We start from the raw sequence: 45,522 nt of genomic DNA on the forward strand, positions 1-45,522 counted from the left end.
ATTATCCGGTATTAGCTACCGTTTCCGGTAGTTATCCCAGTCTGAAGGGCAGGTTGCCTACGTGTTACTCACCCGTCCGCCGCTATCCTACTTTGAAAGCAAGCTTCCAAAGTAAAACCGCTCGACTTGCATGTATTAGGCATGCCGCCAGCGTTCGTCCTGAGCCAGGATCAAACTCTCCAAATTGGTATTTAGAAAGAGCGATAGCTCATTTTGAAACATCTGACGAGGATTATTCATTCTCTATTTTGGATTTTACTTTCGTAAAATCCCACTCACTCGTTGTTCAGTTTTCAAAGATCAAGTTCTCGTTGTCGGCGATTATCTCGTCACCAGCAACTCTTATAATATATCACATCCAGCCGTTCAATGCAAGCTCTTTTTTTCAAGTTTCTTTCGAGCGAAGCATCCGTATTTCTTGGCCGGAATAAGAATATACCATGTATTCAGATCTTGTGCAAGCTTTTTTTGAAAATTGTTTCTCGTTGTATTAATAAAACTCACCCAACCCCTTTTTTGCACAATAACAGGGATGAGTGAGTTCTATTTAGCTAAAGCTTCATTCGATTTAAGAAATGATTTCCTGAATAAACAGTTCACGCTCTAGCGCCAGGTTCACTATAGTGCCCCCTGCCTGAACCATAGGGCGTGTTGGATTACTCCGGTCAGTAAAGATGATTTCTCCTGAACGGCCATCACTCAGACGAATCTTAGTTCCATTATACAGCTCAGTCGTCTTCTGAATGAAGGTCTGCACGATTACAGGATCCAGCTTACCAAAGCTTTCTTTCAAAATTTGCTCTAAGACCAAATAAGGGGATTGCGCTTTTCTGTAGCTTTTTTCACGAGTCATCGCATGGTAAATATCGGCGACCGCTACAATTTTGGCATATACATGGATCTGGGTTCCTTCGAGGCGAAGCGGATATCCAGAACCGTCTATTTTTTCATGATGCTGCAGAGCAGCTAATCGCACACCTTCGTTTATGGCAGTTACATTACGCAGCATTTGATAACCGTTGGTGGTATGCTTACGTACTTCCTCTTTTTCTTCTGGGCTTAACGGCTGCGCTTTTTGCAGAATTGCTGGATCCACTTTGGCATTTCCGATATCATGCAGCAGTCCGGCAAAGGCCGCCTGCATCCAGTCCTTCTGCGGATAGTTACACCACTGGGCGATCTTATACGATGTTAGTGAGGATAACACTGCATTGTGATAATTGTAATCCTGCTCATTGAACATCCGGGGCACAAACTTCAGGACATGATAATCCTTTATATGTGCAATCATAGCTTCGAGCTGGCTGCGGAGTTCATAAATCGGCAGAGTCATAGCTGTAATGGACCGGTAACTGCTCTTAATCAGTCCCAGCATCTTGTCATACTCATCATGTAGGGGAGAATTACTGATCTGGCTTGCAGCTCCGCCTTTTACAGAAACCGTCTTAGCCGGTATCTTGGAAGCATCTGCTTTGTTCTCTCCTTCATTGCCCTCAACTTCTATTTGCTCAATCATAAAAGCCTGAAGTATCTCCATATCACGCGGAAGTATTACTTTTCCCTTGCTGAATAACGTACCTCCGAGAGGTGTAGTTACGTCTTTAGTTATTTTGAAACCCGGTTTTACATCCGCAACGGATATATTCACTATAGCTCAACCCCTTTACTTCATTAAGGCCAGTCCAGATAACGCTCATATACTTAATTATAGTATGGATAAATACATGCTACTAGTATAGATCGGAGCTAATCTTAAATTTACTTTGATTTTATTAAAAAAAGCACAGGTATCCCGAAGGAATCCCGTGCTCTTTATAGTTAATCTTATTCCTGAGCGTCGTTCTCATCATCAGCAGTCAATTCAGCTTGCGCTTCATTTTCTTCTAATGACACGTCTGCAACCTCTACTGTTTCTTCGCCCAACTCATTCTCGGACAATTCTTCTTCTTCCTTATCAGCACGGCAAAGAGTTGCTACCGCATCATCCTCACGGATATTAATCAGCTTAACACCCTGTGCGTAACGTCCCATAGTGGAGATTCCATCCATGCTTGTACGGATCAGGGTACCGCTGGTTGTGATAATCATCAAATCTTCATCGTTTTTGACGACCTTAAGACCTACTACCGGTCCATTCTTCTCTGTTAGATTAATCGTCTTAATTCCTTTACCTCCACGGGTTTGGGAACGATAGTCAGCAGCCGGTGTCCGTTTACCGTAACCTTTGCTGGTAACGATCAGAACCTCCAGTTCCTTATCCACACAGTCCATACCAATGACATGGTCATTGCTGTCGAGTGTAATCCCCTTAACACCAGTTGCGCTGCGGCCCATGGATCTTACATCATTCTCGGAGAAAGTAATCGACATTCCCCGTGCCGTACCGATAATCAAGTTCTGCTCTCCATCTGTTAGCTTAACCTCGATCAGAGAATCCTCTTCACGAAGATTAATCGCAATCAGTCCGCCCTTACGGATATTGTTGTAATCCCCAAGTGGGGTCTTCTTAACAATACCTTCACGGGTAGCGAAGAAAAGATACTTATCACTATCGGCTTCTTCTACCTGGATTACTGCACTGATCTTCTCGCCCTGCTCGATCTGCAACAGATTGATGATAGGCGTTCCGCGTGCAGTCCGTCCAAGTTCAGGAATTTCATAGGCCTTGATCCGGTAGACCTTGCCCTTATCTGTGAAGAACATCAGGTAATTATGGGAGTTACTCACAAAGAGATGCTCCACAAAATCCTCGTCCTTCGTATCCATCCCGATTACACCGCGTCCACCGCGCTTCTGGCTACGGTAAGTATTCACTGGCAGGCGTTTGATGTAACCCGTATGTGTAATGGTAACAACAACCTCTTCACGTGGAATAAGGTCCTCGTCCAGGATGCTCTCTTCACCTACAGTAATCTCTGTACGGCGATCATCCGCATATTTCTCGCGCAGCTCCTGAAGCTCAGTACTAATGATTTCAAGCACAAGAGATTCATTAGCAAGGATGGCGCGGTATTCTGCGATTTTAGCGAGCAGCTCGTTATATTCATTTTCAATCTTTTCCCGTTCCAGACCGGTCAGGCGCTGCATCCGCATGTCGAGGATCGCCTGTGCCTGCTCAACCGAAAGGCTGAACGTATTCATTAAGCCTTCACGGGCGATATCCGTTGTACGGGATGCACGAATGAGGGCGATAACTTCATCCAGATGATCCAGCGCGATACGCAGACCTTCCAGAATATGTGCACGGGCTTCCGCCTTCTTAAGATCAAACTCAGTCCGGCGTCGGATAACCTCCATTTGATGCTGCAGATAGTGATACAGCACATCGCGCAGGTTAAGCACCTTTGGCTCATTTTTCACAATGGCAAGCATGTTGATCCCGAATGTGGACTGCATCGAAGTATGCTTGTACAGGTTATTCAAGACAACATTGGGATTCACATCCCGGCGCATTTCAATCACGACACGCATACCATTGCGATCGGATTCATCGCGAAGATCCGTGATGCCGTCAATTCTCTTTTCACGCACAAGTTCGGCGATCTTCTCGACCAGACGGGCTTTGTTTACTTGGTACGGCAGTTCTTGGACAATAATCCGGGCTTTTCCGTTATTTTCCTCAATGACAGCTTTGGCGCGCATGGTAACGGAGCCGCGACCTGTATTATAAGCCTGACGAATGCCTTCTCGGCCTAAAATATAACCGGATGTAGGAAAGTCAGGACCTTGAATGTATTCCATAAGTTCCATAGGTGTAATATCAGGGTTCTTGATCATTGCTTGTACACCATCAATAACCTCACCCAAATTATGCGGTGGGATATTGGTTGCCATACCGACGGCAATACCCGATACACCGTTAACTAGAAGATTCGGATAGCGCGACGGCAGTACAACCGGCTCGTTCTCTTCTCCGTCATAGTTCGGTTGGAAATCTACAGTCTCTTTATTTAGATCACGGAGCATTTCCATTGCGATCTTGGACAGACGGGCTTCCGTATACCGCATCGCCGCTGCCATGTCTCCATCCACAGAACCAAAGTTGCCGTGGCCGTCTACCAGCATGTACCGCATAGAGAAATCCTGTGCCATACGTACCATAGTCTCATATACAGCAGAATCGCCATGAGGATGATACTTACCGATAACTTCGCCGACAATTCTCGCTGACTTCTTATGTGGTTTATCCGGAGACATGCCAAGTTCGGACATCGCAAATAAAATACGCCGGTGAACTGGTTTTAAACCGTCCCGCACATCCGGCAAAGCCCGGCTTACAATGATGCTCATTGCGTAATCCATAAAGGAATCACGCATTTCCACACCAATGTCCCGGTCTTTAATTTGCGGGTTATTTTGTTCAGCCATGAGTTGCTGGACCTCCTTCAGTTAAGAAGAAACGGCTTGGCCATCCTGCTGGATGGTATCCGTCTCTCATAAAAACCGCTACCCTTTATTATATTACTTTCTCAAAAACTGCACAATTAAACATAGTATCTTTATATCGCCCTATTATAAATTCTTTTTGCCCGAGTAAGGGTATTTGCCCTTTCCGCACATGCCTCTGTTACATAGACTGTAGGGAAAGAATAACGGGCTTTGTTGCCAATGTCAGGAAGAGATTATCCTTTATAACCTTAGAACAGCCTGATCCCATATCATCTTATTATACCATTGTTTAGATTCCTTGTCCTGAAATTTCAGCATCGCGAAAGGGATGAATATGATGCGAATTCAAAGAGTCTCCAGTAAATGGGCCAAAACAAAAGCGATCCTGCGAAATCATTCCTTGTCAGCCTACATTCCAGATACCCGTAAATACGAATTTTCGGTCCTGAATGAAATGCTTGATCTGTATAATGTTGTCTACATCAAGCCGGACCGGGGTACTTACGGCAATGGTGTCATGCGGGCAGAGCAACGAACCGTCAATCTTACTCCCAGTCCACAGAATAACGATACAGAATCGGAAGAGAACAAAGAGAACGAAACAAAGCTGGTTTATATTCTGCGTCAGGGAAAAACTGCGGAAATATTCAACACTACCGGGGCACTGGACGAGGCTATAAAAAAGCTGATTAAGGATCGACCTTATTTGATACAAAAGGGAATAGAATTACTGCAGCACCATAATCGCCCTTTTGATCTACGTGTTCTTGTACAGAAAAATCCACTAGGCGCATGGGAAACTACCGGGATGCTCGGAAGGGTGGCGGCTCCCCATAAAATCGTCACTAATTATCATAACGGAGGTCGTATTAAGTCAGTAAAACCGTTGCTTTCAGAACATATGAATACAGCCAATACTACACTCACCATGAATCAGTTAAGAACATTAGGGATACAAATGGCCTGGCAGCTGGAGAGTGTTTATTCGGGGATTAAGGAAATCGGCCTGGACGTGGCCATTGATGAACATCATGATCTATGGGTGCTCGAGATTAACACTCTACCCTCCATTGTTATATTTAAGATATTCCCCGACAAGTCAATATACCGTAAGATCCACCGTTATGCTGCCTCATACGGCCGCGTGAAAAATTCCAGCGTAACTACTAAAGCTGTGTTTAAGAAAAGATCAAGATAAAACCCATATGGGGATAAAAAACCTCCGCTACTTCCCTTAAAGGAAAATAAACGGAGGTTCTTTATATCACTAAAATTTATACATCCAGGTTCTTTACCATTGTCGCATGTTCTTGGATAAAGTCACGACGAGGTTCAACATTATCCCCCATCAGTGTATCAAAGATGCTGTCTGCAAGAATCGCATCTTCAATCGTTACCTGCAGCATGGAACGGCTCTCTGGATCCATAGTGGTCTCCCAGAGCTGCGTTGCATTCATCTCGCCTAGACCTTTATAGCGCTGGACGTTTACTTTCACATTCTCGCCAAAGGAAGCAATGATCTCATCACGTTCCTTCTCCGTATTAGCATAACGGACGATCTTGTTGCGCTCCACTTTGAACAGCGGCGGCTGGGCAATATAGATATATCCGGCGTCAACCAGCTTGCGCATGTAGCGGTAGAAGAAGGTCAGAAGCAGTGTACGGATATGGGCTCCATCCACGTCGGCATCCGTCATGATGACAACCTTGTGGTAACGTGCCTTAGCCAGATCAAAATCATCACTGATGCTGGTACCAAGCGCTGTGATGATTGCCCGAATTTCAGCATTGCCCAAAATCCGGTCCAGACGTGCTTTCTCAACGTTCAGGATTTTACCGCGCAGCGGCAAAATGGCCTGGAAATGCCGGTCACGGCCCTGCTTGGCTGAACCGCCCGCAGAGTCACCCTCTACGATGAACAGCTCACTGATCGAAGCGTCCTTAGAAGAACAGTCCGCCAGCTTACCCGGCAGTGCACTGACTTCAAGCGCACTCTTCCGGCGGGTCAATTCACGCGCTTTGCGTGCGGCTTCACGAGCCCGTGAAGCTTGCAGCGATTTATCCAGAATCTTACGGGACACCGCAGGATTCTCTTCCAGGAATTCCTGCAGCTTCTCACCGAACAAGGATTCCACGATACCGCGGACTTCACTGTTACCAAGCTTGGTTTTAGTTTGGCCTTCGAACTGCGGTTCAGGAATTTTAACGGAGATAATCGCCGTCAATCCTTCACGTACATCGTCACCCGTCAGGTTCGAACTGCTGTCTTTAATAACACCCGTCTTGCGGGCATAGTCATTAATGATCCGTGTCAAAGCACTTTTAAAGCCGGATTCGTGGGTTCCGCCCTCATGGGTATTAATATTATTCGCAAAAGAATAAATATTCTCTGTATAGGAGTCATTGTATTGGAGAGCTACCTCAACCTGAATCATATCCCGTGCACCTTCCACGTAGATCGGATCCTCGTTAAGCGCTTCTTTTTTCTCGTTCAGGTATTTCACGTACTCAACAATACCACCGTCATATTTAAACGTATTGCTTACACCGGTCCGCTCATCCTGAAGCACAAGCTCAATGCCCTTGTTAAGAAAAGCAAGCTCGCGGATACGGGTTAGCAGTGTGGTGTAGTCGAATACCGTTGTTTCAGTGAAAATCTCCGGATCCGGAAGAAAAGTTGTAATGGTGCCTGTCTCGTCCGTATCTCCGACAATACGAATATCATACTGCGGTACACCGCGCTTGTACTCCTGCTGATACACATGTCCATCACGTTTAACATTAACAAGAACCATTTCAGACAAGGCGTTCACGACAGAAATACCTACACCGTGCAGACCGCCGGATACTTTATATCCGCCGCCGCCGAATTTACCGCCAGCATGCAGGACAGTCATAACGACTTCAAGCGTAGATTTCTTAAGCTTCACATTCTCGCCGACAGGAATACCGCGTCCATTATCAACGACCGTAATACTATTATTTTCATGAATCGTTACTACTATGCGATTGCAATAGCCGGCCAGCGCTTCATCAATACTATTATCGACAACTTCCCACACCAAATGATGCAGACCTTTGGCACTGGTAGAGCCGATATACATGCCAGGACGTTTCCGGACCGCTTCCAGCCCTTCCAAGACCTGAATCTGGCTCTCATCATATGTCGGTTGATTCATTGACATGCCTTCACCTACTTCTTTCAAATTATCTCATTGTTTGCTGCGACATTATATTTCTAATAATATCTTGGCTCGTTTTTTGAGAGTGGAGGAGGAAATGGGGGAGTAATACACGATGTTTTTGGTAACCACAATTGATTTCGCTTCCTCATCGCCGATCCGCTCCAGCTTGCTGCTCAGCTCGGCTTGAGTAACGAATTGTTTGGACACTTTGGAGGATTTCTCAATCGAAATATCAAAGATAGCAATCAATTCCGAAGATCGTATAATCTTCTCTCCGCCCAAATGAATGTACATGCCTTTCCTCCGCTCTAGTTAAACATCCACGGTTCCATTGTGGACATGATATAAATGCGCACCTTTTAATTTATCAGCTTTCAGAGTTTCAATCCCTGTAGCTGTTATGAATGTCTGCACCTTGCTCTGAAATGTTTCGATCAGTTGAGTTTGGCGGTATGGATCAAGCTCTGATAATACATCATCGAGCAGCAGAACGGGATATTCTCCAATTTCCTCGTGGATCAACTCAATTTCAGCCAGCTTAAGGGACAAGGCTGTGGTGCGCTGTTGACCCTGTGACCCATAGACCTGGGCCTCTCTCCCATTGATAAAAAAGGACAGGTCATCCCGATGAGGACCCGTCAGCGTCATACCACGCCGTATTTCCTGTTCTCTTGTTTGTGATAACTTTAACATAAAACTGTTTAATAAGACAGTCTCATCTTCCTCATCCCTCTCACCAAAAGAGGGAACGTAGAGCAATTTCAGCTCTTCTCCACCGTTTGTAATTCCCCGGTGGATGCTCTCCGCCCACACCTGCAACTTCTTTATGAATTGTTTCCTTTTTTTGACGATTTTAACACCATGCTCTACGAGTTGGGCATCCCAGATGTCGAGCATGTCTTTAGCTGCGGTATCTTTACCCCATAGCTGCTTGAGCAGATTCCCCCGCTGGAGAAGAATTTTCTGGTACTGCTGCAGATGAAATAAATAACTGGGCTGAACCTGGCCTATCTCCATGTCAAGGAACCTCCGGCGGATGCCGGGGGTTCCTTTGACAATTTCCAGATCCTCAGGTGCGAACATGACCACATTCAGCGATCCGACAAATTCACTTAAGCGGCGCTGCTCCAGACCATTAATCCTTGCCTTTTTACCCTGTGCCGATAGGGTCAGTTCCAGCTTTAGATCGCCGTACTTCCGTTCCACTTCAGCCACAATTTGGGCACTTCCTTGAGGAGCCTCAAAAGAAATCAGCTCCCGGTCCTTCGATGTCCGGTGGCTTTTGGTCATTGCCAACACAAACAAAGCCTCCATGAGGTTGGTTTTGCCTTGAGCATTCTGACCCAAAATCAGATTTACGTCGCCGAGGTTCTCCAGACGCAGCAGCCCGTAATTACGATAATGCTGCAGGCCGACATTTTTAACAAACACGTAAAGGTTCCTCCTGACGGGATTTAAACCTGAATCTACTCTTTTACTCCGCCGCCGATGACTTCGAAAGAACCGGCATCTTGAACTTCGATTTGATCACCGGGATACAGCTTTCTACCGCGCCGTTCCTCTTTCTCGCCATTAACCAACACATAACCTTCCTGCAGCAACGCTTTCGCCATCCCGCCTGTGGATACACAGTCAGACAGCTTCAAAAATTGGTCAAGCTTAATATATTCACTGTGGATAACAATTGATTTCATGTTTTTTTATCCTTTCACCCACTTATCCACAGACCGTGGAGCGGGTTCTTAATTAGTTGTCCGGTAAGGCAAAATAACATACATGCTGCGGCTGTCATCCAGCGGTTTTAAGATGATTGGGCTCATCATTCCTGTAAATGCAATCACCAGCTGCTCGCTGTCGATGACCTTCAATACATCAAGCATATACTTGGAGTTGAATGAAATTTTGAGCGGTTCACCGTTGAAATTGATCACTTCGAGCTCTTCACGCACTTTTCCGAGCTCCGATGAACTTGATGAAATCTCGATGCCCCCGTTGTCGAGAGTCTGCAAGCGCACGATATTCGTTTTTTCCTCTCGGGACAACAAATAAGCTCGATCAATCGATTCACTTAATTTTTTTGTGTCGAGTGTTAGTTCTGTTTTGTAGGAAGTCGGAATAATTCTAGAAGTATCCGGATAGATTCCATCCAAAATTCTTGTGTAGAACAACACTTTGTCGATTTTGAACAACACCTGGTTATCGGCAACAACAATATCTACGAGCATATTTTGGTCAGGGATAATTTTACTTAATTCATTAAGTGTTTTGCCGGCAATAACAATATTTCCGAAACGGACATTCTCCGTACCTTCAAGTCCTGCAGCCCGGGTGGCCAGACGGTGGCGGTCGGTCGCAGTAAATTTAAACTCACCATCTGCCAGATTCCAGAGGATCCCGGTCAGAATTGGCGTCGTTTCTTGAGTGGAAATGGAGAATGCGGTTTGTTTGATCATATTTTTTAGCAGATCGCCTGGCAGGGAGATCACTTCGTTCTCTTCAATGCTTGGGAGAACAGGAAATTCCTCTGGATCAAGGCCCACGATCTGAATTTCAGTGGCTCCGGAAGAAATGTAGGTTTGAAAGCCTTCTTTAACTTCCATATGAATTTCTTTGGAGGGCAGCTTCTTAATGATTTCAACGAAGAACTTGGCCGGTAGAACGACACTGCCCGGCTGCTCCACCTTCACGATAGTATGGCTGTCATCTTCCGCAGGGATAAAGGATTGAATGGAAATATCCGTATCACTTGCGGTCAGTGTGATTCCCTGATGACTAACCTCCAGCTTAATACCCGTAAGAATTGGAATTGTAGTTCTGCTGGATATTGCCTTGGATACATGTTGAATGGATTCGTTAAGTTCATTTTTAAGAATGCTGATTTTCATAACTTCACTCCTAGCGGAAAAATTGGACGAACGGTGTTTGGGATCATCTTTGCAGCTGCTAATAGATGATGAATTATTATAAATCTTTATAGTATTAGTAGTAGGGGCACTGAATATGTGGATAACCCATCGAACCGCATAAAATTAAGCCTATCCACATGTGTATAGATTGTGCATAGGCCCTTTGCCTTCTGTTAAGAAGGATTTTTAATTTTTTCGGAAAGATTATTAACCACTTTGTACAATTCCTGATCGGTTTTTAGCGATTGGGTTATTTTGTCGTGCGCATGAATAACGGTTGTATGGTCACGCCCACCAAAAGCTTCGCCAATCTTAGGCAAAGAATAGTCGGTTAGCTCCCTGGATAGATACATCGCGATCTGACGCGGAAATGCAACAGCCTTGGTCCGTTTGCGGGCTTTGAAATCCTCAAGTCGCAGGTTGTAATACTCTCCGACTTTAGCCTGGATGTCACTGATCGTAATCATCTTCGGACGGCTGGAAGGAATAATATCCTTTAGTGCCTCGGCCGCGAGATGTGTTGTGACGTCCTGGTTGGTCAATGAAGAGTAGGCAACAACCCGGATGAGGGCTCCTTCAAGCTCCCGGATGTTGGTATCGATCTGATTGGCGATATACATCATCGCTTCATTCGGAATATCCAGGTTCTCTGCCTTGGCCTTCTTGCGCAGAATCGCAATACGCGTCTCCAGATCCGGCGGCTGAATATCTGTGATCAGTCCCCATTCGAAGCGGGAGCGCAGCCGTTCCTCCAGTGTAGGAATCTCCTTCGGCGGACGGTCACTTGATATGATAATCTGCTTCCGTTCCTCATGCAGCGCATTAAAGGTGTGGAAAAATTCCTCTTGGGTCGACTCTTTGCCGGCCAGAAATTGAATATCATCAATAAGAAGAATGTCCACGTTACGGTATTTGTTGCGGAAGCTCTCCCCGCGGTTATCACGGATAGAATTAATAAATTCGTTCGTGAATTTCTCGGAAGAAATATAAATAACCTTATTGCTGGGATTATGCTCCAGAACATAATGGCCGATGGCATGCATTAGATGGGTCTTGCCCAGTCCAACACCCCCGTAGAGGAAAAGGGGATTATAGGCTTTGGCCGGCGCTTCCGCAACAGCAAGAGATGCTGCATGCGCGAAACGGTTACCGGAACCGATAACGAATGTGTCAAACGTGTATTTGGGATTGAGCAAATGCGTCTGTGCTTCTTCACGCGATACGGCGGGTTGAGGGGCAGAGAGCTGCACTATGGGCTCCGAGGGCTTACTTTCTTCAATAACAAATTTGACGTCAACCTGTTGTCCGGTGACTTCGAAAACCGTAGCACCTACCAGTTTGGTGTAACGGCTTTCGAGCCATTCCACGGCAAACGTTGTAGGAGCTGATATTATGAGAACCTGTGTGCCGAAAGACAAAGCTTTCGTTGCCTTAAACCAGGTATCAAAGCTCGGTTTGCTTAATTTGGTTTGAATAATTGATAAAATTTGCTGCCATAATTCGGAAGTATGGCTGTCCACAGACTGTCACTCCTTTAAATCTTCCAAATGTGGCATCAGCCATGAAGTGGAAATGTCGAAGAAAATAAGTTGATGAAGAACTTTATCCCCAAAACGCAGGATATGGAGACAAAAAAATATGGATAAATTTGAATTGTTCACAACGTTATCCACAAGCTGTTGATAAAATAGAGAACAAACAAATCTATTCACATCCAAAAGTAATACCATCATAGCAAAACAACCCCTGTTTTTCAATGATCGCAGTTAATTTATCCACAAATTCAATCACTTGTGTATAAAAACTAAGAACAACACTACATATTGTTGATAATATGTTCATGATCCGACAGCAGACGCCAAGAAATCGTAAATTTTATACACAGGTTGTGCTCATTAGTGGAAAGTCGACGATTTTTTTAATAACAGGTGGATATTTGGTTCCAGCTGTGGATTATTTTTTTGCTGAAGCGGCATGTGGATTGTGGATCAAACATGGATCGATGATAAGAGGGGAAGAGCTGCCTTGTGGCTTGACTTTATCGGCAATTATGTGTTTAAATATATAAAGGTGTTTTCTGTGGTGGATTGTCTCCAAAAAAAGAGTTTTTGAACCTGTAGATACTGTCCCTACTAAAGGACGGCTTAGCCGTTTTTGCCTATAACGACAGTAATTAGTTCCTGTAAGGGAGGTGCAATACATGAGACCGACGTTCAAACCGAATGTTAGCAAGCGCAAGAAGGTGCATGGGTTCCGCGCAAGAATGAGCACAAAGAACGGCCGCAAAGTTCTGGCAGCCCGCCGCCTGAAAGGCAGAAAAGTTTTGAGTGCGTAACTAAAGCCACCAGAGACCACTGCGGTGGTCTTTTTTAAAATATAAGAAGAAATAAGTTCATCTTATCCATTTTCTTATATTACTCAGGAAACGGACGTCATCCTTCAAAAGGATGGCGTAGCCGTTTCTTCTTGTTGTCGAATATGAGGAAAAGATTCCCCGCAGAGTTTGGTTTACGCTCCCAGCGTTTGCGCCACTTTGTGGGGTATTTCATTATATTAGCCGTTTATGCCTGCTCAAGAATGACGATACTATATATGTAGGAAAATTCCGGACAGGTTCTTACGCCGTACTTTAAATAAGGAGATTCTCGTGCAAAAAAGACTGCGATTGCGAAACCGCGCTGACTTTAGCCGCGTATACCGCCATGGGAAATCATTTGCGAATCATCAGTTTGTGGTGTATTGGTTCGGCAGAAAAGAGGTGGAGCGGTTCCGGCTGGGCGTGTCTGTCAGCAAAAAGGTGGGAAATGCCGTAGTCCGCAACCGGATGAGACGTCTGGTGAAGGAAATTGTCCGTCATCATGAGAGTGAAATTGTCTGTGGGCTGGATATGGTGTTTATAGTAAGGAAAGGAGCTCTTCAAATGGAATACGCGGAGCTCGAAAAAAGTGTGCTGCATGTGCTGCGCAAAGCCAAGCTGTTAAAGGCTTCCCGTAAATAAGGAGGACCCTTTCGAGGCTTGTTTATTTGTATTCATAATTATGGTATGATTTACGATGCAATGGAATGTTTATGAGAGGGGTTTTGAAGTGTCTCTATTGAAGAGTAGACGGGGAAAATGGTTCCTTGTCATTGCTGTGCTGTTGTTATCGTTAGCTGTATTGTCGGGATGCTCGTCTAATACCGCAGTAACGCACACAACGGAGGATTTGAAGACCGGGAGCTTTTGGCAGAGTAATGTAGTTTATTATTTCGCCATAGCGCTTGATACGTTCGCCGAGTGGTTTAAAGGACAATATGGATTAGCCGTACTTGTGATGGTTATTATTGTCCGCACGCTGATTTTGCCGCTTACTATGAAGCAAGTGAAGAGCTCACGTGCGATGCAGGCCATCCAGCCGGAAATCCAAAAAATCCAGAAAAAATATAAAGATACGCCGGAAAAGGTTCAACAGGAAACGATGCGTTTGTTCCAGGAGAACAAGGTTAATCCTATGGCCGGCTGTCTGCCGCTGATCGTGCAAATGCCGATTTTTATCGCTCTGTATAATTCGATTTACTATAATCCAGATCTTAGGGAGCACACCTTCCTATGGTTACAGCTTGGCGAACCGGATAAATTGTTTATCCTTCCCGCGCTGGCAGCAATAACTACATTCCTGCAAACCCGGATGATGACAAAGATGAATCCGATGCAGCAGCAGGGCCCTATGCAATTCATGATGATGATCTATCCTGTTCTGATCTTCGTTATGTCTTACAATTTCCCATCCGCTCTTCCGCTGTACTGGTTCTATAGTAACTTGTACACCATTATTCAAAACTACTTTTTATACCGCAATAACGATAAAACCCAATTGGCTGTCGCAGGTGCCGGAAACAGCAAAGAGGTTAATCTTGTGAAGAGCAAGAAAACCACTTCTGGCGGCAACAGCGGCAAGGCATCGAAGGAGGCCAAAAAGTCAAAATGAGCACAGCCGTCGCGACAGGGAAAACCATTGAAGAAGCTGTAGAACGTGGACTCACCAAGCTAGGTGTAAGCAAAGACCGTGTAACGGTCAACGTACTGGAACAGCCGTCAAAAGGATTCCTGGGATTAATCGGTGTGAAGGCAGCAAAGGTTGAACTGACCTTGCTTCCAGAATTCACACCGGTAATAGCGGCGAGTTCTCCGTCACTGCCTCAAACGTCAGCGAGAGAGAGCAATAAAGAGGCTATCGGCGGTTTACCGCGGCATGATTCCGGACATCCGGCAGAGGAAGCTTATCAGGAGGCCATCACTTTTTTAGTGGATGTGGCCAAAAGTATGGGACTTATAGTAGAAGTAGAAATTGTCCATACCAAGGAAATAACGACTCTGCAAATATCGGGTCCGGATCTGGGCCTGCTCATTGGCAGAAGAGGACAGACGTTGGATGCACTGCAATATTTGGCTAATATCGTTGCCAACCGTTATTCAGACAGTTTCATCCGGCTAGTGCTTGATGCAGAGAATTTTCGGGAACGGCGGAAAAAGACACTTGAGGAGCTGGCCGATCGTTTAGCCGGACGTGTTGTTCGAACCCGCAAAGAGGTTGTGCTTGAACCTATGTCTCCGCAGGAGCGGAAGATTATTCACTCTAGGCTGCAGGATCACCGCTATGTGAATACCCTCAGCAAGGGTGAAGACCCTAACCGCCGAGTTGTCATAACTTTGAAGTAAGACTATAAATGCCGCAATGACTCCTTGTCCAATGTAAGGGGTCATTGTTTTTTTACGAGAAACGTGTACCGTCCTTTTAAGGCCGGCAAAACCGTTTCTTCTTAATAAAAGGAGTGAAGATGTCATGCTTAGCGATACCATCGCTGCCGTATCAACGGCGATAGGCGAAGGAGGGATTGCAATTATCCGGGTGAGCGGTCCGGAGGCTGTTACCGAGGTAGCTCCACTGTTCCGCAGCCGGGTCGCGCTGAATGAGGCGGAATCCCACACGGTGCATTATGGGCATATTGTTGATCCGGGTAGCAGCGAGAATATTGAAGAAGTGCTGGTTACTGTGATGCGGGCACCGCGTTCGTTCACTACGGAGAATGTCGTTGAAATTAGTACGCATGGCGGTGTCATTTCGGTACGAAGAGTAATGGATCTGCTGCTGCAGCAGAACATTCGTCTGGCGGAACCCGGAGAATTTACTAAAAGGGCCTTTTTGAACGGACGGATTGATTTGTCTCAAGCTGAGGCTGTTATTGACTTGATCCGATCTAAGTCTGACCGTGCTTTCTCGGTAGCACTTAAGCAAGTGAGTGGGTCGCTGTCTCAGCGTATCCAAGCGCTGCGGCATACATTAATTGAAACATTAGCTCATATTGAAGTGAATATTGATTACCCTGAACATGATGTTGAATCCCTCACCGCAGATTTTATCAAATCCAAAAGCACTGAAGTTATGGATGGCATAACTAAACTGCTTAAAACCGCCAGCGAAGGTAAGATTCTTCGTGAAGGTATTACCACTGCAATTGTCGGCCGGCCGAATGTAGGCAAATCTTCGCTGCTGAACGCCTTAGCCCGTGAGAATAAAGCGATCGTAACTGATATACCTGGTACAACACGTGATGTTATTGAAGAATATGTAACGATTAATAATATTCCGCTTAAGCTTTTGGATACGGCTGGCATCCGGGAAACGATGGATGTGGTAGAGAAAATCGGAGTGGAGCGGTCTAAGATAGCTGTGAATGAAGCTGATCTAATTCTGCTGGTACTGAATGCGAATGAACCGCTGCATGAAGATGAATTGGCACTAATGGAACAATTGGGTGGTAGACAAGCCCTAGTCATCATGAATAAAATGGACTTACCGTCCCGGATTGATCAGGAGGTACTTCTGCGTTACTTTGAACCCTCAAGCATTGTTCCAATGTCTGTTCTTGAAGAGGAAGGTCTGGATAAACTGGAAGAAGCCATTTCGGCACTCTTTTTCGGCGGGAAGCTGGAATCGGGTGACTTGACATATGTCAGTAATGTACGGCACATTGCTCTGCTCAAAAAAGCATACCGTTCATTGCAGGATGCTTATGAAGCTGCAGATCAGCTGATACCGATCGATATGATTCAGATCGATGTTCGTTTAGCCTGGGAGCAGCTTGGTGAAATTGTGGGCGATACGGCTGCCGATTCATTGCTGGATCAGATTTTTTCGCAATTTTGTTTGGGGAAATAAAGATCTATCTTTACATGGCAAGAGTTGAGGGTAACTACGAGGAATTTGGACTTTCGGCCGCTGTTGTCCCCAGATGTCTTTATTAATAACCGTTTTATTCGGTTGACATCCGGGGACAAAGGCGGACGCTACCGCTCCTACTGTTCCAATTTCCTCTTCGTTACTATTACTCTTTGAAGTATAAATACCGATCATTTTATATAGAAGAAGGAGGAAGAGATATGAGTTATGAAGGAGGCAACTACGACGTAATTGTCATCGGTGCGGGACATGCCGGTTGTGAAGCTGCCTTGGCAGCGGCACGGATGGGCTGCAGCACGCTGATGATTACGATCAACCTGGATATGGTTGCTTTTATGCCTTGCAATCCGTCTATTGGCGGACCTGCGAAAGGGCATGTCGTTCGTGAAATTGACGCCCTCGGCGGAGAAATGGGCCGTAATATAGATAAAACTTTTATTCAACTGCGTATGCTGAATACGGGCAAAGGACCTGCTGTTCATGCTCTGCGTGCACAAGCGGATAAGTATCTGTACCAGCATGCGATGAAAGAAACGATGGAGAAGACACCAAACCTTACTCTTCGTCAAGGCATGGTGGAAAGATTGATTGTGGAGGATGGACAATGTGCGGGTGTTATCACCAAAACCGGAACATCCTACCGCAGTAAGACCGTTATTTTGACCACAGGTACCTATTTGCGCGGTAAAGTGATTATGGGTGAACTGACCTATGAAAGTGGTCCCAATAATCAGCAGCCTTCCATCGGACTGGCCGATCATTTGCGTGAACTGGACTTTGAACTCGTACGTTTCAAAACAGGAACACCTCCGCGTGTTCACAAGGATTCGATTGACTTCAGTAAGACGGAGATTCAACCAGGGGACGATAAGGTTAAATTTTTCTCTTTTGAAACCAAGTCTTCTACAAATGAACAACTTCCATGCTGGTTGACCTATACCTCTGAAGTGACTCATCAGATTATTAATGATAATCTGCACCGTGCGCCGATGTTCACCGGTATTATTGAAGGAACAGGACCGCGGTATTGTCCTTCCATCGAAGACAAGGTTGTTCGTTTCAGTGATAAGTCACAGCACCAAATCTTCCTGGAGCCTGAAGGAAAAAACACATCGGAATACTATGTTCAAGGTCTGTCTACCAGCTTGCCAGAAGATGTGCAGATTGCCGTTCTTCGCTCCATTCCAGGACTGGAGAAGGTAGAAATGATGCGTAATGGATATGCTATTGAATACGATGCTATGGTTCCAACGCAGCTATGGCCTTCCCTTGAAACCAAACGCCTTCCGGGTCTGTTCACAGCTGGACAAATTAACGGAACGTCAGGTTACGAGGAAGCGGCAGGTCAAGGTGTTATTGCCGGTATTAATGCTGCCCGTAAAGTACAGGAGAAAGAGCCTGTTATTCTAGACCGTTCGCAAGGTTACATTGGCGTACTGATTGATGATCTGGTGACAAAAGGGACAAACGAGCCTTATCGTCTGCTTACTTCGCGTGCGGAATACCGTTTATTGCTCCGTCATGATAATGCGGATCTTCGTCTTACTCCTATCGGGTACGATATTGGACTGATTTCACAAGAGCGGTATGAGATGTTTTCCAATAAGAAGAACCGAGTGGATGAGGAGATAACACGACTTAAGGAGACTAAAGTCAAACCGAATGAAGTTAATACCGTACTTGAACAAATGGAGTCTGCTCCAATTGTAGATGGAAGCAATCTGCTGGTATTGATGCGTCGTCCTGAGATTGGTTATGACCTGGTGGAACAAATTTCACCTTCACCAGTAGAACTAGATGATGAAATGAAGGAACAGGTTGAAATTCAAATTAAGTATGCGGGATATATTGAGAAGCAACTGCAGCACGTTGAACGGTTGGAGAAAATGGAGAAGAAAAAACTTCCGGAAGATATCGATTATAGTGATGTTCATGGCCTGGCCATTGAAGCACGGCAAAAACTCACAAAGATCCGTCCACTTTCCATCGGTCAAGCTTCCCGAATCTCAGGAGTAACTCCAGCGGACATTTCAATTCTTCTTGTATACTTGGAACATTATAACCGGGTTACAGCGGCGAAAGGATAATCAATGGATCATACGGTTGAACAATTCAAACAGCGTCTGCAAGATCATGGAATCCTACTTCAATCTTCTCAACTAGAGCAGTTCGAGCGATATTTTCAGGAACTGGTAAGCTGGAATGAGAAAATGAACCTTACCGGAATTACAGAACGTGAGCAGGTATATACGAAGCATTTCTACGACTCCATATCTTTGGCCTTTCATCTGGATATGAACAATGTTAAGAAGCTGGCCGATATCGGATCAGGGGCAGGGTTTCCGGGAATTCCGCTTAAGATTTGTTTCCCTCACTTAAAGTTGACAATAGTCGATTCTTTGAATAAACGAATCTCCTTTCTCCAGCATGTATGCAATGAACTGAAGCTGGAGGGAGTGCAGCTCATCCATGGGCGTGCTGAGGATGTGGCCCGTCAGCCGGAACACCGTGATGCTTATGATTTGGTTACTGCGCGGGCAGTTGCCCGGCTGTCCCTTTTAAACGAATTTTGCTTGCCATTCACGGCTGTGAATGGGGTATTTGCTGCTATGAAGGGCAGTGATCCTTCAGAAGAGTTAAAGGAAGCGAAGTTTAGTCTTAAGGAATTACGGGGCAGACTGGATAAGGTGGAATCCTTTAGTCTTCCTGTTGACGAATCAGCTCGTCACATTGTATTAATTCATAAGACGGCTCCTACTCCGGGTAAATATCCGCGGAAAGCAGGTCTACCTGCCAAGACACCACTGGTGTAAATGTTTCACGTGAAACATTTATGAGGATTTTCGGAAAACATAAAAAGGGTACTCTTCTCATCAGCAGATGGAGAAGGGTGCCTTTTTTAATACTAAAGAATTGAGTTAAAACACATGTATTGGGAGATGCAAGCGTATTGAAGGAGAAAGAGTTGTTTATTATGTATGTATTAAGTGCGATAAGTTTTGCCTGGTGACAATTAGACATGAGAGATTATAAGTGTATATCTTTGGTATATTACCATGAAAGAGTTAAAGCAGGCAGGAAAAAATGGTCCTGATGAAGAATAGGATTATGAGTAGAAAAGTGATAGAATAATAGAGTCGGATTAATAACTGCAATGTGAAGAACCGGACTTGAAGAGCAATCCGGATAATCAATTGCAGGTTTATTGTTGTGTTCCGATGCTGTACGATATGCTTTTATCGGCATGAATGCCATGAAGATCGTACTATAACGAAATTAGGTGGTAATGAACGGAATGAAAGAACAATTCACCAAGCTATTTGGATTCACAGAGCGGAGCAGCGGAGAAGAAGTCAGACAAATCCCGGTTCAGGAGGTCGTCACTAGTCCATTCCAACCACGGACCATATTCGATGACGACAAGATAGATGAGCTTTGCCAGACGATCAAAACACACGGGGTTATTCAACCTATCGTTGTGCGCATACGTGATTCGCGGTATGAGATTATCGCCGGTGAACGTCGCTGGCGGGCGGTTACAAAACTGGGCTTGGAGACGATTCCAGCAATAATTCGTGAGTTTAACGACTCCCAGGCTGCTTCGATCGCTCTCATTGAGAATCTACAGCGCGAAGGTTTAACCTCCATAGAAGAAGCATATGCTTACCAGAAACTAATCGAGCTACATCAACTTACCCAAGAAAGTCTTGCGCAACGTCTGGGCAAAAGCCAATCAACTATCGCTAATAAGATACGGCTGCTCAATCTGCCTGAAGCGGTGAAGACTGCTTTGATGGAACGCAAAATCACCGAAAGACATGCCCGTTCTCTCTTATCGCTGGACAGTGAAGAAATGCAGTTGAAGGTTCTTGCTGAAATTATTGCCAAAGAATTGAACGTTAAGCAGACCGAAGTGCGAATCGCATTTTATAAAGAAGTTACCAAGAATAAGAAGGCAAAGCGAATTTCCTATACTAAAGACGTTCGTCTGGCACTAAATACGATCCGTCAATCCATTGATATGGTAACGGGCTCTGGCATGGAGATTAAAACCTCAGAAAATGACCGTGGGGATCATTATGAAATCGTAATTCAAATTCCAAAAAGATAAAATTGTTCTAAGCTGAAGGCGGCCCTGAGGTGATTGGCCGCCTTTTCTATCGTCACTCAGCGTATATTGTGGAAAACCCGCATCATGATACTACAGAAGATTGTCTAACTATTCGAGGTGAATTTAGTGTCCAAGATTATTGCCATAGCAAATCAAAAAGGCGGTGTCGGTAAAACAACGACTACTGTGAACCTGGGTGCCGGAATGGCAACCACGGGCAAACGAGTGCTGCTGGTTGATATCGATCCGCAAGGTAACACCACAAGCGGTGTTGGTATCAATAAAGCAGATGTAGCGAACTGTATTTATGACATCCTTATTAATGAAGTGAATCCCGCTGATGCTATTCTCGAAACGAATGTGGAAGGGCTACATATCATACCGGCAACGATTCAACTGGCTGGTGCAGAGATCGAGCTAGTATCCACTATTTCCAGAGAACTGCGTCTTAAAAAGGCTTTAAACCTGGTAAAAGGTAATTATGACTACATCTTAATTGATTGCCCGCCTTCACTAGGGATATTGACGATCAATTCACTGACAGCAGCGGATTCAGTTATTATTCCAATTCAATGTGAATATTACGCACTTGAAGGTTTGAGCCAGCTGTTAAATACAGTGCGGCTGGTGCAAAAAAATCTAAATCCCCATCTGATGATTGAAGGGGTATTGCTAACGATGCTGGATGCCCGTACTAACCTAGGGATTCAGGTAATCGAAGAAGTGAAGAAGTATTTTCAGGAAAAAGTATATAAGACTATTATTCCGCGCAATGTGCGGCTTAGCGAAGCGCCTTCGCACGGGCAATCCATCATTACGTATGATGCCCGTTCCAAAGGTGCGGAAGTGTATTTAGAGTTGGCAAAGGAAGTGATTTCTTATGAGTAAACGATTAGGAAGAGGTTTGGATGCTCTGATTCCATCCTTGTCCATTAACGAGGACGATAAGGTAGTGGAGATTCCATTATCCCAGCTTCGTGCAAATCCTTATCAACCCCGTAAGGAATTCAAGGAAGAAGCTATTCAAGAACTCGCGGAATCCATTCGCCAGCATGGAGTGATTCAACCGATCATTGTCCGCAGTGTGCTGAAGGGCTACGAGATCATCGCAGGTGAGCGGAGATTCCGTGCTTCGCAGTATTGCGGTAAGGCAACTATTCCGGCTGTTGTGCGGAGTCTTAGCGATCAGCAGGTAATGGAAATCGCCTTGATTGAGAATTTGCAGCGGGAGAACTTGAATGCAATGGAAATTGCCGTGGCTTACCAAGGCTTAATGGATCAATTCTCGCTTACCCAGGAGGAACTCTCACTCAAGGTTGGAAAATCGAGATCTCATATCGCTAATTTCCTGCGCTTACTTTCACTTCCTGAAGAAGTCAAAGATTATGTTTCACGTGGAACAATTTCGATGGGCCATGCCCGGGCTATAGTTGCACTCAAAGATCCTGAGCTGATCAAACAATTGGCGGATCAGTGTGTGGAACAGCAATGGAGTGTAAGGCAATTAGAAGAAGCGGTACAGAATCTAGATCGCAAACCGACAACCGACATTAAAACAAAGGTTGTAAAACGCGATCCATTCATCGAAAATGTCGAAGAAACTTTACGAGAGAGATTTAAGACGACGGTTAAGATTAAACACGGCAAAGACAAGGGTAAGATTGAACTGAATTACTATAGCACCCAAGACCTGGAAAGACTACTTGAATTACTAGGAAGCTAATAGTTGATTGGCCCTTAAACATATCCTGAGCTATCCGTATTTCGGATAAAGAGGGATATGTTTTTTTGGGGGATGAGCATAATAAGTGCGTGAAAGATGTTAAGCAGAGGGGGAGCGGGGATGGAGGAAATTCTATACCTGGATCACGCAGCAACCTCATGGCCCAAACCTCCGGAGGTTGCAAAGGCGATGATGGATGCATTGCAACAGTCGGGTGCGAATGCTGGGAGAGGGAATCACTCCATGGCCATGGGAGCCGGGAGGGTGCTTGTTCGCGCTCGCAGTGCGTTGGCTGGACTGTTCGGGATATCCAATGCACAAGATATCGCTTTTACGCATAATACAACGACTGCGCTGAATATGGCGATCAAAGGGGCCTTGAAACCAGGCGATCATGTTATCTCTACTATGACTGAGCATAATTCTGTCCGTAGGCCGCTGGAGTATTTGCGCAGAACTATGGGGATTACAGTCGATTATGTACAAGTGGATGAAGAAGGGCAAATTAATCTGCTTGAGCTACAGAAGACATTCAAACTTAATACTAAGATGGTTATTTGCAGCCATAGTTCTAATCTCTTGGGCAGCATTCTTCCGGTGGGGGAAATAGGTGATTTAGCCAAATCCCATGGGGCTATATATCTGGTGGACGCCGCGCAAAGTGCAGGTTCGCTAGAGATTGATGTAGCTTCGATGAATATCGATCTTTTAGCATTCCCGGGGCATAAAAGTCTTCTGGGTCCACAAGGGACTGGCGGATTGTATATTTCTCCTCAGGTAGATCTGGAACCGCTGCTGCATGGAGGGACTGGAAGTCAGTCGGAGAATAAAGAGCAGCCGATGATTAGGCCGGACCGTTATGAGGCGGGAACACAAAATACAGTTGGAATTGCCGGTCTGCTGGCTGGAGTTCAAAAGGTGAAAGAGCTCGGTGTCCAAACAATACATGACAGAGAGTGGACACTGACTCAGATGATGATGGAGGGCTTGAATGGATTGCCAGGTCTGCGGCTGCTCGGGCCAGCTCTAGGAGCTCCACGTACAGGAATTGTTTCATTTGTGATAGAAGGACAGGATTCTGCGGCTATCGCCCATCGGCTGGATCGTGAATATAAAATAGCCGTCCGGGCCGGACTTCACTGCACACCACTGGCTCATAAGGCTGTACAAACGCTCGAGAGTGGTGCGGTTAGAGCAAGTGTGGGTGTAGATACATGCCGCGCAGACGTCAGCAGAATGCTTGCTGCAATGAATGAGCTTTATGGTCGAAATACTAAATAATATGGTTAGAAGATTACTAAGAAGGATGGTCAATCATGTCAGAACTGAATCAATTATTGAATGAACAGCTAGAGTGGGTTGTTATTGCGATTTCCGGATGTATACTGCTCTTGCTGATCCTCGTCATCATTCAGGGTGTTAAACTCCGCAAAGTTCGCCGGCGTTATGAAGCAATGATGGCTGGCAACGGTATCGAGGATCTTGAAGGACTGCTTGTGCAATTGAAAAATCAAGGTGAGATGCTGGAAGAAGGACAACACAAGCATAAAGAAATTCTGAAGACAATAGAAACACGGATACATGGTATGAAATCGAATGTAGCGGTTAAACGGTATAACGCATTTGGAGAACGCGGGAACGATCTAAGCTTCTCCATTGCTGTAATTGACGACAGCCGCAATGGCGTAGTAATCACCAGCCTGCATAACCGTGAGAACTCTTATATTTATGCTAAACCGCTTGAAGCCGGAGAATCCCCGTACACATTGTCGCCAGAGGAAAAAGAGGTTATAGCTCTCGCGCTGCAGCGGGTCTAGAAGAGTGGATATGCCATTGCTTCAGGGCTGAATACAGACTGGATGCGATAATATCTGATAGTCGCATAACTAAACTTAATCTGGTGTTTTGCAGAACAAAGTACTCCATAAAGCCGCCGACATTGACGATGCCTGTTAAATGAATATCGCCAACCGGCGGCAGTTGTTTATTTACCCCCGCACCAGGACGCAAGGGTCCGTTAACGACCTGAATGCAGCCGACACTAGTAGAGTGGCCCAGGCAGGCGTCAATACCAATAATAAAGGGATCGCTGAATTTATTATAGACATTCTGCAGTGTCTCCTCCAAATTAACTGCATGCACGGGCTCTTCCAGAGTGCCATAGAGATGGAACAGAGGACTGCGGAAGCGGGCTAAAGCCGTGCCTACCAGAGGTCCCAGAGAGTCCCCTGTGGAGCGGTCAGTACCGATGCATATGATAACGATAGGTGTTCCCGGACCTGTCTGAGCGAAATGGAAGAGTAGCCGGTGGATAATGGCCGAATAGATTTCAGGATCAGTATGTGATATTTTTAAACCAGATGCTTCTTGAAGTGATGAGTGATTAGAAGAGTAAGACATGGAATCTTCCTTTCTGCGGGTAGCCGATTCTATAAGCGGCATATACGAGTAACGGCACCACCCCTGTAAAGGCGGCGAAGCCGTTTCTTCTTACTGTCTAGTATATGGATGAAAGAGCCGTTTTATACTTGGCTAGCAATAGATAGGACGATAAACCTAGAGAGAGGTGCGGGCAATGGAGGATGAGATGCTGATTGCTTTTGATTCAACCCAGCAGGCGCTTCGCGCCGAAATGCTGCTCGAGTATGCTGAAATAGAAATCGATATATTCCCGACACCCAAAGAGATTACAGCAGGCTGTGCCATGTCAATTCAATTCTTTCAGGACAAATTGGAGGAAGTAAAGACGTTGGTGACGGAGCAGGAGATTGAAATCCGGGGAATTTATACTAAAGACCACTTAGACGGCTATACATTGATATGGGGCAAGGAGGATGGGGTGGTGTGATGATATTCGAAACGACCACGGCTAAAGAGACCGTTAAACAAGCGATGCAATTCAAGGACAAACTTTGGGACTGGGCGACGGATGCTGATATGTGGGCGAGCTTTTTGTTTTCGGGACTGCGTATTATTGTTATTTTTATTTTGAGCCGGATCATCATTAAAATAGTATACAGAACCATAGATCGCTCACTCGAGCGAAAAAATAATGCGCGACTGCTATCGAATACCAGAAGGTTTGCCACGGTTGGTGAGCTGCTTAAAAATGTAGTAACAGTCATCTGCAATTTTGTCATGATTATGTTGATTCTTTCGGAGTTTAACTTCCATCTAGCCCCCCTGTTAGCAGGGGCAGGAATGCTTGGCTTAGCGGTAGGTTTCGGAGCACAAAGTCTGGTCAAGGATGTGATTACCGGGTTTTTTATCATTCTGGAGGATCAGTTTGCGGTTGGAGATGTGGTTCAGACAGGGACTTTGAAAGGTACGGTCGAAATGATCGGCCTGCGGACAACCCGGCTGCTTAGCAGCACGGGTGAGGTACATATCATTCCCAATGGCTTGATTACCAATGTAACCAACTATTCATTATCCAATGCGATGGCCGTAGTGGATGTGCCCGTTAAAATTGAGCGCAGCCTGGAGGAAATGCTTGGTTTGATAGGGGAGGCTCTTAAAGGAATTGAGGAGCGCAGTGAACATATACTTGCGTATCCTAATATTCTTGGCATACAGTCCATGAGCACCTCAGAATATGTAATACGCGTGGCTGTAAGCTGTTCTCCTGGAGCCAGAGAAACAGCGGAACGACAGATTCAGGGTGAGATTAAAAAAGCGATTGAACAGCAGGGTGCACTGGGGACAGCATAAAGTAAAGAGAGAAGGGGTTAATTACAATGGCGGAGCGTAAAGTGTTTCAACTGGGGGACATCGTACAGATGAAGAAGCAGCACCCATGTGGGACCAATGAAATGGAGATCATCCGCATGGGCATGGATATAAGGATTAAATGTACAGGATGCCAGCATAGTGTACTTGTACCGCGGGCGAAATTTGAGAAGAGTTTGAAAAAGGTGCTGCGCTCGGCAGAGCCGCTCCCAGACAATAATTAAGCTTGCAAAAGCGTATGCCTCATGGTATGATAATTCTTGCTGCGGAGAGGTACCCAAGAGGCCCAAGGGGGCTGACTCGAAATCAGTTAGGCGTGTCACAGCGTGCGTGGGTTCGAATCCCACCCTCTCCGCCATACATCACTTTTACAAATGAACACCTCTTGCAAGGGAACTTGCGGGAGGTTTTTTTATGTGTTAAATGACTGTCCAGAGGGTGAATTCACCTGCACAAAGACAGCAAAAAGGAAGGTCCCTTTCGGGCCCTTCCTCAGAGGCAGTACATAAATGATGTTGGAATCTTTCTGTAAAGAGACAATTGTGAATCATGGTCTTGCATAAGGGTAGATACTTTTTTAAGGTATTACCCGTCTACACTTCCTTGCTTACAAAAGTGTCCAAAGCAGAATTCCTGTGACCCAGTTCGTCTACGACGTCCAATGGAACCACACCTCTCTTTTGTACTGCCTGATAATATTATGTGCATTATCAGCCGCTTTATACATGGCTTCAAAAAAATTAGTGGACTCGCGCTTTTTCAACCTTTTTCCACTTGCGGTCCTTATTAGATGTCTCCGGGAAAGTATCCCCTTTCTTCATCTCAATGACCTTGGGATCCTTGATCTGAGTGTGGAAGCTGCGTGCTTCACTTACCTCTGTATACAGTCCGGGATTTGGTGCTTTATTGCCTTTTTCATATTCCGTTTGTTCACCCATGTTATTTGCCTCCTTCCTAAGTCAAATGATTTCTTCAGTATTGTGCGCAGCCGGGTGGTTCTTCATGTGCTAATGATAAATGTATAATCCGTAAAAACTTGAAAATTGCTTGCAATGGCTTGCCCAATTTGGTATATTAATATGGTTCGAGTTCCATTTGTGCTCGTTCCTTGCTCCTGACATGATCAGGGGCCTCAGACCATAAGGAGGTGAAATTTATGCGCAAATACGAAGTGATGTACATTATTCGTCCTGATATTGAACAAGAAGCCGTTCAAGCAGCAGTCGAAAAATTCCAAGGCATCATGTCCAACGGCGGGGAAATTACAAAGCACGACGTGCAAGGTAAACGCCGTCTTGCGTATGAGATCAAGAAATTCCGTGATGGATTCTATGTTTTGGTTAACTTTACTGCAGAACCTGCAGTAGTTACTGAACTGGAACGTATCATGAAGATTTCTGACGAAGTTATTCGTTATCTCATTACGAATGATGTAGCTTAATCTTGATACAAGCTTTGTAACCATTTCGCTCAAAAGGAGGAGATCCTATTGTTGAACCGTACAATTCTGATTGGTCGGTTAACCCGTGATCCGGAGCTTCGCTATACACCTCAGGGTGTGGCTGTAACGCAGTTTACGCTTGCCGTAGACCGTCCGTTTTCAAGCCAAGGCGGGGAACGCGAGGCGGACTTCATCCCGGTAGTAACCTGGAGACAGCTAGCAGAAACCTGTGCCAATTATTTGCGCAAAGGCCGTCTGACAGCGGTAGAAGGACGTATCCAAGTTCGGAATTACGAGAATAACGAAGGCAAACGTGTATACGTAACCGAAGTTATTGCTGATAATGTCCGTTTCCTGGAGTCTACGCAGAATCGTGAAGGCGGAAATGCCCCTAGTGGCAATATGCCTGAAGAGTCATCCTATGGTGGCGGCAGTGGGCGTGGAAACAACAACAATTTCTCGCGCAACACCAACAATAATCAAGATCCTTTTTCGGGCGATGGTAAACCGATTGATATATCGGATGATGATTTGCCATTTTAATAAGGAAGGACTGAACAGAACATGGCTTTTAAACCAAGAGAAGGCGCCGATAACGACAAAAGACCAGCTCGTCGTGGCGGACGCAACAAACGTAAGAAAGTTTGCTACTTCACTGTGAACAAGATTACTCACATTGATTATAAAGATACCGAGCTTCTTAAGAAGTTCATCAGCGAACGCGGAAAGATTTTGCCGCGTCGTGTAACAGGTACAAGTGCAAAATACCAACGCGCTCTGACCATTGCTGTAAAACGCGCACGTCAAATCGCGCTGCTGCCTTACACAACGGAATAGGACGTTTTATACAAGGCAACCGGATCTCCGGTTGCCTTGTTTTTGTATCTGGGTGCGTAAGTGTAACGCAGTGGGAAGAATAACAAGGATCATATCGTGCTTCGATTGGATCGTTAATTACTGGATGATGGTTCCGCCTTTGCCACATTGACGTTGCCGGTGGAATGTAGTAAATTACAGGTATCCTAACTTAAAGGGGAAATTTTGATGTTGGTGGCCGTTCTTAACTAAGCAATTTCATATCGCTTTACAAGCAACAGCAGAGTTTCAAATCACAGGCTTACTATAGCCTTGTTTGAGTATATGCACTGCAAAGGTATCGTTGTTTGGACGGCGGATGATTAGTTAAGAACACGCGAAGCGTCAAATAGCCTCTTTACGGCTGTTGTTACCTTTGTGATTAACCGTGCTCTTGCAGCACGGTTTTTTTGTTATCAGATGCCCCGGTCCCATCCCAGGTATTTGATTCAGGTCACGAGTGGAGCAATACCGGTAAGTAAAGGCGAAGACTGCCGTAGTGGCGATCTTCGCCTTTTTTGCGTTAAAGGAGAAGCCAGCAGGACATAGGGACACATTAGAGGAGGAATACCACATGAATGAACAAAGCTTAATTACGCTGGAATATGATCAAATTAAAGAGCAACTGGAACAGTACGCGGTTTCATATGCGGGAAGGGAGCATGTCCGCCAGCTTCAGCCCATGAGTGTCCTGACCGCAGTTCATCGGGCGCTGGAGGAGACAGAGGAGGCCAAAGAGCTGCTGGAGAGAGGTGCAAGTGTGCCGCTTCCTTCTCTCGATGGCATGGAATGGATGATTTCTCTGATGGGTACGGGGTATCTGTACAATGAGCAGGATTTCACCGCTGTAGGAACCTTCCTAAACAGCTGCAGCCAGCTGCGCAAGTATATGGATTCCAAAGAACACAGTGCGCCTAGAATCAGCTCGTATGCATCGTCGCTGCTGGAGCTCAGGCATGTTCAGGACGAAATCAACCGCTGCATCCGGCTAGGCAGGATTGATGACGGAGCCAGCAAAAGTCTGGAGAAGGTACGAAAGAAACTGACAGTAGCTAAGGAGCGCCTTCATCGTAAATTAGAAGGAATCATGTCGCGCCATAAGTCCATTCTTCAGGAGAATCTCTACAGCATGCGCGGCGGAAGGTATGTAATACCGGTGAAGCGTGAATACCACAAGCAGGTAAAAGGGGCAGTACTGGATCAGTCGACAAGCGGTCAGACGGTATTTGTGGAGCCGGACGAAATCGCCGCTCATCAAGGTGAGGTGGAGCTGCTGCTAGCTGATGAGGCCCGGGAGGAAGCGATAATCTTGAGTCAGCTAACCAGTCTTGTGGAAAAGGAAGGAGCGGCACTGCGTCTAAACATCGAAGTGACTGGAGCGTATGACTTCATTTTTGCTAGGGCTAAGTATGCCAGGACGCTTGGAGCACGCAGGGTGGCACTTAATGAGCGTGGTATTCTGCGCATGAATGGAGGAAGACACCCCATGCTGCAAGGCATGGTACCGATTAGTCTTGAATTTGGGCAGGGTTACAAATCACTGATAATTACCGGGCCGAATACAGGCGGTAAGACGGTTGTGCTTAAAACCTTAGGGCTACTTGTACTGATGGCGCAATCCGGTCTGCTGGTCCCAGTCGAGGAGAACAGTGACTTTGCAATTTTTTCGGATGTGATGAGTGTGATCGGGGACGGGCAGAGCCTGGCGCAGTCGTTAAGTACATTCTCCGCACAGATGAAGAGTATTGAAGGGATGCTGCGGCGGGCGGGCCGGGGTGTGCTTCTGCTGATTGATGAATTGGCGGCAGGCACTGATCCGGGTGAGGGTATTGCCCTGTCTACAGCGATTCTGGAGGAGCTTAATCAAAGAGGGGCTAATGTTATTGTGACCACCCACTTCAATGAGCTGAAGGTATTTGCTGCGTCTACCCCAGGCTTTCAGAATGCAAGGATGGAGTTTGATAAAGATACGTTGCGGCCGTTATACCGGCTTACGATTGGTGAAGCGGGGGAGAGCTACGCGCTACAGATCGCCGAGAACCTTGGAATTAACGCCTCCGTTATTAAGAGATCACGCGAGCTGCTGGCAGAGCAGGGTCAGGAACAGGTAAACCTTAAGGCAGGCATGAAGCCGAGATATAGAGATCAGTGGAATAAGGTTAGTCACGAAACTAAACAACGGGCCACCGGCGAGCCAAGCTATCAGAATACGGGAAATCCAGGGAGCCAAACGGATAAAGAAAGCAATACAGGCGTTGAAAAAGGCACAGAAGTCACTGAGGTGAAGGCGCCACCGCACTCTTTTGAAATCGGGGATGCAGTGTATGTGGGCTCGATGGGGCGGAGCGGTATTGTATTTGAGAAGCGGAATGTGATGGGCCTCGTCGGGGTGATGATCCAGAAACAGAAAATGTATGTTAACCATAAAAGGCTGAAGCCTTTTATCTCCAAAGATGAGCTGTATCCGGAGGATTATGATTTCGATATTATTTTTGAAAGCAAGGAGAACCGGAAGAAGAAAAAGCTGATGCGCCGTAAATATGTAGAAGGAGTCAGCATTGTGTATGACAGCGAGAACAACTGAATAATGAGATATTGAGTAGGGAAGTCTGTCCGGACAGGGCAGGCTTTTCTTTTGAAATACAAGAAAGTATAAGTTGTACACTGTACGTTATCCATGTATTTTTACGAGAAACGGTACCGTCTCTAAAAGAAAGGCGCAATCGGTGCTTCTTAAGTAATAATTTGCTTTTCTCTGCCGGTTGAATTATTTTCAAATTGTGTGACGGTTAAAACTTTGCTAAAGTAAGCAGCGTAACGGAAGGGACGGAATTCATGAGTACAAGGATGAAAAGCGGAGTTCTTCTCCTGCTGTTCGGGGCAATCTTTATGACGTCCTGCAGCTCAGGTTTAATAACCAGGCATTCGCCGGAAAATGCAAAAGTCTCAGAAGTCAAAAATAACGAAGAACAACCGCGCTCAGGCGGTATCGTCACCTATGGATATTCATCTCCTTTTCAGGGCTTGTTCGAGCCTGCTTTTTATGAAGGGGACGATGATTTATACGCATTGCAGTTCATTACAGAACCGTTGTTTACGGTAAAAGATGATCTGACGACAGTGCCTGGAATTGCTTCCTGGGTCGAATCGGAGGATCACCGGACGTTCACTTTTACCATTAAGCCGGGGGTGCGCTGGCATAACGGGGATGAGCTGACTGTGGAGGACTGGAAATTCGCCATGGAAGTGATCGCAAGCTCCGATTATACAGGGCCACGCTATTATAGCGTCGAGATGATTGAAGGCGTCGAGGAATATCACGCAGGCAAGGCCGATCAGATCAGCGGAATTACTGTAATTGATCCTTATACCCTGAGAATTACGGTAACCGCGGCGCGTGTGAATACAATAGATAACTTATGGCCTTATCCCATGAACAAAAAATACTATGCCGGAGTTCCGGTAAAAGAGATGGTGGAGAGCAGTCAAATGCGGGTTCACCCCATCGGCATCGGCCCCTTCCAGGTTACCTCGATAACACCTGGCCAATTGGTGGAGATGAAGCGTTTCGAGGATTATTACGGGGGCACACCTCACCTTGACGGCATACACTATAAAGTTGTTGATGATAAAGAAATCGTAAGCCTGTTTGAGCAGGGTGGTATCGATATCGAGGATGCTCCGCGGGATGCCTATGGAGATCTTCAGGCGCTTGAAAATGTAAATTTGCTTCAGACCACGGAGCTCTCTTATGAATACATTGGATTCAAGTTTGGTACATGGGATGAGGACAAGGGCACGATTGTCATGGACAATCCCAAGTTTACGGATAAAAGATTACGGCAGGCCATGTATTATGCGCTTGACCGGGAAACGCTAATTAAACAATTCTCTTACGGGCTTGGCAAGCTGATCGAAACCCCCCTCCCGGGAACAAGCTGGGCCAAGATTCCGGATAACCAGATTAATCCGTATCCCTACGATCCTGAAAGGGCACAAAAGCTGTTAGATGATGCTGGATATGTAGATATTAACGGTGACGGACTGCGCGAGGACCCTAAGGGCCAGGTCTTCATTATTCATTATGACGGGATGACAGGCGGCAGTATGACGGAAAGTCGTACACAAGCCATCCTGCAGAATTGGCGTGAGGTTGGACTTGATGTAAGGCTGAATGGCGGAGTTCTGAAGGATATGAACGCATTCTATGACGCTGTAGAGAAGGACGATCCTTCCGTTGAGGTGTTTAACGGGGTGTGGGGGCTGGCAGGAGATCCCGATCCATCGGGTTTGTGGCGCCAAAATGATTCCTGGAACTATCCGCGTTGGTCCTCTGAGAGGAATGAACAGCTGATCCGTGACGGTGTTAGTATGAAGTCTTATGACAGGGAATACCGGAGACAGGTTTATTATGATTGGCAGAAATATATCAATGAAGAAGTACCAATGATTTTTGTTGCCGAACGTGAATCGATCACTCCTGTTAACAAACGCTTGCAGGGCGTACGGGTAAATGCCATAAGCAATGTGGTAAATCCTGCAGAGTGGTGGATTAAGGATACAGAGTGAATAAAGTTTCTTAAAGAAGAATTCATGGTGATAAATAGTTATACAAAAAAATTTTTGGAATTTGAAATCAAAAAGCTGTTTCATCCGTCATATATATTAATGGAGGATGCCATTTGATGAAGAGACGGAATGTAATCGGGTTTGCTGCAATTCTGCTAGCCGCCGCCCTGCTGGCAGTGTACAAGCCGGGAGTGCTTGGTTTCAAGCCGAATATGAAGTCGAGCGCAGCGGTACTTATGGATATGAGCAGCGGAATGATATGGGTGAATATTCATGGTGATGTTCCCATGCCTCCGGCAAGTATATCCAAAATGATGACCGAAATGATTGTGCTTGATCGAATCGCTGAGGGCAGGACCAAATGGGAAGATCATGTGCCGGTCAGTCTCTATGCGAGCAGTGTGGGTGGAGCGACGTTGTCTCTGAGACGAGGCGAAACGTATACCGTACGGGAGCTGTTTGAGGGTATTGCGGTCTACTCGGCCAATGATGCTGCCATCGCACTGGCTGAACATACGGCCGGGTCAGAGAGTGCTTTTGTCACGCTGATGAATGAGAAAGCCCGCAGCTTGGGATTATCCAAGGGAACGCTATTTGCTAATGCATCAGGACTATCCGCCAAAGATCTGGGACCTAACCGCCCACAAGGCTATCGCAGTGAAGAAACAATGATGACTGCGGAGGATACCGCTAAACTGGCGGCTGCTTTAATATCAAGTCACCCGGAGGTGCTCAATACGTCATCCAAAACCCAAATGAGGCTGAAAGGCAAAGGACTTTATGTCAGCAACACGAACTCCATGCTGCCGGCGATGGGTGGGGCGTATGCCTATGAAGGAAATGACGGCCTCAAAACGGGGTATGATATCCGTACAGGTTATTGCATTGCAGGAACTGCCGAACGGGACGGACACCGCCTGATTGCCGTGGTGATGGGCGCTGAAACCAGCGGTGAACGTTTTGAGGAAGCTTCCAAATTATTGGACTACGGGTTTTATCTCAGCTTGTCACCGGGTGACAGAATCAAATATTTTATGCAAAAAATCGGCTCTGTACTGGGCTGATGGCCGCAGGCATCCAACCGCTTTCATAGACGGCACAGGATGCCTGTCTGCTTTAATTGTCGATTTTTGTTATTTCTTTTTAGGTCTATAGTGATTACAATAGAAATGTTGTGTAGATCAAATGTCTTATTCTATATTTATTCCATAATAAAGAAGGTATTAATCATTATGAAGAAAATGAAAAAAAGATATATCGCTCTAATCATTGTGCTGGTTATTGCAGCAGGTGCATTCCTGTTCCGCAAGCCTTTGGCTGTGCTGGCCTTTGATCTATTCCTGTCAGACCAGGTCGAACAGACACTGGAGGAGAACTCATATGTTCCTCTGACTCCAGAAGAAAGTACGGTTAAGCCGGAGCCGATCGTTTATAAAAATGACCCGTTCTCCATTATGCTGCTTGGAACTGATCAGCGGGATAATGAGCCTGCCCGTTCCGATACGATCATCTATGGGGTAGTACGTCCGGAGGACTCGAAGGTCCTGCTGGTTTCGATTCCCCGTGATACGTATACGGAGATCATTGGACACAAGGATAATAAGAAGGATAAAATTACGCATGCCTACGCCTTCGGCGGCCAGCAAATGGCGAAAGACACCTTGGAAGCACTGATAGATCATGATGTGCAGTATTATGCGACGATTAATTTTAAAGGGCTAAAGGATGCAGTTGATGCGATTGGCGGCGTACCGCTTCCGATCCAAAAGGATATTGTTAATAAAGGCAAGGATCATGAAAAGTTTACAATCCTCGGCGGGAAGAAGAGCTATAGCGGTGAAGAGGCACTGAACTACGTCCGCTACCGTGAAGACAGCGATTTCGCCCGCACGAAGCGGCAACAGGTATTTCTTGATGTGGTAGCGAATAAGATGTTATCGTTTAATCAAATCGGAAATATCCCTGAGCTGCTGGAGATTATGGGTGATAACTTCACGACTGATATGAAGCCGTCAATGATTATCGATCTGGCCAAAAAGTTCATGACAGGTAAGAAAATGGATATCTCCAGCTTCACGGTAATGGGTGAAGGCACACGGATTGACGGAGTCTTTTATGATCTTGCTAATGAAGAGGATTTAAGCGAAGCCAAGCTGATGATCGATAACTGGCTGAATGCAGGTACTCCGATTGATCAGCTGATTGAACCAGGCAAAGCAGAGAATGCACTGCAGCCTACAGCTACTGCGGCGGCACAATAAATCCTTCCGGATTATGGAACGATTGACACCACAGAGCGTATTACTACAATGGCCCTGAACATAGGGCAGGCTAAGGAACCAACATTCCTTCGGAACTCTTTTAGGAGGATTAAGAGATGAATATTGCATTTTTTTTGCTTCCCAAACAGGAAGTAGCCTGTGTAACGCTCGATTCGACGCTGCGGCAGACCCTGGAGCGGATGGAGTATCACCGCTACACAGCAGTGCCCATTTTGAACCGGGATGGGGAATATGCAGGTACAGTAACAGAAGGTGACCTGCTCTGGTACATGAAGGATTCAGAGGGAAAGGTTACTTTTGAGAATGCTTCGAAGTTTCTGCTGAAGGATGTACCGCTGCGTATGAACAACAAGCCGGTATCTATTGAAGCGGATATGGAGGATTTGATCAATCTGGCCAAGGTACAGAATTTCGTGCCCGTGGTGGATGACATGAACCGTTTCATCGGTATTGTACGCCGGAGTCAAATCATTGAATACTGCGAGAGATTTGTTTCACGCCAGTCCATGGAATCGTTATAATTATTCGGGCATGTGGACGAAGATAAGAAGTAAGCAGTAGGCCTGTATTTCCGGCAATATCGGAATGCGGGCCTTTTTTGAAATATATGAAAGCTCACAATAATATAGGAGAAAAGCACATAACTACAGGGCGTTTCGCGCCGCCAGAGGGCGCTTGCACCGGAGTAAAACTTTTATGCTATAATGGAGAATAAAGCTTTTTGCCGGAGGTAGAGAAACGTGTCCAATGTGCCGAAGGAACTAGATGTAGCCAAACGTGCCAAGGTTATTGAATGGCTGAAAACGGAGCTGATTGATCAGGTATCGAGGTTGTTCAAAGCCCTGTGGGAGGGCAACACCGCCCGAGTAGGGGACAGTCTGGCCAGTCTGATGATGAGCTCATATATTCTGGGGAGAAGGCTGGGCATTCCTTACCGCGAGTTGGATACTTTGCTTCTGGAAAAGCTCAGGAAGCACAGACAGGAAGGCCATGAGCTGGAGGATTCGTACAAGGACATATCTGCGTTAGAAGAACATATGCGTAAGAGGTGAATACTGTTGAAATTTCGCTGGACATCCGTAGCATGGACTATTGCTTATCTGCTCCTGCTGCTATCCTTATCAACCCCATTATTAATCATCACCAGCTTGTTTATGGTTATTCCGGCGGTTGTGCTGTTCACAACCTTGAACACAAGACAATTTATTATTCATATTCTGCCGGTTTGGCTCATTGTCGGACTTATTTCGCCCGTGTACGTATTAATTGCCGCCTATCTGATTCTTCCGGCACTAGTTATGGGACGCTGGTATAAAAAGCGCGCCTCAGCAAAAACGACACTGCTGGCAGGGATCATTACCATCCTTGGTGAGTTTCTCCTGCTGCTGTTTCTGGGTAAAACCCTGTTTCAATTTGATTTATACAATTACGTCAACGAAGTACTTAAGGTCACCCCAATGATTGGTCTCAACATGGGCGATCTCGGTTTGACCTCGGAAGAAATAGATAAGATCAGTCTTATGACGGTTCAGGTCATTCCCATGACTCTAATTATCAGTTCATCGATGATTGCGGTGATCACCCATTCCATCGTGCGTCCAATCTTGAACAGTATGAATTACGCAGTGCCGAAACTCAGACCCATGCGGGACTGGAGACTTCCACGCTCCTTTATTTTATATTATGCGGTCGGGTTTATCCTTCTGCTGCTATTCTCGGGCCCGGATACCGACAATGGCTTCATGATTATGATATCCGCTAATCTCCTGCCGCTGCTGCAGCTGGCATTCAAACTACAGGCGATCGGATTTCTGTTCTTTGTGGCACATGAGAAGAAATGGAGCAAGGTATTCCCTGTGTTGCTGGCAGTTCCAATTCTGTTTCTGCCTTCACTGTGGATTATCGGGGTTGTTGATCTACTGTTCCCGCTGCGCGAGCGTGTCGCGAAATCGAAACGATAGGGTGAGAGTTCATGCCTAAATTTCTGCAAAGACGCTGGCACGGCTATCACACCGTTTGGGCGTTTCTGCTATTGTTGATCCTGATTATAGTAGTGAGCGTCTATAACTGGGTTCTGGGCGTTGCCAGCCTGTTTCTCGCCGGGACCTTGTGTTTCACTATGCTGAGAGTGGAGCTGCTCTTCCGGCGCAATCTGGTGGAGTATATTAATGGTCTTTCTTTCCGGATCAAGCGCGTGGAGGGCGAAGCGGTCAGCATGCTTCCTCTAGGCATTATTCTGTACAGTGAGGACCGCACGGTCGAGTGGAATAACCGTAGCGCTGGTGATATTTTCTCCCGGAAGTCTCTGGTTGGGGAACTGCTTACGGAATTGCTTCCGGATTTAGCCCCATCCCCGCAAAGCGCTGTTCCTGTAAAAAGGGAAGCCGGAAGGGATATTCCATTAAAGGATCATTCCTTGAAAGACCAGCGTGTAGAAGTGACCGTTGATGAGCGGCACTATCAGGCTGTCCTGATTCCCAGTGAGCGGCTGCTGTATATGTACGATATTACAGAATTGGTTGTCCTAAGAGAGCGGTATGAGGGAGAGAAGCTGGCACTTGGCATCCTGCTGATGGATAATCTGGATGAGGCAGCTCAAGGGATGGATGACCAGCAGCGTACCTCGCTCATTGCCAAGGTAACCAGTGAAATTACCGAATGGGCTAAGCAGTTCGATGTATATCTGCGGCGTCTCTCCTCGGAGCGGTATCTGATGATGCTGAACCACCGCAGTCTGCAGGCGCTTGAAGAAAGCCGGTTCGTTATTCTCGATGAAGTGCGGGAGATGACAGCGGGTCTGAAAGTGCCAATGACCCTCAGTATCGGCCTCGCTTTTGGTGCGGAATCCGCAAGTGAGCTGGGAGCTTTAGCGCAGTCCAGTCTGGACATGGCGCTGGGACGCGGCGGTGACCAGGCAGCCGTCAAGGCCGGCCAGCGGCTGTCCTTCTATGGCGGTAAGAGCAATGCCGCAGAGAAACGGACACGGGTAAGGGCCCGCGTCATTGCCCATGCACTTCGTGATTTGATGCAGGAAAGTGACCGTGTACTGATTATGGGGCACCGGACGCCTGATATTGATTCGATCGGGGCTGCTATCGGATTGTTAAAAGCAGCGCAGATGTACAATGTGGAAGCCAACATCGTTACGGAGGGGACGAACCCGTCTATCTCCCGGATGATGGAGGAAATCCGCAAGGATGAAGAACTGTACGGTACCTTTATTTCTACCGAGCAGGCCCTGCAGATTATGACCGAGCATACGCTGTTGATTGTGGTAGATACCCACAAGGCCTCTATGACAATGGAACCGCGGCTGGTTCAATACGCTAGTCGCATTGTTGTCGTCGATCATCACCGGCGTGGCGAGGAATTTATTAATGACGCTGTCCTGGTCTATCTGGAACCGTATGCTTCTTCCACCTGTGAGCTGGTTACAGAGCTGCTGCAATATATCCATGAGAAGGTCCGTCTTAGTCCGCTCGAAGCGACAATGCTGCTTGCAGGAATTACCGTAGACACGAAGCAGTTCGCGCTTCATACTGGATCTCGGACGTTCGAAGCGGCAGGGTTCCTGCGCCGGATCGGCGCGGATACGATCCTCATTCAGAGGATGCTTAAGGAAGACCTGGACGAGTATCTGTCGAAGGCAGAGATCATCAAGCATGCCCGAATGGTCTATGATCATATCGCACTTGTCGTAACGGCACCGGGTATGAAAATCCCGCAGCTGCTTATCGCCCAGACGGCTGACACCTTACTGGGTATGACGAATGTACTGGCTTCATTTGTCATCAGTGAGCGTACAGATGGTCTGATCGGCATAAGCGCCCGTTCGCTTGGCCGGATGAATGTTCAGGTCGTTATGGAGAAGCTGGGCGGCGGTGGACATCTGTCCAATGCGGCTGTACAGCTTGAAGGAACAAGTAAAGAAGCAGAGGCCAGATTACTTAAGGTACTGGCTGAAATAGAAGCGAAAGAGGGGCTATTCGAATGAAGGTCATTTTCTTACAAGATGTTAAGGGACAAGGTAAAAAAGGTCAGGTTAAAGAAGTATCTGAGGGATATGCAACGAACTTCCTGCTGCCGCGCGGTCTGGTGCGTCCGGCAACCGACGGCAACGTGAAGACGCTGGAGAATCAGGCAGCAGCTGAGAAGCGCAAGAAGGACAATGAGAAGGAAGAAGCCAAGAAACTTGGCCAGAAGCTGGACGAGCTGACTCTGGACATGAAAGCTAAAGCCGGCGAGGGCGGACGTTTATTCGGTGCCATTACCAGTAAGCAGATTGCCGAAACTTTGGCATCGGTTAAAGGAATCACCATCGACAAACGCAAAATTGAGCTGCACGATCCGATCCGCCACATCGGAGAGTTCCAGGTTACCGTGAAGCTGCATACTGAAGTGAAGGCTTCGCTGAAGGTTAAGGTAACAGAGGAGTAATATGGGTGGAGATCTCTTTTTTGATCGGATTCCACCTCAAAATCTGGAAGCAGAGCAGGCGGTGCTCGGAGCCGTTCTCTTACAGGATGAAGCGTTAATTACCGCCCTTGAGCGGGTAAACACCGAAGACTTCTATGACAAGCCGCACCAATTAATCTTTGAAGCGATGGTACAGCTTGGGGAAGAGAGCCAGCCGATTGACCTCATTACCCTGACCTCCAGACTGCAGGATAAGGGTGAGCTTGAGGATATTGGCGGCGTAAGCTATTTGGCCAAGCTGGCGCATGCGGTGCCAACTGCAGCCAACGTGGAATATTACGCTCAGATTATCGAGGAAAAAGCGATGCTGCGGCGGTTGATCCGTACGGCAACGCAGATTGTAAGTGAAGGATATGCCGGCGGCGAAGATGTAGGTGATATGCTGAGCGACGCCGAACGGCGAATCCTGGAAATCTCCAACCGGCGGAGCGGCAGCGGATTTATCGCTATTCGCGATGTATTGATGCAGGTATTTGACCGGGTAGAGCTGCTTCATCAGAACAAGGGTGGAACGTCAGGAATTCCGACCGGATTCGTGGATCTGGACAAAATGACGAATGGCTTCCAGCGCAACGACCTTATCATTGTTGCTGCCCGTCCTTCCGTCGGAAAGACAGCGTTCGCGCTGAATATTGCCCAGAATGTTGCCGTAAGGGCCAAAGAGACAGTGGCTATCTTCAGTCTGGAGATGTCCGCGCCTCAGTTGGTACAGCGGATGATCTGCGCCGAAGCCAACCTGGATGCGAACCTGATGCGGACAGGTGACTTCAAAAGCGATGATGACTGGTCCAAGCTGACGATGGGCATCCAGTCGCTCTCCGAGTCGGAAATCTACATTGACGATACTCCAGGTATTACGGTTACCGATATCCGGGCCAAATGCCGGAGGCTCAAGAAGGAGAAGGGGCTTGGGATGATTGTCATCGACTATCTCCAGCTCATTCAGGGCCGCGGCAAGGCCGGCGAGAACCGCCAGCAGGAAGTATCCGAAATTTCGCGTACACTGAAGCAGATTGCACGTGAGCTGGATGTTCCTGTTATTGCCCTCTCCCAGTTAAGCCGGGGGGTAGAGCAGCGGCAGGATAAACGCCCGATGATGAGTGACCTTCGGGAATCTGGTTCGATCGAGCAGGATGCCGATATCGTAGCGTTCCTGTACCGGGACGATTACTATGACAAGGAATCCGAGAAGAAAAATATTATCGAAATTATTATCGCTAAACAGCGTAACGGTCCGGTGGGAACGGTTGAGCTGGTATTTCTGAAAAATTTCAACAAGTTCGTCAACTACGAGCGAGCACATGCCGAACCTTTTGCAGGATAAACAAAATAATGACGATTTCCGAACGATTGCACATTTGTCTGTGTAATCGTTCGTTTTTATTTGACTTTAAAAATCGCGGCTGGTACACTGATAATTGTGCTTTAATGGGATAAACCGTTTTTGCACCCGGTGGGCTGCTACATAAGTAGTACGTAAAGAGCCCATATTATGAAAAATAATGGTGCTTATGCTTAAGGCCAGCACCAACGGAGGAATGAATATTATGTCAACGGTAGTCGTCGTGGGAACACAATGGGGAGACGAAGGCAAAGGGAAAATCACTGACTTTCTGGCAGAGAGCGCAGATGTGGTCGCCCGTTATCAAGGGGGAAACAATGCCGGTCACACGATTCTGATTGACGGTAAGAAGTATAAGCTCAGCCTGATACCTTCAGGTGTATTTTATAAAGAAAAGACCTGTGTCATCGGCAATGGTATGGTTATCAATCCTGCCGCGCTGATCGACGAAATTAATTATATCCATGAGAACGGTTTTGATACGAAGAATCTGGTAATTAGCGACCGTGCCCATGTCATTATGCCATATCATATGCTGCTGGATGCACTGGAAGAGGACCGCAAGGGTGTCAACAAGATCGGTACTACACGCAAAGGGATTGGCCCTTGCTACATGGATAAAGCAGCACGCAACGGTATTCGTATCGCTGATCTGATGGATGCTGAAGAGTTCGAACTCAGACTGCGCCATCTGATGCAAGAGAAGAACCAGGTGATTACCCAAGTGTATGGTGCGGAAGCGCTTGATGTGGAAGAAGTGCTGACCCAGTACCTGGAGTATGCGGAAGTGCTGCGTCATTATGTGACGGATACTTCAGTTATTTTGAACGATGCTATTGATTCGGACAGCAAGGTGCTCTTCGAAGGAGCTCAAGGTGTTATGCTGGATATCGACCAAGGTACGTATCCGTTCGTAACCTCTTCCAATCCATCTGCAGGCGGTGTCTGCATCGGATCCGGGGTGGGACCTTCCAAGATCAAACAAGTTATCGGTGTGGCAAAAGCCTATACTACCCGCGTAGGAGATGGCCCTTTCCCGACCGAGCTGAACAATGAGATTGGTGATTACATCCGTGAAACAGGTCATGAATACGGAACGGTTACCGGCCGTGCACGCCGTGTAGGCTGGTTCGACAGTGTCGTTGTCCGCCATGCCCGCCGCGTCAGTGGCATTACCGGCTTGTCCCTGAACTCGCTTGACGTGCTCAGCGGACTGGAGACCGTTAAGATCTGTACCGGATATAAATACAAAGGTGAGATCATCACCCACTATCCTGCAAGCCTTAAGATGCTGGCTGAATGCGAAGCTGTTTATGAAGAGCTTCCAGGCTGGAGCGAGGATATTACTTCTGCGAAGACGCTTGCTGATCTGCCGGAGAACACTCGTAAATATGTAGAACGTGTCTCTGAGCTGACAGGAATTCCGATTGCGATCTTCTCCGTAGGACGGAACCGTGAGCAGACCAATCAAGTGATGCCAATGTACGTATAATATCAAGAGTTGTGAAAGAGACCCTCAAAGGGTCTCTTTTTTTGTTACAAGGAAGGTTGTTGGCCATGTTCTTCGGATAAATTACACGGCTTCTTCCTGTTATGCAGGACTTATGAGGTTTCCCGCGCCTGGTAACGGTCAATACTGTGAATACACGAACCGACGCAAGGGAGATGAAGAGAAGATGAGATTAGTAAAACGTGCGCTTGGCGTGCTCCTGATTGCCGTGCTGGCGAGCAGTCTTTCGGTTTTGACAACAGGTATCGTAGTAAATGCGTATATTCAATCGCTGCTCTCAAGCTTTGATATTAAGCTGGACACCCCGGTCTCCGGTTTATCCGGCATCCTGAAAAGTGTAACCGGAATGAACGATAACAATAGTACGGATCCAGACTCCTCGAAGACAGGAGATAGCCCGGCAACGGAGGAAGACAGCGCAGCCGGTTCAACGGAGAAATCGACAACGGAGGAAACCGGGAATAATCCGGCTCCGCAGGATGCATTGCCTGTCATGGGTCAAGAGGCGACGGAGACGGCGGGAGGTGACAGCGCGCTTAAGCAGGAGCTGGTCATGACCCCGGAGGAAATGAGTACCTTGAAGGAGAACATCCCCTCTGGGGAGAAGGTCGATATTTTTAATATTCTGATGAACAAGCTGCCGCAGGCTGAAATGCAGAATATTTCAACAGCGATGGAGGACGGACTGACACAGCAGGAAGTGGAAGTGATCCAGCAGGTCATCTCCAAGTATGTGGATAAAGATGAATATGAGATTCTAATGAAAATGCTTACACCTGATATGACCGAAGGTCAATAAAACCGTTTAATGTCACATTTTTGACACCGGGAAACTGTTTAATTCGCAGAAATTACAAAAAAACCCGCGAAATTGGCGGGTTTTTTCCATTTTACAAAGTTGAAACAATTCGCCTAAATATGGTACAGTAGACAAGGATCGCGATGGGTTAATTTTTTGTAACTTTTATAGCGGTCTATAACATCACGAATCAGACTCTACTATACACACAATTAATATGTGCCAGAATATATATAAGGGGTCGCATTACAGGCTTGTCCGTCAGTGAATAGGACGTATGAGTGGCTGAAAGGGAGAGTTTCATGAAGGGATTTAAGTTTACGCGCGGGATGGGGAAGCTGCGTAATAGCCTAAAGGCATGGGCAGGATCCGGCGTGGAAAGTCTGCACGACAGTAACACCGAAGAAGGTACTGACAACATGCACGGGCAAGAAAAGAACAAGAAGCGGCGGCGCAACTGGTTGATGGCATCAGCAGGACTTGTGCTTCTGACCACGTTTCTCGTAGGAGCGGAGAAGCAGTATGTTGGCGCGAATACGGTATCGTATTACCGCGTGCTGGTGCAGGGTCAAGAGATCGGGGCAGTAAGCGACAAAGCGGAGCTGGATAAGCTGTTCGCAAAGAAGCAACAGGAGTATCAAGCGAAATATCCGGATGCCATCATGATTCTGCAGACATCAGGCATTACAACCGAGGTTACGAAGGCTTTTAAACCGGAGATTGACAGCGAAGCAACAATTGCCAAGCTGGATGGAATGCTGAAGGCTTATGCAACGGGCGTACAGCTGATGGTTGACGGTAAGTCGGTTGGTGTGGTGAAAGATCAGGAGACGGCGAATGCTGTACTACAAGGAATTAAAAAGCATTATGTACCCGGACAAGCTGAAGCTGCTTCTGGAGCGGTATTGAAGAAGACGGCGGCAACGGCGAAATCTGTGGCGGCTACTGGTTCGAACAAGGTGGAGTCAGCCCAAATCCGTGAGGATATCTCCATCGTGCCGATTAAAGCTGATCCTAACAAAATCCTTTCATTGGATGAAGCGGTCAAGGCTATGACTGAGGGCAAAGAAGCCCCTCTCGTGTACACCGTTCAAGAAGGGGATACCATTTCAGGTATCGCAGCAAGGTATGGACTTACCCAAAAGGAAATCTTCCGCAACAATCCGGCTGTGGAGGAATTGACCCTGCAAATCGGGGACGAGCTTCAATTGACCGTACCGCAGCCAGCCGTTACGGTAGTGACGGTTGAAACGGTATCAGAGACGGTCGTTACTGAACCGGAAGTCATTGTCCGCAAAAGCGATCAAATGGCAGCAGGCAAAAGCAAGGTGGTTCGGGCTGGACAAACCGGTGTGAAGGAAATGCAATACCGCCTGACCAAAGAAAATGGTCTTGTGGTCCAGGAAGAGTGGCTCGGGCAGACGGTTATTAAGGAATCGTTACCCGAGGTTGTATACCGCGGAACGAAAGTAGTTGGTGAGGGTTCCGGGATGTTCGCATGGCCGGTTGTCGGAGCATCGATCAGCAGCAGCTTTGGCGAACGCTGGGGCCGGACGCATAAAGGGGTAGACCTCGTATCGGGCAACCGTACGATCAAGGCCTCAGATGCTGGAACAGTAACCTTTGCAGGTCAACAAAGCGGTTATGGCAATGTGGTTATTATCGATCACCGGAACGGTTATACAACGTACTACGGACACTTAAGCAAAATCTCTGTAAGTGAAGGTCAGCGTTTGGAGCAAGGCGCCAAGATTGGCATCATGGGTAACACCGGACGTTCCACGGGTACCCACCTGCATTTCGAGATCCGCAAGAACGGCTCTGCAATCAACCCAATGAAATACCTGCAATAATATATATTTATACCCGAACCGCCCGGACATTCTCCGGGCGGTTCTATTTAGTGCGCCCAGCATGGGCGCTATCTCTAGGGTTGAAGTCCCGAATGGCGAAGGCAGTAGTAGCCATTAGCTTAAGGCAAGGG

Annotated in this window: 42 protein-coding genes, 1 tRNA gene and 1 rRNA gene; 33 read left to right on the forward strand and 11 right to left on the reverse strand. The window is 46.6% G+C overall.

What is annotated here, in order from left to right:
• The 3 genes from ACAN55_RS21220 to gyrA all read right to left on the reverse strand — a co-directional run.
• Nucleotides 1-186: ribosomal RNA gene (locus tag ACAN55_RS21220) — 16S ribosomal RNA — on the reverse strand; the annotation flags it as partial.
• A 382-nt stretch (nucleotides 187-568) separates the two neighbouring features.
• Complete coding sequence (locus ACAN55_RS21225; RefSeq protein ID WP_379137714.1) at nucleotides 569-1,651, reverse strand: HD-GYP domain-containing protein; 1,083 nt, start codon at nucleotides 1,649-1,651, stop codon at nucleotides 569-571.
• Nucleotides 1,652-1,824: 173 nt separating this feature from the next.
• The gene (gene gyrA / locus ACAN55_RS21230) at nucleotides 1,825-4,368 is read right to left on the reverse strand and encodes a DNA gyrase subunit A (protein ID WP_379137607.1); all 2,544 of its coding nucleotides are present in this window, start codon (nucleotides 4,366-4,368) and stop codon (nucleotides 1,825-1,827) included.
• A 358-nt stretch (nucleotides 4,369-4,726) separates the two neighbouring features.
• On the opposite strand from gyrA, the gene ACAN55_RS21235 reads away from it, so the two are divergent.
• A complete protein-coding gene (locus tag ACAN55_RS21235; RefSeq protein WP_379137610.1) occupies nucleotides 4,727-5,587 on the forward strand; it encodes a YheC/YheD family protein in 861 nt (286 codons plus the stop codon).
• A 76-nt stretch (nucleotides 5,588-5,663) separates the two neighbouring features.
• Here the strand turns inward: ACAN55_RS21235 and gyrB are convergent, their stop codons facing one another.
• The 6 genes from gyrB to dnaA form a co-directional block, all read right to left on the reverse strand.
• Nucleotides 5,664-7,574 carry a DNA topoisomerase (ATP-hydrolyzing) subunit B gene (gene gyrB, locus ACAN55_RS21240; RefSeq protein WP_379137613.1) on the reverse strand — a complete coding sequence of 637 codons (1,911 nt, stop codon included), beginning with the start codon at nucleotides 7,572-7,574 and terminating at the stop codon, nucleotides 5,664-5,666.
• 45 nt (nucleotides 7,575-7,619) lie between these two features.
• Nucleotides 7,620-7,868, reverse strand: coding sequence for an extracellular matrix regulator RemB (remB, locus tag ACAN55_RS21245; protein WP_379137616.1), 249 nt, complete (start codon nucleotides 7,866-7,868; stop codon nucleotides 7,620-7,622).
• An 18-nt stretch (nucleotides 7,869-7,886) separates the two neighbouring features.
• Nucleotides 7,887-9,005 carry a DNA replication/repair protein RecF gene (recF, locus tag ACAN55_RS21250; RefSeq protein ID WP_379137618.1) on the reverse strand — a complete coding sequence of 373 codons (1,119 nt, stop codon included), beginning with the start codon at nucleotides 9,003-9,005 and terminating at the stop codon, nucleotides 7,887-7,889.
• A 35-nt stretch (nucleotides 9,006-9,040) separates the two neighbouring features.
• Nucleotides 9,041-9,268 carry a S4 domain-containing protein YaaA gene (gene yaaA, locus ACAN55_RS21255; RefSeq protein WP_379137620.1) on the reverse strand — a complete coding sequence of 76 codons (228 nt, stop codon included), beginning with the start codon at nucleotides 9,266-9,268 and terminating at the stop codon, nucleotides 9,041-9,043.
• A 48-nt stretch (nucleotides 9,269-9,316) separates the two neighbouring features.
• Entirely contained in the window at nucleotides 9,317-10,459 is a 1,143-nt protein-coding gene (gene dnaN, locus ACAN55_RS21260; protein WP_379137623.1) for a DNA polymerase III subunit beta, read from the reverse strand.
• Between the two features lie 194 nt (nucleotides 10,460-10,653).
• Nucleotides 10,654-12,000, reverse strand: a complete 1,347-nt coding sequence (dnaA, locus tag ACAN55_RS21265; RefSeq protein ID WP_379137625.1) for a chromosomal replication initiator protein DnaA — start codon at nucleotides 11,998-12,000, stop codon at nucleotides 10,654-10,656.
• A 680-nt stretch (nucleotides 12,001-12,680) separates the two neighbouring features.
• Here dnaA and rpmH point away from each other — a divergent pair.
• From rpmH to ACAN55_RS21325, 12 genes are all read left to right on the forward strand, one after another.
• The gene (gene rpmH, locus ACAN55_RS21270) at nucleotides 12,681-12,815 is read left to right on the forward strand and encodes a 50S ribosomal protein L34 (protein WP_025337168.1); all 135 of its coding nucleotides are present in this window, start codon (nucleotides 12,681-12,683) and stop codon (nucleotides 12,813-12,815) included.
• 312 nt (nucleotides 12,816-13,127) lie between these two features.
• Nucleotides 13,128-13,478, forward strand: a complete 351-nt coding sequence (rnpA, locus tag ACAN55_RS21275; protein ID WP_379137631.1) for a ribonuclease P protein component — start codon at nucleotides 13,128-13,130, stop codon at nucleotides 13,476-13,478.
• Nucleotides 13,479-13,566: 88 nt separating this feature from the next.
• Entirely contained in the window at nucleotides 13,567-14,448 is an 882-nt protein-coding gene (locus tag ACAN55_RS21280) for a YidC/Oxa1 family membrane protein insertase (RefSeq protein ID WP_379137634.1), read from the forward strand.
• Nucleotides 14,445-15,179 (forward strand): RNA-binding cell elongation regulator Jag/EloR, encoded by a 735-nt coding sequence (gene jag / locus ACAN55_RS21285; protein WP_379137636.1) that lies wholly within the window; start codon nucleotides 14,445-14,447, stop codon nucleotides 15,177-15,179. Before ACAN55_RS21280 ends, jag begins: the two co-directional genes overlap by 4 nt.
• A 124-nt stretch (nucleotides 15,180-15,303) precedes the next feature.
• A complete protein-coding gene (gene mnmE, locus ACAN55_RS21290) occupies nucleotides 15,304-16,680 on the forward strand; it encodes a tRNA uridine-5-carboxymethylaminomethyl(34) synthesis GTPase MnmE (RefSeq protein ID WP_379137639.1) in 1,377 nt (458 codons plus the stop codon).
• 221 nt (nucleotides 16,681-16,901) lie between these two features.
• Nucleotides 16,902-18,788, forward strand: a complete 1,887-nt coding sequence (mnmG, locus tag ACAN55_RS21295) for a tRNA uridine-5-carboxymethylaminomethyl(34) synthesis enzyme MnmG (RefSeq protein WP_379137642.1) — start codon at nucleotides 16,902-16,904, stop codon at nucleotides 18,786-18,788.
• Nucleotides 18,789-18,791: 3 nt separating this feature from the next.
• Nucleotides 18,792-19,514 carry a 16S rRNA (guanine(527)-N(7))-methyltransferase RsmG gene (gene rsmG / locus ACAN55_RS21300; RefSeq protein WP_379137646.1) on the forward strand — a complete coding sequence of 241 codons (723 nt, stop codon included), beginning with the start codon at nucleotides 18,792-18,794 and terminating at the stop codon, nucleotides 19,512-19,514.
• A gap of 482 nt (nucleotides 19,515-19,996) precedes the next feature.
• Nucleotides 19,997-20,812, forward strand: a complete 816-nt coding sequence (noc, locus tag ACAN55_RS21305) for a nucleoid occlusion protein (RefSeq protein ID WP_379137649.1) — start codon at nucleotides 19,997-19,999, stop codon at nucleotides 20,810-20,812.
• A gap of 126 nt (nucleotides 20,813-20,938) precedes the next feature.
• Nucleotides 20,939-21,700, forward strand: coding sequence for a ParA family protein (locus ACAN55_RS21310; RefSeq protein ID WP_379137652.1), 762 nt, complete (start codon nucleotides 20,939-20,941; stop codon nucleotides 21,698-21,700).
• The gene (locus ACAN55_RS21315) at nucleotides 21,693-22,535 is read left to right on the forward strand and encodes a ParB/RepB/Spo0J family partition protein (protein WP_379137655.1); all 843 of its coding nucleotides are present in this window, start codon (nucleotides 21,693-21,695) and stop codon (nucleotides 22,533-22,535) included. Before ACAN55_RS21310 ends, ACAN55_RS21315 begins: the two co-directional genes overlap by 8 nt.
• A gap of 120 nt (nucleotides 22,536-22,655) precedes the next feature.
• A complete protein-coding gene (locus ACAN55_RS21320; protein ID WP_379137658.1) occupies nucleotides 22,656-23,816 on the forward strand; it encodes an aminotransferase class V-fold PLP-dependent enzyme in 1,161 nt (386 codons plus the stop codon).
• 35 nt (nucleotides 23,817-23,851) lie between these two features.
• A complete protein-coding gene (locus tag ACAN55_RS21325) occupies nucleotides 23,852-24,352 on the forward strand; it encodes a DUF4446 family protein (RefSeq protein ID WP_379137661.1) in 501 nt (166 codons plus the stop codon).
• On the opposite strand, the gene yyaC is transcribed toward ACAN55_RS21325, so the two are convergent.
• Complete coding sequence (yyaC, locus tag ACAN55_RS21330) at nucleotides 24,324-24,935, reverse strand: spore protease YyaC (RefSeq protein WP_379137716.1); 612 nt, start codon at nucleotides 24,933-24,935, stop codon at nucleotides 24,324-24,326. The genes ACAN55_RS21325 and yyaC overlap by 29 nt on opposite strands.
• A 175-nt stretch (nucleotides 24,936-25,110) precedes the next feature.
• On the opposite strand from yyaC, the gene ACAN55_RS21335 reads away from it, so the two are divergent.
• From ACAN55_RS21335 to ACAN55_RS21350, 4 genes are all read left to right on the forward strand, one after another.
• On the forward strand, nucleotides 25,111-25,383 hold the full coding sequence (locus ACAN55_RS21335; protein WP_379137664.1) for a putative Se/S carrier protein: 273 nt from the start codon (nucleotides 25,111-25,113) through the stop codon (nucleotides 25,381-25,383).
• Nucleotides 25,383-26,246 (forward strand): mechanosensitive ion channel family protein, encoded by an 864-nt coding sequence (locus ACAN55_RS21340; RefSeq protein WP_379137719.1) that lies wholly within the window; start codon nucleotides 25,383-25,385, stop codon nucleotides 26,244-26,246. The genes ACAN55_RS21335 and ACAN55_RS21340 overlap by 1 nt, the downstream gene beginning before the upstream one ends.
• A gap of 26 nt (nucleotides 26,247-26,272) precedes the next feature.
• On the forward strand, nucleotides 26,273-26,488 hold the full coding sequence (locus tag ACAN55_RS21345) for a DUF951 domain-containing protein (RefSeq protein ID WP_379137666.1): 216 nt from the start codon (nucleotides 26,273-26,275) through the stop codon (nucleotides 26,486-26,488).
• 43 nt (nucleotides 26,489-26,531) lie between these two features.
• Nucleotides 26,532-26,622, forward strand: a tRNA-Ser gene (locus ACAN55_RS21350).
• 382 nt (nucleotides 26,623-27,004) lie between these two features.
• On the opposite strand, the gene ACAN55_RS21355 is transcribed toward ACAN55_RS21350, so the two are convergent.
• Nucleotides 27,005-27,202 carry a YjzC family protein gene (locus tag ACAN55_RS21355; protein WP_379137669.1) on the reverse strand — a complete coding sequence of 66 codons (198 nt, stop codon included), beginning with the start codon at nucleotides 27,200-27,202 and terminating at the stop codon, nucleotides 27,005-27,007.
• A gap of 218 nt (nucleotides 27,203-27,420) precedes the next feature.
• On the opposite strand from ACAN55_RS21355, the gene rpsF reads away from it, so the two are divergent.
• From rpsF to ACAN55_RS21435, 16 genes are all read left to right on the forward strand, one after another.
• The gene (rpsF, locus tag ACAN55_RS21360; RefSeq protein WP_379137672.1) at nucleotides 27,421-27,705 is read left to right on the forward strand and encodes a 30S ribosomal protein S6; all 285 of its coding nucleotides are present in this window, start codon (nucleotides 27,421-27,423) and stop codon (nucleotides 27,703-27,705) included.
• Nucleotides 27,706-27,753: 48 nt separating this feature from the next.
• Nucleotides 27,754-28,248, forward strand: coding sequence for a single-stranded DNA-binding protein (ssb, locus tag ACAN55_RS21365; RefSeq protein ID WP_379137675.1), 495 nt, complete (start codon nucleotides 27,754-27,756; stop codon nucleotides 28,246-28,248).
• A gap of 21 nt (nucleotides 28,249-28,269) precedes the next feature.
• Nucleotides 28,270-28,542 carry a 30S ribosomal protein S18 gene (gene rpsR, locus ACAN55_RS21370; protein ID WP_379137678.1) on the forward strand — a complete coding sequence of 91 codons (273 nt, stop codon included), beginning with the start codon at nucleotides 28,270-28,272 and terminating at the stop codon, nucleotides 28,540-28,542.
• Nucleotides 28,543-29,134: 592 nt separating this feature from the next.
• Complete coding sequence (locus ACAN55_RS21375) at nucleotides 29,135-31,144, forward strand: endonuclease MutS2 (protein WP_379137680.1); 2,010 nt, start codon at nucleotides 29,135-29,137, stop codon at nucleotides 31,142-31,144.
• Nucleotides 31,145-31,395: 251 nt separating this feature from the next.
• Nucleotides 31,396-33,129 (forward strand): oligopeptide ABC transporter substrate-binding protein, encoded by a 1,734-nt coding sequence (opp4A, locus tag ACAN55_RS21380; RefSeq protein ID WP_379137682.1) that lies wholly within the window; start codon nucleotides 31,396-31,398, stop codon nucleotides 33,127-33,129.
• A gap of 116 nt (nucleotides 33,130-33,245) precedes the next feature.
• Nucleotides 33,246-34,193 (forward strand): D-alanyl-D-alanine carboxypeptidase family protein, encoded by a 948-nt coding sequence (locus tag ACAN55_RS21385; RefSeq protein WP_379137686.1) that lies wholly within the window; start codon nucleotides 33,246-33,248, stop codon nucleotides 34,191-34,193.
• A gap of 168 nt (nucleotides 34,194-34,361) precedes the next feature.
• On the forward strand, nucleotides 34,362-35,390 hold the full coding sequence (locus tag ACAN55_RS21390; protein ID WP_379137689.1) for an LCP family protein: 1,029 nt from the start codon (nucleotides 34,362-34,364) through the stop codon (nucleotides 35,388-35,390).
• 116 nt (nucleotides 35,391-35,506) lie between these two features.
• Nucleotides 35,507-35,932, forward strand: coding sequence for a CBS domain-containing protein (locus ACAN55_RS21395; RefSeq protein WP_379137692.1), 426 nt, complete (start codon nucleotides 35,507-35,509; stop codon nucleotides 35,930-35,932).
• Between the two features lie 228 nt (nucleotides 35,933-36,160).
• Nucleotides 36,161-36,463: a MazG-like family protein gene (locus tag ACAN55_RS21400; RefSeq protein ID WP_379137722.1), complete on the forward strand. Its 303-nt coding sequence runs from the start codon at nucleotides 36,161-36,163 to the stop codon at nucleotides 36,461-36,463.
• Between the two features lie 6 nt (nucleotides 36,464-36,469).
• On the forward strand, nucleotides 36,470-37,372 hold the full coding sequence (locus tag ACAN55_RS21405; RefSeq protein WP_379137695.1) for a DUF2232 domain-containing protein: 903 nt from the start codon (nucleotides 36,470-36,472) through the stop codon (nucleotides 37,370-37,372).
• Nucleotides 37,373-37,383: 11 nt separating this feature from the next.
• On the forward strand, nucleotides 37,384-39,405 hold the full coding sequence (locus tag ACAN55_RS21410) for a DHH family phosphoesterase (RefSeq protein WP_379137697.1): 2,022 nt from the start codon (nucleotides 37,384-37,386) through the stop codon (nucleotides 39,403-39,405).
• The gene (gene rplI / locus ACAN55_RS21415) at nucleotides 39,402-39,848 is read left to right on the forward strand and encodes a 50S ribosomal protein L9 (RefSeq protein ID WP_379137700.1); all 447 of its coding nucleotides are present in this window, start codon (nucleotides 39,402-39,404) and stop codon (nucleotides 39,846-39,848) included. Before ACAN55_RS21410 ends, rplI begins: the two co-directional genes overlap by 4 nt.
• Nucleotide 39,849: 1 nt before the next feature.
• Complete coding sequence (gene dnaB / locus ACAN55_RS21420) at nucleotides 39,850-41,211, forward strand: replicative DNA helicase (RefSeq protein WP_379137702.1); 1,362 nt, start codon at nucleotides 39,850-39,852, stop codon at nucleotides 41,209-41,211.
• Nucleotides 41,212-41,434: 223 nt separating this feature from the next.
• Entirely contained in the window at nucleotides 41,435-42,721 is a 1,287-nt protein-coding gene (locus ACAN55_RS21425; RefSeq protein WP_379137705.1) for an adenylosuccinate synthase, read from the forward strand.
• Between the two features lie 184 nt (nucleotides 42,722-42,905).
• The gene (locus ACAN55_RS21430) at nucleotides 42,906-43,538 is read left to right on the forward strand and encodes a hypothetical protein (RefSeq protein ID WP_379137708.1); all 633 of its coding nucleotides are present in this window, start codon (nucleotides 42,906-42,908) and stop codon (nucleotides 43,536-43,538) included.
• A gap of 302 nt (nucleotides 43,539-43,840) precedes the next feature.
• A complete protein-coding gene (locus ACAN55_RS21435) occupies nucleotides 43,841-45,391 on the forward strand; it encodes a peptidoglycan DD-metalloendopeptidase family protein (protein WP_379137711.1) in 1,551 nt (516 codons plus the stop codon).
• The last annotated feature ends 131 nt before the right edge of the window (nucleotides 45,392-45,522 follow it).

This window comes from Paenibacillus oryziterrae, assembly GCF_042610485.1.
GTDB lineage: Bacteria > Bacillota > Bacilli > Paenibacillales > Paenibacillaceae > Paenibacillus_AQ.

What these genes read in the sequence shown, in the direction of transcription:
- gyrA (WP_379137607.1), bottom strand. Translation starts at nt 4,368, where the DNA reads ATGGCTGAACAAAATAACCCGCAAATTAAAGACCGGGACATTGGTGTG.
- ACAN55_RS21235 (WP_379137610.1), top strand. Translation starts at nt 4,727, where the DNA reads ATGCGAATTCAAAGAGTCTCCAGTAAATGGGCCAAAACAAAAGCGATC.
- gyrB (WP_379137613.1), bottom strand. Translation starts at nt 7,574, where the DNA reads ATGTCAATGAATCAACCGACATATGATGAGAGCCAGATTCAGGTCTTG.
- remB (WP_379137616.1), bottom strand. Translation starts at nt 7,868, where the DNA reads ATGTACATTCATTTGGGCGGAGAGAAGATTATACGATCTTCGGAATTG.
- yaaA (WP_379137620.1), bottom strand. Translation starts at nt 9,268, where the DNA reads ATGAAATCAATTGTTATCCACAGTGAATATATTAAGCTTGACCAATTT.
- dnaN (WP_379137623.1), bottom strand. Translation starts at nt 10,459, where the DNA reads ATGAAAATCAGCATTCTTAAAAATGAACTTAACGAATCCATTCAACAT.
- rpmH (WP_025337168.1), top strand. Translation starts at nt 12,681, where the DNA reads ATGAGACCGACGTTCAAACCGAATGTTAGCAAGCGCAAGAAGGTGCAT.
- jag (WP_379137636.1), top strand. Translation starts at nt 14,445, where the DNA reads ATGAGCACAGCCGTCGCGACAGGGAAAACCATTGAAGAAGCTGTAGAA.
- mnmE (WP_379137639.1), top strand. Translation starts at nt 15,304, where the DNA reads ATGCTTAGCGATACCATCGCTGCCGTATCAACGGCGATAGGCGAAGGA.
- mnmG (WP_379137642.1), top strand. Translation starts at nt 16,902, where the DNA reads ATGAGTTATGAAGGAGGCAACTACGACGTAATTGTCATCGGTGCGGGA.
- rsmG (WP_379137646.1), top strand. Translation starts at nt 18,792, where the DNA reads ATGGATCATACGGTTGAACAATTCAAACAGCGTCTGCAAGATCATGGA.
- noc (WP_379137649.1), top strand. Translation starts at nt 19,997, where the DNA reads ATGAAAGAACAATTCACCAAGCTATTTGGATTCACAGAGCGGAGCAGC.
- ACAN55_RS21315 (WP_379137655.1), top strand. Translation starts at nt 21,693, where the DNA reads ATGAGTAAACGATTAGGAAGAGGTTTGGATGCTCTGATTCCATCCTTG.
- ACAN55_RS21320 (WP_379137658.1), top strand. Translation starts at nt 22,656, where the DNA reads ATGGAGGAAATTCTATACCTGGATCACGCAGCAACCTCATGGCCCAAA.
- ACAN55_RS21325 (WP_379137661.1), top strand. Translation starts at nt 23,852, where the DNA reads ATGTCAGAACTGAATCAATTATTGAATGAACAGCTAGAGTGGGTTGTT.
- yyaC (WP_379137716.1), bottom strand. Translation starts at nt 24,935, where the DNA reads ATGTCTTACTCTTCTAATCACTCATCACTTCAAGAAGCATCTGGTTTA.
- ACAN55_RS21335 (WP_379137664.1), top strand. Translation starts at nt 25,111, where the DNA reads ATGGAGGATGAGATGCTGATTGCTTTTGATTCAACCCAGCAGGCGCTT.
- ACAN55_RS21340 (WP_379137719.1), top strand. Translation starts at nt 25,383, where the DNA reads ATGATATTCGAAACGACCACGGCTAAAGAGACCGTTAAACAAGCGATG.
- ACAN55_RS21345 (WP_379137666.1), top strand. Translation starts at nt 26,273, where the DNA reads ATGGCGGAGCGTAAAGTGTTTCAACTGGGGGACATCGTACAGATGAAG.
- ACAN55_RS21355 (WP_379137669.1), bottom strand. Translation starts at nt 27,202, where the DNA reads ATGGGTGAACAAACGGAATATGAAAAAGGCAATAAAGCACCAAATCCC.
- rpsF (WP_379137672.1), top strand. Translation starts at nt 27,421, where the DNA reads ATGCGCAAATACGAAGTGATGTACATTATTCGTCCTGATATTGAACAA.
- rpsR (WP_379137678.1), top strand. Translation starts at nt 28,270, where the DNA reads ATGGCTTTTAAACCAAGAGAAGGCGCCGATAACGACAAAAGACCAGCT.
- ACAN55_RS21375 (WP_379137680.1), top strand. Translation starts at nt 29,135, where the DNA reads ATGAATGAACAAAGCTTAATTACGCTGGAATATGATCAAATTAAAGAG.
- opp4A (WP_379137682.1), top strand. Translation starts at nt 31,396, where the DNA reads ATGAGTACAAGGATGAAAAGCGGAGTTCTTCTCCTGCTGTTCGGGGCA.
- ACAN55_RS21385 (WP_379137686.1), top strand. Translation starts at nt 33,246, where the DNA reads ATGAAGAGACGGAATGTAATCGGGTTTGCTGCAATTCTGCTAGCCGCC.
- ACAN55_RS21390 (WP_379137689.1), top strand. Translation starts at nt 34,362, where the DNA reads ATGAAGAAAATGAAAAAAAGATATATCGCTCTAATCATTGTGCTGGTT.
- ACAN55_RS21395 (WP_379137692.1), top strand. Translation starts at nt 35,507, where the DNA reads ATGAATATTGCATTTTTTTTGCTTCCCAAACAGGAAGTAGCCTGTGTA.
- ACAN55_RS21410 (WP_379137697.1), top strand. Translation starts at nt 37,384, where the DNA reads ATGCCTAAATTTCTGCAAAGACGCTGGCACGGCTATCACACCGTTTGG.
- rplI (WP_379137700.1), top strand. Translation starts at nt 39,402, where the DNA reads ATGAAGGTCATTTTCTTACAAGATGTTAAGGGACAAGGTAAAAAAGGT.
- dnaB (WP_379137702.1), top strand. Translation starts at nt 39,850, where the DNA reads ATGGGTGGAGATCTCTTTTTTGATCGGATTCCACCTCAAAATCTGGAA.
- ACAN55_RS21425 (WP_379137705.1), top strand. Translation starts at nt 41,435, where the DNA reads ATGTCAACGGTAGTCGTCGTGGGAACACAATGGGGAGACGAAGGCAAA.
- ACAN55_RS21430 (WP_379137708.1), top strand. Translation starts at nt 42,906, where the DNA reads ATGAGATTAGTAAAACGTGCGCTTGGCGTGCTCCTGATTGCCGTGCTG.
- ACAN55_RS21435 (WP_379137711.1), top strand. Translation starts at nt 43,841, where the DNA reads ATGAAGGGATTTAAGTTTACGCGCGGGATGGGGAAGCTGCGTAATAGC.